Raw genomic sequence first — 57,239 nt, forward strand, 5'->3', positions numbered from 1 at the left:
ACACCACACCTGGCCCCAGCCCACCCACACCGGCACTCAAGCAGTCCGCATCCAACGACCCCAACCCGCCGACCCCTAAACGCAACGGCATTGCCTCTACGTGCCGCTGCCCGTCGCGGAACGGCTCGGCAGCGGTGCCGCGGCTCTCGACGAAGCGGTCTTCAGGATCGGTTCACCGGAGCAGGCCGAGCGGCTGCACGCCGAGGCGAAGCGGCTGCTCGGCGCCGAGGATTTCGACTTCCGCGTGAACGACAAGGCGTACCAGGACCAGGTTCGCCCCATCCAACGGGTCGGCGCCTTCGCCGGACTGATCGTCTGGGTCATCGCCCTGGCCGGTGCGCTGATCCTGGGCCTGATCGTGATGTTGCAGATCCGGGAGCGGCGCAACGAACTCGGTGTGCTGCTGTCGATGGGCGAGAAGAAGTGGAAGCTCGTCGCTCAGCACGCCCTGGAGGTCGCGGTGGTCTGCCTGCCCGCGATCGCCGTCGCGGCACTGGCGGGTCACCTCACCGGCCCGTCCCTGGGCGACGCCCTGCTCGACCAGCCGCGACAGCGCACCGCGGCGGCGGGAGTGCCCGACACGGGGATGGCCCCGCCCACGGTGCGCGTCGAGCCCACCGACGTGGGAAAGGTCGCCGCCATCGGCCTCGGTATCTGCCTGGTCTCCACCGTCGTTCCCGGCGTCGGAATCCTCCGCCTGCACCCCCGCTCGATCCTCGCCGACAGCGAATAGCCCGCCGTCGGCACGAACCCAGAAAGTCGACACTCATGAACTTCGTCAAACGGGCAGGTCTCAGCCTGTGGGCCCGCAAGGGCCGGACGCTGATCACCTTCGCCACGTTCCTGGTCATCTCCGTCATGGTGCTGGCCGGGGTACTGATCAACGCCGCGACCGCCCGAGCCGAGCTGGAGGCCGAACGGTCGGTGGGCGCGGAGGTCAACCTCGGCATGGACACCCAGGCCCAGGGGAGCGTCGGTCAGGCGCCGACGATCGCCTCCTCGGTGGTCGAGGAGATGGGCCGACTGCCCCAGGTCCAGAAGTACAGCTACTCCATGTGGGACCGGGTCCTCCTGAAGGGCGACGTCGGACTCGTCACCGACGGTGTGGACGGCTCCATGGGTCCCGGCGGCACCCCGGGCGTCGGAGTCCTCGACTCCTCACTGCTCGCCGACTTCCGCAGCGGCGAGTTCGAGCTGCTCTCCGGCAAGCACCTGACCGCGGCCGACAGGGACAGGAAGCGGATCCTGATCGAGGAACGCCTGGCCAAGAAGAACGGACTCAAGACGGGCGACGAGATCACCCTGACCGGCAACGACGAGAAGACGACCGGGGAGTTCACCGTGGCCGGTGTCTTCCGCGACCCGCGCCCCAGCACCGAGCCGGAGCCCGAGTACTACGTCAACCCGGCCAACATGATCTACGGCACCGTCGGCGGCTTCGCCGCCCTCAGCACCCCCGGCAGCGGGGCCACGGAGGTCACCAGGGCGACCTTCCTCCTGACGGACGCCGACGACCAGGAGGCGTTCAGGGACCGGGCCGAGGACATCGCGGGCTCCGCCCTGAACGGGTTCAAGCTGGACGTCAACGACAAGGCCGTGCAGCAGATGACCGGCCCGCTCAAGAGCATCAGCTCCACCGCGACCCTCGCCATGTGGCTGATCGGCATCGCGGGCGCCGCCGTCCTCGCCCTCCTCGTCAACCTCGCCGTCAAGCAGCGCCGCAAGGAGTACGGCGTGCTGCTGTCCATGGGCGAGAGGAAGTGGAAGCTCATCGGCCAGCAGGCCCTGGAGATCACCGTCGTGGCCGCGCTGGCCGTCGCCCTCGGCGCGCTGTTCACCCCGCGGCTGACACAGAGCGCCGGTCAGTCACTGCTCGGCCGCGAAGCCACCTCCGCCCAGCGGAAGATCGACGCCTGGGAGCCGCCCCCCCTCGGCAGCACCGGCCTCAGTGACGGCATCGACCCCGACGACCAGCCGGTGCAGAACGCCGACCCCATCGACAAGATCACCGTGACGCTCGAGCCCGCGGACCTCGCCACCGTCGGTGGCACCGGGCTCGGTATCGGCCTGCTCGCCACCGCGATCCCGGCAGCCGCCGTGCTGCGCCTCAGCCCCCGCTCCATCCTCACGAACGGCAGGTGACCGCCATGACCAACGCCACCGCGGCCCCGTCCCTCCTCCGCCTCAACCGGGTCAGCCACACCTACGCGGGCCAGCGTCGCAGGACCACGGTCCTGCGGGACATCGACTACGCCTTCGAACGCGGCACCTTCTACACGATCCTGGGCCCCTCCGGCAGCGGCAAGACCACCCTGCTCAGCCTCGCCAGCGGCCTCGACACCCCGTCGAACGGCACCATCGCCTTCGACGGACGGGACCTCGACGAACTGGGCCTGGGCCGCTACCGCAACAAGCACGCCGCCACGATCTTCCAGCAGTACAACCTCCTCACCTACATGACCGCCCTCCAGAACGTCGTCTGCGCCATGGAGATCACCGGCGCCAAGCCCGCCCAGGGCAGCCGCAAGGCGCACGCCCTTCATCTGCTGGACAGCCTCGGCCTCGACCGGTCGATGGCCACCCGCGGCGTCCTGCGGCTGTCCGGCGGCCAGCAGCAGCGCGTCGCCATCGCCCGCGCACTGGCCTGTGACGTCGACATCCTCTTCGCCGACGAACCCACCGGAAACCTCGACGAGGACACCGCCCAGGGCATCATCGACACCTTCCGCGGCCTCGCCCACGAACAGCACAAGTGCGTGGTCGTCGTCACCCACTCCCAGCAGGTCGCCACCCAGTCCGACCGCATACTCACCCTCCGCAAGGGCAGGCTGACCGAGCAGGTGAACAGGCGATGAGGGCCGGTGTCCGGCCGTCTCAGACGACTTGGTGGCTCCGGCGTCGACGAACCGGTCCGCACCGACCGCGCTCGGCATCGTGGAGGGCGAACCCGGCCCTCCAGACGTCGTCCCCGCCGTTCAGCGGATCGGCGAGGGCCTCCCGCGGCAGGTCACCGCCACCCGTGTTGTCGACCAGGACGTCAAGCCGGGGGTCAGCGGCCAGAACCGCGTCCACCCTGCGCCGCGGGCCGTCGGCCGTGGACAGATCGGCGGGCACGAAGTCGGTGCTTCAGGTAGTCGTACAGGCTGGGCAGGGTTCTCCAGCAGGCTCCGCGCGGGACGTTCGTGCTGAGGTGCGCGGGATCGGCTGGGTGCTTCGTCAGAACGGACGCATGATGACTTCGGCCAACAGTGAGACCCCGTAGGTGTGTGCGCAGCGGTCTCCGTGCACTTCGAGGACCTCGACGCGTACGGAATGGTCCACCACAGCACGTACCCCTTCCTCTTCGAGCGGGCCTTCAACAGCTACCTGACACGCAAGGGGTTCTCCTTCGGCCGTGCTTCGGAAGCTGCCGTCGAGGGGTCGGCCCCACGGGGTCCAGCACACGGTGAAGTCGGGCAACGGCCAGTCCACGGGCGGCGCGACCGGACCGGGCCACGGATGCCGCACGGTGCTCCGCGCCCACGGCGGCGGCAACTCCTGCGGCGGCCTGGGGAGCCCACCCGGCCGTCCCCCAGCCCGGCGCCGTGGTGATCCGGGCGGCGACCGGCGAGGACGGTACGGCGATCCTGCGTCGCGTGTCGGACTGACGGCACGGCCCGTGTGAGCCCTCCTCCGGCTCGGTCGGCTGCGAAGAGGGCTCACGGCGTCAGCGGAGCGGGCGGATGCCCGCGGCCATCAGGTGACGCGGCCGGTGGCGAAGTACGCCCTGCACACCGTGCCCTCGAAGTCGGTCGCGATCTGGAGCACCCGGCTGCCGTCGGCCGAGGGCAGCAGCGGGGAGCTGTAGTTCTGGCAGTAGTTGACCTCGGGGTTCGGCACGGTCACCGGTGAGGGCATCTCGGACCAGGGACCGCTGCCGTTCTGCGTGTTGGTGAGGATGGTGCGACCGCTGCCCGGGGCGACGGTGCCGTCCCGGTTGAGCAGGCGCTGCCCGATCAGCAGGATCCGTCCGTTTGACCCGCCGCCCGGCGTGGGCGCCCAGGCGATGGTCGGCGTGGCGCGGAAGTACTTGCCGTCGGCGGTCTCGGGCCGGATGCCGAGGTTGGTGGGGCTGCCCCAGTTCCAGCCGTCGGCGGAGGTCCGGTAGTGCACCACGCACTGGTACTGCCCGCCGGGGTTGCAGATCTCGTAGCTCATGAAGTAGACGCCGTTCGGCAGCCTGCGCACCACCGGCATGCCCGGCCGGTCGGGCGACCAGCTGCTCGCCACGGTGTCGTGGTGGCCCTGCCAGCGGATCCCGTCGTAGCTGCGGGCGGCGACGAGCTTCTGGCTGTGCACGCCGTCGGTTTCATCGGCGTAGTGGCAGACCAGCGCGCCGTCGGCGGCCACGGAGAACTCCGGCTCCCACAGGCCGCCCGTGCCGCTGGCCACGGCGCAGGACGACAGGTACGACCAGGTGCGTCCGACGTCGTTGCTGCGCCAGATCCGCAGGGCCATACGGCGGTCCTGCTCGTCCTGACCGGCGGAGGAGGCCCACAGCAGCGTGCCCGCGGGCATCGCGCCCACCTGCCGGGGCAGCTCGAACAGGGTGGCGCAGCACAGCCCCTGGCCCGCGGCGGACTCGGGGTCGGCGACCTGGCCGACCTGGCGGAAGGTCGCCCCCGAGTCCCTGCTCTCGTGGATGGAGCCGATGCCGTTGTTGCCGTCGAAGCTGACGACGCTGGCGAGGACGCGCCCGTTGGCCCCGCCGCTGTGGGCGAGCCGGATGGCACGCGGGTACAGGGCCGTTCCGTCCCGGAGGGGGGTTCCCGTGGCCATGGGGGACAGGGGCTCCCGCGCCTCGGCGGCCGTGGCGGTGGGGACGGCCGACAGCGAGGCGAGTACGCACAGGAGGCTGAGCAGCAGGGTCCGTATCCGGGCGGGAGAGGGGCCACGACGGTGTCTGAGGGCATGCGAACTACGGGGGATCAACACGGCCTTCCCTTCATGGGGGTGGGATCCGCGCCAGGCTAGAACGGCTTGTACATCGATGTAAACAGGGGCGTCATGAGACGGACACATCGCCCGCCCTGCGACCCCCGCGACCTCAGCCGCGCGAGACCATGCCCTTGCCGAGGCGGCCCGAGGCCTCGCGGCTCACCTCGTGATGGCGGCCGTCCGTCCACGGAAGCGGCTTGACGCCGACCTTAGTTCGATGCGTCGAGTCACGGCTCACCGAGCCCCCGAGCCGCGCCTCCACCACGCCCAGGCGCAGGCCCGCACCGTGTGCCGATGGCCTCCGCGAGACTGCCCGGTTCCGGGTCCGCCACGTCAACTCAGCGCCCGCTGCCCCCAAATGGCCCGATCAAGCCGTGTTACGAGTCTAGGGAGGCACCGGGGTCCACGCGTACCCTGTGGCGGCATGGGGGAGCTGCGCGCGGACTGGAGGCTGAGGTTACGACGCGGCGACGCACACGGTCCGCTCTGCGGCGCCGGTGTGCTCGTCGACCAGCACACGGTGCTGACCTGCGCACATGTCGTCAGTCGGCCGGATGCCGTGATGTGGGTGGAGTTCGCGGAGAACCGCGACCTGGAACCGGTGGCCGCACGCGTGCTGCCCGGCGGCTGGCTCCCCGAGGGGGAGGGCGGCGAGGACATCGCCGTACTGCGTCTGGACAGCCCCCGCCCGCAGGCGCGCCCCGCACCGCTGGAACCCCGGATGTGGGGCGGCATGGAGGTGTTCGCGACCGGCTACGCGGAGGGCTTCGACGACGGCCTCACCCTCTGGGGGCGGATCGGCGGCACCAGCGGTGAGCGGGTGCAACTGGACGCCGCCACCAAGGCGGAGGTGGTGCGCGCGGGCTTCAGCGGCGCCGCCGTGTGCACCCGGCCGTACGAGGGGCGGCCCGCGCGCGTCGTCGGCCTCGTCGTCAGCTGGCGCGGGGACCTGGGCGAACTGCTGCCCGAGACCAACCGGCTCGCCTTCTCGTATCTGATCCCCGTCGACCGCATCGCCGAACTCTCCCCGGTCGTCAAGGAGCTGAGCAGCCCGTACGCCTGGGACCGCGGCTTCGAGGAACGGCTCACCCGGTGGCTGGACGACCCGGACGACGACCCGGTGAAGATCACCGTGGTGCCTCCGGGCAGCGGCAAGGAACGCTCCCTGCGCCATCTGCTGCACCGCGCCGACGAGGTCTACCGCGGCGGGCGCTCCAGCAGGCCCGAACTGGCGGACCACGTCCTGGAGCACATCGCCTTCCCGCCCGGCCAGTACCTGGCCTACTGGGACTGGCTGCTCGGCACCAGGCCCCGCCCCCGGCCACTGCCCGCGCCCCCGCGCCGCCCACCCACCGTCGTCGTCGACGGCCTCGACCAGGAACCCGAGCCCGGCCCGCTGATCGGCCTGCTCGCCCGGCTGAGGGAGTGCGGGGTGCGGCTGCTGCTCGTCTTCCGGCACGAGGGCGGCACCGGCTGGACCGCGGCACGCGACACCCTGCTGCGGCCCGCCCTCCTCGGCCACGCGGACGTCCTGCTCGCCCGCCTGAAGCAGGCGGAGTTCAGCCACGAGGTCCGCTACGGCGTGGTCGGCAGCGGATCGCTCGAATCCGCGACCGAGACGGCCGACCGGCACCACGCCGAACGCCGCGCCCTGGACGGCGTGTCGGACCCGCAGCGGCAGCTCACCCGGTTGCGGGAACTGATCGCGGCGCTCCGTGCCGAACTACGACGCCACCGGAGCCGGAGATGACGGCCCCGCCCCGGGCACACCGAGACGGAAGGGCGACCCCGCGATGACGCTCTGCCCGCACCGGCGCTTCACCGGAGCCCCCTGCGGCGGAACCGTCCTGCCCACCGGCCACTGCGCCGAGTGCGGTCGCCACGAGAAGGACCCCGGACTGCCCGACCTGCCCGGCACCCCCCGCGACCACGGGCCGCGACAGCTCCTGACCCTGCCCGAGCGTGAACCCCGCCCCGCCCGCGCCCGTCTCATCAACCCCGAGGCACCGCTGCGCGTCCGCATGGGGTGCTCGTCCCCCGACTGCGGCATCACCTTCGGCCCGCCCTACACCGCGGATCCCGTGCCGGTCCAGGGCCACTGCCCGGCCTGCGGCGCGCGCTACTCCTACCGGCCCGACCTCACCGAGGGCGACGTACTGCGCGGCCAGTACCGCATCCTGGGGCCCATCGCCCACGGCGGCCAGGGCTGGGTCTACCTCGCCCAGGACACCCACCTCGGTGACATCGTCGCCGTCAAGGGGCTGCTCAACCGCTACGAACGGGACGGCGCCCGGCTCGCGGACGTCGAACGCCGCAACCTCGCCGCCATCCGCCACCCCCGTATCGTCCAGATCCGCGACTACGTCGCCCGCCAGGACGACACCGGGCAGGTGACCGGCGGCTATGTCGTCATGGACGACGTCGGCGACGGCACCCTGGAGAAGATCGTCGAGGAGACCCGGCGCGGCGAGTTCGTCCTCGACATCGAACACGTCGCCGCGTACGGCTGCCAGATCCTCGAGGCGCTCGGCCATCTGCACGCGGGCGGCGAACGCGTCTTCCTGTACGGCGACATGAAGCCGTCGAACGTCGTCCACCACCGCGACGGTGTCAAGGTCATCGACCTCGGCGGCGTGCGGGAAGAGGGCCAGGAAGAACCCCCCGCCCATGTCACACCCCCGTACATGGCGCCCGAGACGGAGACCTCCGGCCGACTCACCGTCGCCCACGACCTGCACACCGTCGGCGTCACCCTGCGCGAACTCGCCGTCTGGGCCGTCGACGAGGTCCCCGGTCTCGGCGCCGCCTCCTTCTGGTGGGTCATCGAACGCGCCACGCGCCCCGACCCCGGTCTGCGGTTCGCCGACGCCCAGGACATGGCGGGGCAACTGCGGGGCGCCCTGCGGGAGATCCGTGCCCTGCGCGGCAAGAGCGACCCACCCGAGCCCTCCCACCACTTCCGGCCGTCCCCCAGACTGCTCGGCGCCCGGCTCGGCACCGTACCCGGCATCACCCACTGGCTCCACCGCCCGCGCCGACACCGCCACGACCCGCCCGTGGCGCCCACCCTCGACCCCGGCACACCCGCCCCCACGGAGATAGCCCGCTGTCTGCCGGTGCCCCGCCGCTACCCGGACGACCCGCAGACCGCCCGGTTCGAGGTGAGCAGCGGCTACGACCCCGACCAACTCCTCGGCCAGGACGGCGAACGGCCGACCTCGGTGGAGATCTGCCTGCACAACGTGCGCGTCCTGCTGCGCCGCGACGGACGCGACGACATGGAGCGCGCCCAGGAGGAACTGGACACCGCCGACGCCATCCCCGGCCCGCGTGCCGTGCGGCAGTGGCGCCTGGAGTGGCACCGCGCCCTGGTCGCGCTGCGCCGCGCCGACCTGGACGCCGACGCACGGCTCGTCGCCGAGGCCAAGCGGCACTTCACCCGCGTCCGCCTCGACCTGCCCGGCGAGTACGCGCCCAAACTGGCCCTCGCCTACTGCGGGGAACTGCTCGACGACGACACGCACGGGCCCACGGCGAAGGAACTGTACGAGGCCGTGTTCGCCCGCAACCCCGCGCACGGCGGTGCCGCCCTGGGCCTGGCCCGGCTCGCCCTGCGGGACGGCGACCGGGCGGGCGCCCTGGACGTGCTCGGCCGGGTGCGTGAAGGCTCCCTGGACCACACCGTCGCCCGGATCGCCTCCCTGCGCGTCCGCGCCGCCCGGCTGCCCGGCGGCCGCGACCCCCTGCCCACACCCGCCGAGGTCGACGCGGCACTGGCCGAACTGCACCGCCTCGCCCGCCGCTTACCGGGCGCCGGCGAGCCCACCCTGTCCGCGGACGAGGCGCTGCGCCTGAGCATCGAACTGCACGAATGGAAGCTGGACGCCCTGCACGGCCGCAGCGACGGACCCGGCGCGGGCGGCGCACGCTTCGGCGCCCGCCGACTGCGGCGGCTCAGTCCGCAGGAACGCGACGTACGCGTCCAGATGGAGCGCCACTACCTGCAACTGGCCGCACACCACGGATCGTCCCCCACCGCACACGAGTACCTGGTGGACCTCTCCCACGTGGTGCGGCCACAGACGACGTTCTGAGCATCCGGCCCGACAACGACACAGGCGAAGGAGGGGTGACGCACCGCATGAGCAGCGTCGTCCGGCCGCCGCACCTCGGCATCCAGCTCCAGGTCGACCTCGACCAGCGGCTCACCCCGCGCCGCAACACGAGGATCGAGGCCCATCTGCGCGTCCAGGCGACCGCCACCGGAGCCGCCGCCGAACTCCCGGCCGTCGAACTCGCCGTGATCATCGCGGTGGACGTCGCCGAGCCGCACCGCGCGGCCGTGCGGCACGCACTGCCCGCCGTACTGCGCGCCCTGCCCGACGACATCTCCTTCACGGTCCTCGGCGGCGGCCCCGAACCCACCCGCTGCTACCCCCTCGGCGACGAGGAGTGGGCCGTGGCCGACCCCCGGGAGAAGCGCCGGGCCGCGTTCGCCGCCGGAGCCGTGCCGCTGCACCGGGACGGCCCACGGCCCGCCGGATACGCCCCCTGGGTGGCCCGCGCCCGCGCCCTGCTCGCCGCGCGCCCGCTGTCCGTACGCCACCTGCTGCTGATCACCGACGGCAGCAGCGCACCGGGCGAGACCAGGATCCAGGAGGAACTCGACGCCTGCGCCGGACAGTTCAGCTGCGACGTGTTCGCCATCGGCAGCGACTGGTCCCCCGATCCACTGCTCGAACTCGCCGAACGGCTGCAGGGCACGGCGGAGTTCGTGGACGGCGGCCTCCCCCCGGCGATCACCCTCGCCCTCCAGCGGCTACGCCGCGCGCACACCCCCCAGCTGCCGATCGAGGTGACCGTGCGGCCCACCGTCCGCCAGGTCTCCCTGGCCGAGAAGGCGCCCCGCCCGCACCGCCTCGGCGGACTGCCCCAGCCCGGCCACCCGCACCGCTGGTCCTTCCCCGCGCACCCCTGGGAGCCGGGCAGCTACGACTACCTGCTCACCCTCGTCGCCGACGCCGACCCCGACCCGCTGGAGACCGACCTGCTGTTCGCCATGGTCACCGTCGGCGACACCCACGCGCCGGTCACCGCACGCTGGCACCGGCCCGAACAGCCGCCACTCCCCGGCGAGGCGGGGGGCGGCAGCGTGCGCTCCATGAACGCCACCACCGCGATGCGGGCCGCCCTGCGCAAGGGCCTCGCCGCGATCAAGGAGCACCGCACGGACGAAGCCGAACGACTCCTCGGCCAGGCCGCCCAGTTGGCCACGCGGTACGGCCCCGACTGGGTGCTCCAGGAGATCCTCGTCGTCGCCGACATCGACGACGCGCCCGCGGGCCGCGTCCGGGTGCGCACCACCGTCGACACGCACACCCTCGACCCGATGATCCTGCGGGCCGGAACCCGTCCGGGCGGCCCCGTCACCGACGCCCCGGAGCCACCGGCGGACCCACGCTGCCGCCACTGCGGGACACCGGCCGGGCGCGAGGCCCGATTCTGCATCGCCTGCGGGGAGAGACTGCTGTGACCACCCCGCGCGCCCTCTCCCCGACGGTCCTGTGGCGCAGACTGCTGCACCCCTGGAGCACCCGCCGACTGCTGGAGACACATCTGCTGGTCCTGCTCGTGTGCTCGGCCGTGGCGGCGGTCAGCCTGCTGGCCTCCTACCGGCAGACCGAGCGGGCCGCCGAGTCACTCGCCGCCCGACACGCGCCCACCGCGCAGGGGCTCGCCGCCACCCGGCTCGCGGTGCTGCGCGCCGACCGGGAGGTCGAGGAACTGGTCGACCGGGGACTCGTGGACGTCGCGGGCTCGGGGGAGACCTACCGCGCCCAGCTCTCCGCGGCCGACCAGGGCCTGTCCTGGATCGGGGACCGCACGGACCAGGACCTCAGCACCGTGAACGGTCTGCTCACCTCCTACGGCAACTCGATCACCAGCGCCATGACCCGGTACCACGACCAGTCGCTCATGCAGGAACACAAACGGGCCGAGGCCCGCTCGCTGCTCACCCGCGCCCGCGTCGGACTCGTGGCCCGGCTGGACCAGTTGCAGCGCAACCAGAGCGAGCAGGCGACGGCCACCGCCACCATGAGCGGCTGGCAGCGCGCCGGATGGTGGATCGCCGAACTCAGCCTGGCGGTCCTGGCCCTGACCCTGGTCTCCGCGCTGTTCGTGCTGCGCGACCGCTGCGGCCGGGACTGGGACCCGTACCTGCTCGCCGCCCTGCTGCTGACCGCGCTGTTCGCGGTCGTCCCGGCGCTGGCGGTGTCCTCCGCCCAGCACCACCTCGACGAGGTCCGCGCCGATCTGGACGCCATCACCGCGCTCTCCCAACAGCGCCACGACGGCTCCGAGCTGGCCGACACGCAGGAGACCCTCACGGAGGAGTCCGAGCGGGTCCGGCAGAAGCTGGCCGACGGCACCTGGGCGGACCCGGTGTACCAGGGCTCCCTGACCGGTGGCCTGCTGATCGTCGTACTGCCCGCGGTGGGGCTGGGCCGCCGCCTGGAGAAGGACTACTGGGGGCGCACGTGACAAGGCGGTCCAAGGTGACGGCGATCCTCGCGGCGCTGGTGCTCATCGTCAGCGTCAGCCTGGTGGCGCTCTGGGCGAACCAGGAGGACGAGGAACCGGTGACCATCCTCGGCGTCTGGACGGACGCCCAGGAGGAGCAGTTCGAGGAGGTCCTGCGCGGCTTCGGCATCCCCTTCGACTACCAGGGCACCGCCGCCCAGCGCGAAGTGCTGCTCTCCCAGGTGCAGTCCGGAGAGCCCCCGGACATCGCGATCATGCCGGGCGTCGGCGAACTCGCCGAATACGCCGCACAGGGCCGCCTCGAACCCCTGAACGGCCTCTACGACGCCAAGGCGTACGGCCCTCCGTGGAGTGCGGCGGACCAGACCTCCGGACCCGTGTACTGGGTCCCGGTCAAGGCCGACGTCAAGAGCATCGTCTGGTACCGCGCGGGCAACAAGCCCACCGCGGCACCGGCACCGCTGGAGAGCTGGTGCATCGGCATGAGCGACGACGGCGCCTCCGGCTGGCCCGGCAGCGACTGGATCGAGGACCTGGTGCTGCAACGGTCGGGCCCGAAGGCCTACGGCGCGTGGGCGCTGGGCCGGGAGGAGGGGGAGTGGACCGGCGATCCGGTGCGCACCGCCTGGGAGACCTGGGGCCGACTGCTCCAGCAGAACGAGCAGGCCGCCAGGCGGGCCCTGCTCACCGACCACCGGGGCGAACCGGACCGCAACGGACTGCTGTTCGCGGGCCGGGGCGGATGCACCCTGGAACACCAGGGCTCCTTCGCACGCTCCTTCTACCAGGGCAAATCCGCCGGTCTGACCGACTCCGCCGCACTCCTGCCCGAAGGCCCCTATGAGCAGCGGGCCCACGAGGTGACCGGAGACTTCGCCGTGCTGTTCAGCGACCGCCCCGAGGCCAGGGAACTGATAGGCAAGCTCGCCTCCCGGGAAGGACAGCGCGCCTGGGCCGCGTTCCCCGACGTCTTCTCCGCCAACAGCGGGGTGCCACCGAAGAACGGCCCGATCGGCAAACAGATCACCGACCTGCTCACCGGCCCGGGCGTCCGCTGCCTCGACGCCTCGGACGTCATGGCACCCGCCGTCCGCGACGCCTTCTACGAGGCCACGCTGCTGACCATGGCCCGCGCCGCGGAAGGCACCGACCTCGGCATCCCCGACCTGCTGAGCGACCTGCAGCGGGTGCAGAAGGAGGCACAGCCGCGCACGGGTACGGGACTGGCCAGGGTGTGCAGTGGACCGTGACCCTACTCGCCCGGCGACACCAGCCCCGATTCGTACGCGAAGACCACCGCCTGGGCGCGGTCGCGCAGGTCGAGCTTGGTCAGGACGCGGCTGACGTGGGTCTTGACCGTCTGCTCGGCCAGGACCAGCGTCTCGGCGATCTCGGTGTTGGACTGGCCACGGGCGACCAGGGTGAGGACTTCCGTCTCCCGTTGGGTCAGGCCCTTGAGGCGCAGTGCGGGCTTGCCCCGGGTGGCGGGAGCCTGCTTGGCGAAGTCCGCGATGAGGCGGCGGGTCACGGAGGGGGCGAGCAGTGCGTCGCCCGCGGCCACGATGCGTACGGCCGCGACGAGGTCGTCCGGTGGCGCGTCCTTGAGCAGGAAGCCGCTGGCGCCCGCCCGCAGTGCCTCGTAGACGTAGTCGTCGACGTCGAAGGTGGTGAGCATCAGCACGCGCGGCCGGTGTGTCACCCCCGGCGGGGGTGACAGGAGACGGCGTGCGGCTTCCAGGCCGTCCATCTCGGGCATGCGGACGTCCATCAGCACGACGTCGGGATGGGTGCGCCGACTCAGCTCCACTCCCTGTGCGCCGTCGGGTGCCTCGCCCACCACGTCGATGTCGCTCTGGGCGGCCAGCAGCGCGGCGAAGCCTGCCCGCACCATGGCCTGGTCGTCGACGATGACCACGCGAGTCGTCACGTGAAGTCCCCTTCGTTCAATTGGAGTTGGGCGGCCACCCGGAAGCCGCCGTTAGGCAGCGGCCCCGTGTCGAGGGTGCCGCCGAGCAGCCGCACCCGCTCGCGCATACCGACGAGGCCGTGCCCGGTGTCGCCCACCTCCAGTGGCGCGGCGGGCGGCTCGGGCGGCGGCGCGTTGACGACGAGGACGGTGAGCTGGTCCCCGTCCGCCGAGACCGCCACCTGTGTCGCGGCGCCCGGCGCGTGCCGGACGACGTTGGCGAGGGCTTCCTGGACGATGCGGTACGCGGACAGGCCCACCGCCTCCGGCACCTCGGCGTCGCAGGGGCTGAACTCCACCGGCACGCCCGCCCGCACCGTCGCCTCCACCAGCTGCCCGATCCGCGTCAGGCCCGGCTGGGGCGCCAGCTCGCCGCGCGCCTCCTCGTTGCGCAGGACGCCGAGCAGGCGCCGCATCTCGCCGAGCGACTCACGCGCGGTCGCCGCGATGGACGTGAACTCCTGCTGCGCATCGGGAGGCAGGCCGTCGAGGCGGTAGGCCGCGGTGTCCGCCTGCACGGTGATGACGGACATGTGGTGCGCGACGACGTCGTGCAACTCGCGGGCGATGCGGGCGCGTTCCTCCAGCAGGGTCCGCCGGTCGCGCTCGGCCTCGCTGATCGTCTCCTGCTCGGCCAGCCTGCGCTGCGCCTCGTACCGTTCGCGCAGCGCACCGCCGAGCACGAGCGCGACGCCGCCGAGGATCGTGACCAGCGTGCTGGTGTCGCTCGTACCGTCGGGGGCGAAGAACCGCAGGCCGACGTTCACACCCGCCGTCGCCAGCCACACCGCCAGCAGGGTCCGGCGCGGCTCGCGCAGGCCGAGGGCGAGGCAGAGGCCGACGTACCCGACGACCTCCATGGGCGGGAACGGCCACAGGAGCCGCTCCGCGAAGTCGACGGTCAGCAGGGCGAGCGCCCCGGCCACGTCCGCGGCGAAGATGACGTACCAGGCCCGCAGCGGGTGCACGACGGCGAGCAGCAGCGGCGCCGCCTGGGTGACGGCCAGCGCGCTGGCGATCCCGGCGTTGAGGCCGTAGTCGGCGGTGAGCACCTGGATGGTGGTGGGCAGCAGGGCGACGGACAGCACGAAGGCCACGCCCCACGACAGCAGCCGCACCCACCGGGGCGAGGCCCCCGCGGGCAGCGGGCGCGGGCGTTGCTCCTCCACTGACGTCATGGGTGTCAGCCTAGGGGGGTCGGGACGGCGTCCGGAGTCACGCCGACACGTCAGATGTCGGCACGCAGGGGTTCTCCCACCTCGTACATGTGCCGGAGTGCCTGCCGGTAGGAGTCGACGAGGCCGGTCTCCGCGTAGGGGACGCCGAGGTCGCGGCAGTGGGCCTTCACCATGGACTGGGCGAGCCTCAGGTGGGGCCGGGGCATGCTCGGGAACAGGTGGTGCTCGATCTGGTAGTTCAGGCCGCCGAGGAACCAGTCGGTGAACACGCCGCCCTTGATGTTGCGGGAGGTGAGGACCTGGCGTCGCAGGTGTCCCCACTTCTCGCCGTCGGGGTCGGGCATGTCCATCCCCTTGTGGTTGGGCGCGAAGGCCATGCCCAGGTGGAGCCCGAACAGGGCCTGGTGGAGGGCGGCGAAGACGAGTGCGTGCGTGAGCGGCATGGTCGTCAGGAGCAGGGTGACGTACCCGGTGACATGGGCGACGAGCAGCGTGCCCTCCACCAGGCGCTCGCGGCCGGTCTGGCGGCGCAGGTCCTTGAAGCCGTAGAGCTTCAGGGCGAGGCCTTCGAGGAGGGTGAGGGGGAAGAACAGCCATGCCTGGTGACGGGTGAGCCAGCTACGGAAGCCCGTGCGGGTGGCGGCCTGCTCGCCGGTGAAGACGAGGATGTCGGCGGCGACGTCGGGATCCTTGTCGATGTGGTTGGGGTTGGCGTGATGGCGGTTGTGCTTGTCGTTCCACCACGCGTAGCTCATGCCGAGCAGCAGGTTGCCGTGGATGAGGCCGATACGGCGGTTGGTGACGCGGTCGCCGCTGATCTGGGCATGGCCCGCGTCGTGGCCGATGAACGCCGTGCGGGCGCACAGGACGGCGAGTACGGGGGCGAGAGCGAGCACCCACCACGAATGGCCGATGAGTGCCATGCCGGTGACCACGGCGGCCAGGCCGAGCGCGTTGGTCACCATGGTGCGCGCGTACCAGCCGGTGCGCCGGTCGAGCAGCCCCTGTCCCTTGACGGCGCGGAGCAGGGGCGTGAACTCGCTGCCCGTGTCCGGTGGGGATTGGCTGACCACGGTGTTCTCGGGGTGCGGCAGGGCGGTCTCGGCGGCCAAGGACGGCATGGTTCTCCTCTGGTGTCCGGTGACGGGTGCTGATGCGGCATGTGGCGCGTCCGCCCGGCTGGTACGAACGTACGGATCAGGGGTGTGGGCGGGCCATCCGGCCATCACCCGACCGATCGGGGGGTATCCCGCAGGCCGGGGGTGGGGCTACCCGCAGGTGACGACGTGGCGGGACGACCGAGCCGTTGACACGGCGGTGTGGGTACGTCACTCAGGCCGCCAGCGCGAAGTAGGCGAAGCCCGCCGCCAGCACCCCCGCCGCCGCCCGGCGCGGCGTACCGGTGCCGTCCCACGGGGTCTCCAGGCGTCGCGCGTACTTCGCGATCACCACGAACAGCCCGGCGAACAGCGGCATCCAGGCCACCCGCGCCAGGATCCATCCGACCGTGTCCGGCGCGGTGGTCAGGCCGGGGATCTCACCGGCGTACGAGGCGGGGACCGCGGCGGCGAGCATCGCCGTCTGGTGCCAGCACAGGATCGTCATCGCCGACAGGTTGATGATCACCACCGGGGCCCACAGGGCGGGGCGGCGCAGCAGCCGGGCCAGCCGGTCGCGCAGCAGGATCGCCGCGCCGGACTGGGTGGCCGCCAGCGCGAGGACCAGCAGGGACGGCGGGTGGGAGTTGGTCCTGGACACGCCGGGCACACCCACCATCGACGCCGGGTAGTGGAAGGCGAGCAGCAGCGTGGCGAACAGGGCCGCGCCGCCCGCGAACAGCAGCCACGCCTCGCGGCGGCCCAGCCGCCGGTCCGCCCAGGACACGCCCAACTGGTAGGCGAACATCCACCTCGGCAGCAGATTGAGCAGGCTCACCCAGGACGGCATCACGTCCGCGTACGGCCCGTACCGCAGGAGGTCGACCACCGCGACCGCGCCCAGTAGCGGGGCCGCGGACCAGAAGCCCAGGCGCCGCGAGGCGCGGACGCAGTACGGGGTGAGGGCCGTGATCACCGCGTAGACGCCGACGAACCACAAGGGCTGGACGACCAGTGTCGAGGCGGTGTGCAGGGTGGCGGTCGGGACGCCGAGGCCGTAGTGGAGGGTGGGCAGCAGCAGCGCCCATACGGCGGTGACACCGAGGACCGGGCGGCCCAGCCGGGTGAGCCTGCCGCCGATCCACTCGCGGGCCGAGCCCTTGCGGCGCTGGTAGGACAGGTACGAGGAGTGGCCGCCGACCAGGAAGAAGATGCCCAGCATCTGGAGGAGCCAGCTGACCGGGGACAGCGTGCCGAACGTGGCCAGCGGGCTGGCGTTGTGCAGGCCACCGCCGGTGTCGAGGGTGAAGCCGCCGAGCAGCCAGTGGCCGGTGGGGACGGCCAGGAGGGCCAGCGCGCGCAGACCGTCGAGGGCGCGGTCGCGGTGGGCGGGGGTCCGGTCGTCGATCGTGGCGGCGAGCTTCATGGCGGTCCTCATGACAGACCCCCGTCGGCGATCGCCGCGAAGGCGGTCAGGGTGGAGGTGCCGGGGGTGAAGTACGCGTCGTGCGCCGGGACGTCGCCTGCGGGCAGGACGGTCGCGCCGAAGTCGGGCGAGGTGGGGTCCTGGCCGTGGCCGAGCCCCAGGAACTCGACGTTGGGGACGCGGTCGATCCAGTCGTGCGGGGACTTCGCCGCCCACACCCGGGCGCCGGTGCCGAGTGCGGTGACGTCGTCGGCGCGCATGCCGGGCGAGCCCATGACGACGATGTCGCTCGCGTCGGTGCCATCGGCGGCGAGGCCGCAGACCACCGAGCCGTAGCTGTGGCAGAAGAGGGCGGGGTCGGGCAGGCCGGTCGCGTCCAGGCCGTCGGTGAAGCGGGCGAGACGCTCGGCGCCGGTCCCGGCGAGTCGGCCCGTCGCCAGGTCGGCTCCGATGCCGGAGGGGGTGGTGTAGCCGACCCAGGCGATGACGGCGGTGTCGTCGCCCGCCGCCTCCTGGAGGTCGGCGGCCCACCGCGCCGTACGGTCGGAGGTCGGGAGGTCGATGTCCGAGCCGGGGACGATCACCGAGACATGGGCGGCGTTCTCCAGGTCACCCGCGACCCGCGCGATCAGACCGCGTCCGCGCGGGTCGTAGGCCAGGACCTGGTCGCCCGCGGTGGCGTTGGCCTCGTAGCGGAGGTGGACGGGGGCGCCGTCGAGGTTGCCCACCACGGTCGGGTGGTCCTCGACGAGCCGCTGTTGCTGGGCGTCGGTCAGGTCGGCGAAGAAGGCCGCCACCGCGGACGGGGTGGTCGTGGTGGGGTCGGGCAGTGCCCTGCCCAGTGAGTCGTCCGCCAGCCAGGCCGCGGTACCGGGAGGCGGACCGTTCAGCGCGCCCGCGCCGCTCGCCGAGGCCCAGCCCGCCGTACTGCCGACCAGCAGTGCGGTCAGTGCGGCAGTGCTCAGGGTCTTCCTGCAGCGACGCATCCGTCCAGCTCCCTCTGTCTCGTCCGTGGTGACGGAGAGGAAGGTAGGAAGGCGGTGCGGTGCGCGGCGTCACTCCGGGGAGCCAAGTCGGGAGTGATACCGGGGTAGGGGGTGGGTCAGGCGCTGTCAGTGATCGCGTTCAGCCGTGCTGGTCGCGCCAGGCCCGGGGTGAGATGCCGTACGTCTGCTTGAACACCTTGCTGAAGTGGGTGGCGTCCGTGAAGCCCCACCGTCGTCCCACCGCCGCGATGGTCCACAGCCGTCCGTTCGGTCCGGCCAGCTCGCGCTTGCATTCGGCCAGGCGGCGTGTGCGGATCCACTCCCCGAGGCTGATGCCCGCCCGGGACAGCACGACGTAGAGATGACGCACGGAGATGCCGTGTGCGGCGGCGATCTGTGTCGCCGACAGATCGGGATCGGTCAGGTGCGCCAGGATGTACTGAGTGATCCGCAGACCGAGTGTCGCCTCCAACGGGCCTCTGGCCAGGGTGGAGTTGCCGTGCTGGGATGTCAGGACGGCGCGTAGGAGTTCGATGCTGGGCTGCACGACGGCGTCGGCGTGCACGCCCTGGTGCAGGTCGTCGGCGACGGCCAGTTGGGAGAAGTAGGGGAAGGCGAGGCGCGCGACGGGGTTGCCGGATCCCAGGGGGACCGCGGTGATGTCCCGTAACACCCGGTCGGGGAGGGCGAGTGCCGCGCGGGGGAAACGTATGAAGCGGTAGTCGACTCCCTCGTCGAAGAGATGTGTGTAGGGAGCGATCGATTCGTAGACGGCGAGTTCCCCCGGCCTCAGCAGGCACTCACGGCCGTTCTGCACGATCACGCTGCTGCCCGTCATCTGAACACCGAGAGTGACGGCAGGCTCCTCGTCCTCCCGGGCGAGCCGCTCCGTCCGACGGAGCGCGACCGCGGTCGCCCGCGCCGAACAGATCCTGATGGGTCCCACGGCGCCGAGCCCTATGCGTACGGAGATGTCCTCAGCGGCGGGACGGTGGTCGATGTCGACTGCCACCATGGATTTCCACACCGCGTTGCGGACCACTTCCTCCCGGTCCCGCGGCGGTATGAACGTGGTGTCCAGGACCGGGCTCATGAGGCGGACCTTCGGCCGCGTCGGTCACAGAGCCGGACTTGCAGTACCTCGGCCCGTTCCCTCACAAGTCACCCCTCCACACGCATAGTTCCTGACGTCAGTCTGGGGGGATTCCCGCTCGTTGTGCAACGGCTTCGACGGGCACACGCGGAGGACCCCTCACCGGATGACGTGTCACCTCGTGGCGCTGCACGACTGACAAGGTTTCCTGGAATCCGGTAGACGGAGACATGCGAGTGCGACCCGACAGCGAACTCGAGCGCCGCCCCGTCCCCGGCCAGTTGGGCGAGGCGGTCCACCGTCGGCTCCGGCACCTCGGGCGCGAACATGCCGGACCCGGGCGGGCCCTGCACGCCGGACGTCCCCTCAAGACTACGGCGTCAGCGAACCTCGCACCCGGTGCGCAGAGCTTCGTGAAAGGCTGGGAGCATGAGGGGTGGACCGTCTGAGAACCCAGAACTCTGGGCCTTCCTGGAAGCACTGCACTACGGCGAGTTCCTTTCCGGCACCATCACGGCTATCGAACGGTTCGGTGTGTTCGTGGCGCTGGACGACGGACCCGACCATCCGGTCTTCCCCGGCGTCGGGTTCATCTCCTTCGCTGAACTGTCCTGGCGCCGTTTCGAGGCAGCCTCCGACGTCGTGCAGGTCGGGCAGCGCGTCTCGTGTGCGTTCCTCCAGTTCGACACGTGGAACCTGGAAGCCAGACTGTCCTTGAAAGCCACACAGCCGGATCCCGTTCAGGTATTCGCCGACACCGTCGCGGTGGGGCAAAAACTTACTGGCCAGGTCACCAAGCTGATCCCGGTGGGCGTCTTCGTCCAGGTCGCCGACGGAATCGAGGGACTGGTCCCCCTGCGAGATCTCGCCTGGACAACGGTGGAGACCGCATCAGATGTCGTCCAGGTCGGCGACACGATCACGGTGGTCGTCACCGAGATCGATCGAGAGCGACGCAAGGTGACGCTCTCCCGACGACCCAGCTCAGCCGCCGACGCGTGACGCGCTGCGTTCCTGTGACATGCCTGGTGCTATCCGCCAAGCAGATGTTCCCTGTTCGCGGCGGCGCCGTGCTCCGATTTCTTGTGGCCCCCGCGTGAGGCGGCGCGACCTTGGTGCGGTGCATCACTGACAAAGTTCCCTGCACGGGTGACCAAGTTGGAAGCATGCGATGGCCGTAAGGTCATGGGGCGAGGCCAGGGAAAGGGGGAGGGAGCGGACGGCCTGGCTATCGGTCTTCTCGGGGACCCTGTGCACGATGCCACGGCGCCGCAGGCGCTTGCGGCACGGACCGTCCGCAAACTCAAGCCGTAGTAAGGGCGCGGCATGTGCCGCTCCTTGGAGAAGTCATTCCCTTATCCCGCCCCGCAGTGGCGGGACAGTGAAGAGGACAACAAGTGCGACTTGCCTTGACGAGGACGTTCATCAGCGCTGCCACCGTGATCGGACTCGCCACTGGAAGCCTGGCGGGCGCGACCATCAGCTCCGCGGCGTCCGAGCCGACCGCCAAGCCTACGGCGAGCACCCAGGACGTTTCCGTCCTCGCGGTGAACAACCTCGGCCTGACCGTTTCCAGGGCGAAGAACTGGCAGTGCTTCCTGGCCCGCTCCGGCTTCCAGACCTGGGAGCACAACGGGTTGCTGGGCACGGACAGTTGGAAGGCCGCACAGCGGCTGTTCAACGCGCAGGGCTTCTACGGAAGTACCCGCTTGGTCGTCGATGGAGTCGTCGGACCCTACACGATCAAGGCGTTGCAGCGCTTCTTGAACTCCTTCGGCTACCGCCTTGTCGTTGACGGAATCGCCGGAGACAGGACCACGGCTGCCTTCTGGGAATTCAACGGCGTCCCTACTGACGGTCCTCAGTGTGTGTGAGCCAAGTCCACGCCACCGCGTGCCAGTTTGACCCCTGGGATGCTGAGTAATCGGCACGGCGCTCACGGAGCGGCCCGCACGCCCCCCACGCACAACAGCCACCCTCGCTCGCAGTCTCACCGCGGAGTCGGTCGGCCCGACGGTTCCGTTCATCGCACGTCCACGGAGGTACACACCATGCGAACCCTCACGAAGGCGCTCGTCAGTGCCACTGCCGCGGTCGGCATCGCCACCGGCGGCCTCGCGACCACCGGCACGGCTGTGGCAGCCCCGGCCCCCACCCAGCAACAGACGGCGACCAGCGAGGTCGGTACGCTCGCCGTGGTCAACCTTGGGCTCAGCACCAGGCAGGCCAAGAACGTCCAGTGCTGGCTCAAGCACTGGGACTACAGGGGCGAGATCGACGGCCTTCTGGGGACCAACAGCTGGAAGGCGTTCCAGAACTACCTCGAGGTCGCCAGGGGCTACAACGGCGAGATCGACGGTATCGTCGGGCCGCAGACGATCCAGGCGCTGCAGCGCCTGCTGGCGTCCGCCTGGGGCTACGAGGGCCGGATCGACGGAATCGCCGGAGAACAGACCAAGGACGCGTTCAAGCGGTTCGCCAATGATCAGGCCGTCTACTGTTCCTGAGGAGCCTCCCGCTCACGGTTGTCGGCGGTTGTCGTCGGCGTCGGGCAGCCAGCCCCACGGGCCGTTCGGATGGCACTCGAAGACACCCGGCCCTCTGGACGGCCGCCGTCACCTCGACGGCGGCCGGGACGGCGATGGGGGCGTGGCTGAGCCGGTGCCAGCCGCCCCGTCGCCAGTCCAGCGCCCCGTCGGGTGCGGCGATCCGCTGGGCGAAGACGCGGCGGCGGACCAGGGGCACGCGCACGTCTCCGGTCTGAGGGCTCACCCCGGCAGACCAGACCGCGGAACCCCTCGCGGTCGACGGGCCCGTGGTCGGCGACGGTCAACCACCCACCGCGACCCCTGGGTTACGACGCTTGACGTACAACCGGTTCCCCTCCGGCCCGGTCCACTCCAGCCGTACGACCCCGGGCACCGCCGCGTCCCCGACGCGGGACGGGTCCGCCCAGTAACCGGCGACCGGATTGCGGAAGAACGTCGCCCAGAGGCCGCCGCGGTGGTCCCGGAAGATGTTGTTGTGCCCGGCGCCGACACCCAGGGTCCAGCGCTCGGAGTAGGGCCCCTCGAAGCGGTCCGCGACGGCGACGACCGCGTCGTACTGGAACTGCGTACGCCCGGCCTGGGGCGGGTCGTAGGCGATCCGCTCGCTGCCGTCCGCCTGGGTCGACCTCCTGCTCCACGCGGCGTGGAGCAGGTAGTACTTGCCGCCGTGCCCGAAGACGTAGGCGCCTTCCAGGTAGGGCTCGGGGGAGTACGGGACCTGCCGGAACCTCGGGAGGCTGGTGGTGGGGACGATGTCCTCCATGTCGTCGCGGAACTCGGCGTAGAGATCGTTGTGGAGCACGAGCCACGCGTCGCCGCCCTCGCTGTAGAGGCCGCCGTCGATGTGGTGGTACGCCCCGGGCTCGATGAAGGCCGGTCCGCCGATGAACGGCTCACCGAAGGGCTTGTCCAGGTTGCCCCGCGCCAGGCGGTACGGTCCGGCGATCCCGCCCTCGCTGACCAGCATGAACGAGCCGACCTTCCGGGAGTGGTCGCCCATGCACGCGACGATGTACCACCTGCCCCTGAAGTAGTGCAGTTCCGGGGCCCACACCTGGCCGCGCTTGCCGAAGCGGTCGTCGTACCAGTACTCCTGCCACGGGGCGACGACCGTGCGCCCGGGACGGTTCTCACCGACGAACTCGGGCGACCAGACCTTGCCCTTCTCGGCGCCGGGGCGGAAGCGGGTGGTGTCGACGAGTCTCCACGGACCCTTCAGTGAGGGTGCTATCCATACGAAGATGCCGTCGTTCCACGGGGCCGCCACATTGAGCCCGGGGGTCCGGGTGGTGCCGGTGGCGACGTAGAGGGGTCGGCCGCCGACCGTGAAGCAGTTGACATAGGTGTCCCGCATCCACACCTTGCCGCTCTCCCTGTCGCGGGGGCGGAGTTCGAGCGGGAGGACGAAGGAGTTGTCCTCGCGGGGCCAGAGGTCCGTGCGGGCGTCGGCGACACCGTAGGGCTCGGCGTCGGGCCAGTTCGGCGGATAGGTCCGGCTCGGCTGACCGGGCGCGGCCTGGGCGGCCGTCACCGGCATGGCCGCCGCCACTCCCAGTCCGACGGCACCGGCCAGCAGGGATCGTCGGCGCAGCTCGCGGTCGTCGCTGGTCATCAGCGGGATCCTCCTTCACCGTGCGGGGTGTTGGTGTTCTGTCCGAGTGGGGCCGCCACCCGGGGGTTCACGTCCAGCCTCTCCACCGGTCTGCCACGCCCGCGTCGCGTGAGGTGCGGCGTGCTGACGACGACGGCGCCGTCGGCGACCAGCTTGGCGACCGTGTCGTACAGGGTCGTCCGGGACAGACCGCTGAGGCTTCGCAGCCCGCTCCGGTCAAGGGGGCCGTTGGCGCGCAGCAGTCCGAGCACGAGTGCCTCGTGCCGACCACCGGAGTCTGTGGGAGAGCGGTGCCTGCTTGCCATGCCGCACAGCATGGGAAGGTCCGGCCATTTGCGTCAACAGTGCGGATAAATAATCCGGAACCTGTCGACGGAGCAGTAGATGAGCAGTAGATGAGCAGTAGATGAGCAGTAGATGAGTAGCAGGCGCGCGGCCGGGCACAGAGCAGTCATCGTGCTTTTTCTGCCGGATCATTGACGGAATGACATCGCCTACCTACCTTGACCGACATGCGAACGCCCAACGGAGTGCACGCGCTTGTCAGGCGGACCCATGAGGAACGCGTCCTGCGTGCGCTGCAAGAGAACGGCGCCCTGAGCCGTGCCGAGATAGGACGGGTCGTCGGCCTGTCCCGCACCACCCTCTCCGAGATCACCGCGGACCTGCTGCAACGCGGCGCCATCGTTGTCGTCGACACCGACGCCTCCCGGCGCGAGGGCAGCGGACGACCGGCCGAGCGGCTGGCGCTCGACCCGGCATCGGCGCAGTTCATGGGCGTCGACTTCGGTCACCGGCGCGTGCACGTGGCGGTGGCCGCCGCGTCGCACGAGGTCATGGTGTCGGGCTCGGTGCGCTACGACGACACGGCGCCCTGGCGGGAACGCATCACACTCGCCCTCGACCTGGTCGAACGACTGACCACCGAGGCCGGAGTCCACTACGGCGCCCTCCAGGGCATCGGCATCGGAGTGCCGGGCCCCTACCCGGTCCCGGAGGGCACGGCACGCCCCCGCACCAACGCGGCGGGGACCGTGCTCCGTCCCGCACCGGAAGGCGTGGACGTGGCCTTCGCGGAGCGCTTCGACGCCCCGGTGATAGTCGACAACAACACCCGGCTGGCCGCCCTCGCCGAGGCGATCAGCGGCGCCGACAGCATCGACGACCTGGTGTACATACGGCTGTCGGACGGCGTCGGCGGTGGACTGGTCGTCGGCGGCCAGCTGGTGACGGGCTCGGCGGGGCTGGCCGGTGAACTCGGCCATGTGACCGTCGATCCGTCGGGCCGACCGTGCCGGTGCGGCAAGCGGGGCTGTCTGGAGACGGTCGCCTCGGTGCCCGCGATCCTCGCGGCCTGCTGGGAGTTCGGCCTGCCCCTGGACGGCCTGCGGGACCTGGCGGACGCCGCCGCCCGCGCGCACCCCGTCGCGAACCGGGTGCTGCGGGAGGCTGCCGGGGCGCTGGGACGTGTCATCGGAGCGGCGACCATGACCCTCAACCCGTCCAAGGTGGTCATCGGCGGTGAGATCGCCCACCTGGTGCCCGTGATCGTCGAGCAGGTCGCCGCCACCCTCGCCGCCGAACTCTTCCCGACCGCGGCGGCCAGCCCGCTCGTCGAGGCCGCGCGGCTCTCCGACGACGACGGCGCCATAGGCGCCCTCGCCGCGGTCTTCCACAGTTCCCCACTCCTGGCGAGGTATCCCGAGACCGCCGACGTCAGAGGCGACTGCGGTACCCGCAGTTCCCTCAGCGAAGGAGCCGCCCATGTCCGTCCTTGACAAACGGGGTGCCCGACCACGTCAACCGGCTGCCGCGCGGACGCCGGGAGAGCCAGCCGCCGCGGACGACACGAAGAACGCGCCGGAGCCCTCACGACGGGGCCGACGCGGACTTCCCCTGGCCCTGAACGCCGTGTCCGTCGTCCTGGGCATCGCACTCTGGTGGGCCATGGCGGCGGCCGGATTCAAACTTCCCGAACCGCCCGAGGTCGTGTCGCGGGCGGCGGAGCTGATCAGTGACGGCACCCTCGGCCAGGACATGCTCGCCAGCCTGACCCGCGTCCTCATCGGCTTCGCCCTCGGTACGGCCGTCGCCATCCCGGTCGGCTTCCTCATGGGCTGGTACGGCATCCTGCGGGGTCTCATCGAACCCTGGATCCAGTTCTTCCGGACCATCCCACCACTGGCGATCATCCCGCTGGCCGTCGTCATCATGGGCATCGACGAGACCCCGAAGATCTTCGTGATCTTCCTCGCCGCGTTCCTGGCCTGCGTCATCTCGACCTTCCAGGGCGTGGTCAACGTCGACCGCACCCTGATCAACGCCGCCCGCGTCCTGGGCGCCAAGGACGCGACCATCTTCGCCCGCGTGGTGGTGCCCGCCTCCACCCCGTTCATCCTCGTGGGCATGCGCGTCGGCCTCGGTTCCGCCTGGGCCACCCTGGTCGCCGCCGAGCTGATCGCCGCCCAGGAAGGGCTCGGCTACCGCATGCAGAACGCCCAGCTCTACTACGACCTGCCGACCATCTTCGTAGGCCTCATCTCGATCGGTGTCCTCGGCCTCCTCATGGACCGCGTCCTGCTGCTCGCCGAACGCAAGCTCACCGGATGGCAGGAGCGCCGATGACCAGCACACCCGCCAAGATATCCGTCCAGAACGTCACCAAGACCTTCGCCCTGGGCCGGGACACCTTCACCGCGCTCGACGACGTCTCGCTCGACATCGCGGACCACGAGTTCGTCACCGTCGTAGGCCCCTCCGGCTGCGGCAAGAGCACGCTGATGAACATCCTCGCCGGGCTGGAGACGGCCAGCGCGGGCCGGGCCCTGGTGGACGGCGTACCCGTCTCGGGGCCGGGACCCGAGCGCGGGGTCATCTTCCAGCAGTACGCCCTGTTCCCCTGGCTGACCGTGCGTCAGAACGTGGAGTTCGGCCTGCGCACGACGGGCGTACCCAAGGCCGAACGCCGCGCGCGGGCCCAGCACTTCATCGAACTGGTCGGCCTCGAACGCTTCGCCGACGCGTTCCCCAAGACCCTCTCCGGAGGCATGCGGCAGCGCTGCGCCATCGCCCGTGCCTACGCCGTCGACCCGTCGATCCTCCTGATGGACGAACCGTTCGGCGCCCTCGACGCGCTGACCCGGGTCACACTCCAGGAGCAGCTGCTGCGCACCTGGAGCCAGGACAAGCGCACGGTCCTCTTCATCACACACGATGTCGACGAGGCCGTCTTCCTGGCCAACCGCGTGATCGTCATGGCGGCCCGCCCGGGGCGCGTCTACGACGTCATCGAGGTGGACCCCGCCATCGCACGCGACGAGGCCTTCCGCCTCAGTCCGGAGTTCGCCGCGCTGCGCAACCGCGTCTGGCACTCCGTGTACCACCAGCAAGGGCGCACCGCCGCCGATCTCCTGCCCAGCGCTTCAACGAACTGACACGGAAGGGACTCACCTCGTGCGACCCATCACCCACGGGCCCCTCTCCACCGCACTCGCGGGCCTGTCCGCCCTGGCGTTGCTGACCGCCTGCGGCAGCGGTTCCTCGTCCGGCTCCTCGGGCGACAAGGTGCGACTCGGCTACATCAACGACTTCAACGGCGCGAGCCTGATCGCCATCGCGGAGGCCGAGGGCCTGTGGAAGAAGCACGGTCTGACGGCCGAGACCAAGACGTTCACCAACGGCCCCCTGCAGATCCAGGCCCTCGGCACGGACAACCTCGACTTCGGCTACATAGGCCCGGGTGCCATGTGGCTGCCCGCCTCCGGCCAGGCCAAGGTCGTCGCCATCAACACACTGGGCAACTCCGACCGGGTCCTCGCCCAGCCGGGCATCGAGACGATGCGGCAGCTCAAGGGCAAGACCGTCGCCGTGCCCGAAGGCACGTCCGGTGACATGATCCTCTCCCTCGCCCTGAAGAAGGCCGGGATGACCAAGGACGACATCGAGGTCGTCCCCATGGACCCGTCGACCATCGTCTCCGCCTTCTCCTCCCGACAGGTGGACGGCGCGGGCTTCTGGTACCCCGCCGCGGCCACCATCAAGAAGCAGGTCCCCGACCTGCGAGAACTGGCCAAGAACACCGACTTCGAGAAGGACGTCTCCTTCCCCACCGCCTTCGTCGCCGGGAACAAGGTGGTGGCCGACCAGCCCGAGAAGGTCGAGAAGGTCCTGGCGGTGCTGCGCGACGCCATCGAGTTCCGCTCCGCCCACACGGACGAGGCCATCCAGCTCACCGCCGACAAACTGAAGCTGCCCGTCGAGCAGGTCGCGGCCGACGCCGCCAACAACAAGCTCCTCAGCCTCGACGAACTCGACTCACTCACCCGGGACGGCACCGTCGCCAAGTGGCTGAAGGGCATGAACGACTACTTCGTGGAGGTGGGGAAGTTGGACAAGCCGGTCGATCCGGAGACCTACTACACCGGTGACCTCTTCGTCGGAGCGGGCGAGTGACCCCCTCCCGCAGTCCCGGTCCCTCCGGTGAGACGGACGCCACCAGGATGAACATCCTGTTCCTGATGACCGACCAGCACCGCGTGGACACCCTCGGCGCCTACGGCAACCGGCTGGCGCACACCCCGGTGCTCGACCAACTCGCCGCCACCGGAACCCGCTTCGACCGCTGGTACACCCCCACGGCCATCTGCACCCCGGCCCGGGCCAGCCTCCTCACCGGTCAGGCACCCTTCCGGCACAAGGTGCTCGCCAACCACGAACGCAATGTCGGCTACCTGGAGGACCTGGCCGAGGACCAGTTCACGTTCTCCCGGGCCCTGCGGGAACACGGCTACCACTGCGGACTCATCGGCAAGTGGCACGCGGGCAACCGCCGCACGGCCGCCGACTACGGCTTCGACGGCCCGGACCTGCCAGGCTGGCACAACCCGGTGGACCACCCCGACTACCTGGCCTACCTCGCCGAACACGGACTGCCCCCGTACGAGATCAGCGACCGCATCCGCGGCACCCTGCCCAACGGCGGGCCCGGCAACCTGCTCGCCGCCCGCCTCCACCAGCCGGTCGAGGCGACCTTCGAGCATTACCTGGCAACCCGCGCCATAGAGCAACTGGAGGAGTACGCACGGGACTTCAAGGCGCGGCAGCAGCCCTTCTTCCTCGCGCTGCACTTCTTCGGACCGCACCTGCCGTACATCCTCCCCGACGAGTACTTCGACCTGATCGACCCGGCGGACGTCGAACTCCCGAACTCCATCTCGGAGACGTTCCACGACAAGCCCCCGGTGCAGCGCAACTACAGCGCGCACTGGACGTTCGACACCATGCCCCTGGAGACCACCCGCAAGCTCATCGCCGTCTACTGGGGATACGTGGCGCTGATCGACCAGCAGCTGGGCCGGGTCATGGACGCCATGCGGCGGCTGGGACTCGTGGACGACACGGCCGTGTTCTTCACCTGCGACCACGGCGAGTTCACGGGCTCCCACCGGCTGCACGACAAGGGCCCGGCGATGTACGAGGACATCTACCGCACACCCGGCCTGATCCGCGTCCCGGACACCCCCGCCGGGGCAGTGCGCTCCGAGTTCGTCAGCCTCCTGGACTGCACCGCGACCATCCTCGACCTGGCGGGCATCGACCCGAAACCCGCGGTCGACTCACGCAGCCTGCTGCCGCTCGTCCGCGGCGAGTCCGTCGACTGGGACGACGCCGTCGTCTGCGAGTTCCACGGCCACCACTTCCCGTACCCCCAGCGCATGCTGCGCGAGGACCGGTACAAACTCGTCGTCAACCCGGACTCCGTGAACGAGCTGTACGACCTGTGGACCGACCCGGACGAACTCCACAACGTGCACGACCACCCCGACCTGACGGAGGTCCGGGGCCGCATGACACGCCGTCTCTACGGCGTCCTGCGGGAGCGCGGCGACAACTTCTACCACTGGATGACGTCGATGTACGACGTCGGGGAGGTGGGCCACGACCCGACCCTGAGCGGACTCGACGAGTCCACGTACCGCACCTAGAGGATCTGGACCCATGACACGCGATCACCGCCCCTGCTGTACCCCCACCGCCGCCCCCACAGCGGACGCGTCATCGCTGGCGGTCGCCCCGGCGACCCGGGGGCGGTCGACGCGTGGCCAGGTTCGCCTGCCCGGTGGTGGCTTCGCCATGGGGGATGCCTTCGACGAGGGATACCCCGCGGACGGGGAGACCCCGGTTCACCAGGTCCGCCTGAAACCCTTCCACATCGACGAGACCGCCGTCACCACCGCCCAGTTCGCCGCCTTCGTCAAGGCCACCGGCCATGTGACCGAGGCCGAGCGGCACGGCTCCTCGGCCGTCTTCCACCTCGCCGTCGCCGCCCCTGCCTCCGACATCCTCGGCAACGCCGCGGGAGCCCCCTGGTGGATCAACGTCCGGGGCGCCCACTGGCGCCATCCCGAAGGCGCCGGCTCCGACGTCAGCGACCGCCAGAGCCATCCCGTCGTCCACGTCTCGTGGAACGACGCGAACGCCTACGCCCGGTGGGCGGGCAAGCGCCTGCCCACCGAGGCCGAGTGGGAGTACGCGGCCCGCGGCGGACTCGTGGGCCGCCGATACGTGTGGGGTGACGACCTCACCCCCGGGGGCCGATGGCGCTGCAACATCTGGCAGGGACCGTTCCCGTACACCAACACCGCCGAGGACGGATACCTGACCACCGCACCGGTGAAGTCCTACCGCCCCAACGGCTTCGGTCTGTGGAACATGTCCGGCAACGTGTGGGAGTGGTGCGCGGACTGGTTCTCGCCCACCTACTACGCGGAGTCTCCGGGGCAGGACCCGGCGGGCCCCGACACCGGAACCACCCGGGTCCTGCGCGGCGGCTCCTACCTGTGCCACGACTCCTACTGCAACCGCTACCGGGTCTCCGCCCGTTCCTCCAACACCCCGGAGTCCTCCTCCTCCAATCTCGGGTTCCGCTGCGCCAACTGACCTCTGCTTCGGGCGCTTTGCGACGAGGACTGAACGACGGGGGTTGTAGGCGCTGGCCGACTCCGCCGCGGTGGCACGATCGGCGCGGTGTCGATCGGCGTCAACCATGAGCCGGTGGCCGTCCGTCGCCTCGAAGAGGTGGACGATCCCGGACCCGACCGCGTGATGCTCGCGGGAACGCTACAGCCTGCTCGACCAGTCGGGCCTCGACACGCTCCGGCCGCTGTGCGAGACGCGAGGCGTCGCCGTCCTGGCCGCGGGGGTCTGTCGGTCCGGACTCCTCGGGCCGTCCAGTTCCCCTTCGGGCACCCCGCGGTGACGAGTGTCGTGGTCGGTGCTCGACAGCCGGAGGAGGTGGACGCGACCGCCCGCGCGCTCGCGCACCCCGTCCAGCAGGCGTTCTGGACCGCCGCGCGGTCGGCCGGACTGCTGTCCGCCCGGGTACCGCTCCCCACCGGGTGGCTCGACCCCCCTCGACGCGGTGACGTCAGATCCGCCAGCCCCGCAGCGCGTCCGCGACGGCGTATATGGACACCCGCGTCTCGCGGACCTTCCTGATCAGGTCGGACAGCGCGCCGTAGGGAGGGTCGATGCCTTCCCCGGACTGGTCCATGTACTGGGCGGTGACGAACGCGGCGAAGAGGCTGTTGCGGTGGGGGAGCGGTTCCAGGCGCACGATGGTGTGCAGGAGCGCGGCGGCACGCCAGGCGGTGTCGGGGTTGGACGTGGCGAGGGTCGGCATGCGCGTCTTCTGGCGGGCGACGGCCGCCACGAGCGCCGAGTAGTCGGTGACCGACACGTCCTCGCCACCAAGGGCGGCCTCCTGGACGTCCAGGAGCCAGGGAACGTCGATGTACAGGATGTCGCTCATCAGGCGGCGGTGGTCCCCTCGCCCCGCTGGGCCGGGGGCACCTCGTCGGGAAACGCCTCGTCGAACTCGGCCCGCAGCCTGTCCGCCCACGAGGCGGCACCGGCGACGAAGCGCTGGCGCTGCATCTCGCGGACCCCGAGGTCGTGCATGTACTGCTTGAGGCTCTTGCCCTCAGCCGCCGCAGCCGCGCGCACGCCTTCCATTTCCTCTTCGGTGAAGGTCACGTTCAGTGATGGCATACCGGCATGGTACCTACTCGGTACCTTTCCCGGCGACCCGGTGTCGCCGATGTGCGCATTCAGTGCATATATCCCTCCTGGTCGAGGGTCCCGGCAGGACATTAGCCTGATGCCCGTGGATACGACGGGGTTGTTCCTGAGCGCGATCGGTACGGTCGCCGGTGTCGTCAGCGCCTACTTCGCGTACGTGGCGGTCCGCCACCAGTTGTCCAGGCGACGGCACCGACCCGTACCGGCGCCGCCTGCCCCTGGCTCCGCGCCCTACGACGTGTTCGTCTCGTACGGCCGCGAAGACGCCGACTGGGTACGCGCGTTCGCGGCACGGCTCGGTGAGAAGGGCCTCAACGTGGCGTACGACGAAATCGTCAGCAGGCCGGGAGGGATCCGCGTGCACACGGTCGAGACCGCGATCCGTGAGGCCGCGCACGGGCTGCTGGTGTTCAGCCCGGACTCGATGAACAGCGGCTGGGTCAGACAGGAGTACGCCGCCCTGATGCAGCCGTCGATCGAGTCCGGCCGCCTGTTCATCCCGGTCGTGGTGGGGGACGTGGAACTGCCGGAGTTCGCCGCCACCCGGTACTTCGCGGACTTTCGCGGAATGGGCGGCGCTTCCGGGCGCGACGGTGCGTACGAGCGACGGGTCGACGAGATCGCGCGGGCGCTGCGCGACCACGGACGTTCCTAGCCCGCGCCCTCCTCGTCGGCCGCGGCGCTCCGCGGCAGCGCGGACTGTTCGGCGTGCCGCTTCGCCCCGTCGATGATCTCCAGGGCGCGCTGCATGGGCAGGTACTTCAGCAGGGACTCCGCGTCCCCGCTGACGACCTGCGGGACGTTCATGTGTTTGAGTTCCGCCAGGAACATCTGCATGGCGACGGTGTCCCGGCCGAGCAACTCGATCCTGCGTTCCAGGGCCACGACGTCCAGCAGCCTCTGATCCCGCTCGGCCGCCCGCTCTATGCGCCGGATCTCCGCCTTGAGGTGGGCGTTCTTCTTCTGCTCCTCCAGCTCCTGGGTGCGTGTCTGCGCCTCGAACACCCTCTTGCGGGCCTTGTCGAGGTCACCGTCGAGGGACTCGAACTCACCCAGGTTGGTGCTCGCCGCCTCGACTCCCCACCCGGCGAGGGCATGGCGTACCTGTGCCGCCAGGTCCGTGCGGATGCTGGCGTAGCGGGTGAGGAACTCCTCCACCGTGGACTCGGCGGCGATGCCGTTGAAGTACGTGTCCACGGCGCCACCGAGCACCCGCTCGACGAACCGCTGCACCGGGGCGGGGTTGTTGACCAGACCGCCCACCCCGGACGTCGAGGAGTCGCCGAACTCGCTGACCAGCCGGGGAGCGGCGGCCTCGGGGATGTTCAGGGTCTGCCGCAGCTCCACCTGGAGCCGGTGCCCCTGGACGTTGACGCTGATCCGGTCGAGCGCGGCGTCGTAGTTGTTGTCCGACTGGGAACCGCCCTTGTTGCTCCAGTCCAGGATGAGCAGGCGGGTCGGTATGAGCACGACGCGTACGAACCACGGATTGAGCGCGTAGACGGAGCCCTCGCCGAGGGTTTCCTCCTGGACGCCCCGCCACCCTCCGCTCTCCAGGAACACCCAGGGGAGTCGGAAGCTGCTGTGTCCCTTGACGATCGGTCCGACCTTGCGCTCCTGCCGGTCGGGCTCGGCACCGTCCAGAGTGATCACCACTCCGGCATGGCCGACGGGGATCGCGATCTCCTTCAACTGCTCGGCACGGAGACCGTTCGAGCCGCCCCGCCCCGATCCGCTCACGCCGCTGCTGGTGATCACCTCGAAGAGGTAGGGGTTGATGTCGTAATGCGTGCCGCCGGTGAGGATCGCGAGCTGTCTGCCCTGTTCGCCGCCGCCGAGCAGGAACGCCGGTCCGTCCTGGAAGCTGTCGCACTCCACGTACCGGCCGAAGGGGCGGTCCGGGGGCCGGATCGCGCCGTCCCTGGCGATGACGAGTCCGACCGTGCCCGGCTCCACATAGGTCCGGGGCACCACCTCGACCTGGAACAGCGCGGTGTTGACGTAGTACGAGCTGTCGCCGCGCAGGATCGCGAGCTGTCTGCCCTGTTCGCCGCCGCCGAGCAGGAACGCGGGACCGTCCTGGAAGCTGTCGCACTCCACGTACCGGCCGAGGACCCGGCCGGGGTCGCGCTTGGCGCCCTCGGTGGCGACGACGAGTCCGATGTGGCCCGCCGGGACGTGGATCCGCGGGACGAACTCGACGCTGTGGACGAAGGGGGTGAGCCAGTACGGACGGCCCGGCAGGAGGGTGCGCGCCTGGACGCCGCGCGCGTTGTGGGGTGTGATCCGCTTGAAGCGCTGGTCCGGATGGGCCTTCCCGAACCTCTTGTGGACGATGCCGACATGACCCGCGGGCACCACGCACAGACCGGCCCAGGAGACCACGCCCGCTCCCAGTCCGGCCAGGGCACCGGACTGCCGTGCCGCACGGGGTGGTCGGTGCTCACCCTTCGACCGGCCCGCCCCGTAGCCGATGAGGCTGCCGAACACGCCGATCCCGACGACCAGTAACAGCACCAGTAACAGGGTCAACGAAGACTCATCCCCTCTCGCGAAGTCGCAGATGTACGGCGAGCACCGTCTGGGTCCACTGGTCGTACCAGTCCCGATACCGCTCGCTCTGGGGGTTGCGCAGCGTCGGGAAGAAGGCGTGGTCCCGGGTCCCGGATCCGCTGGTGAACTGCTGGTACTGGGGCACCGTCTCGTACGGCGAGGAACGCCAGCCGTAGGCCACGGACAGGGCCATGAAGTCCGCGTGCCGCCCGCCCTTCACCCGGGCGCGGCGCACCTGCGCACCGAAGCCGTGGACGCCGCCCGAGTAGCGCGACCAGAGGGCGTCGATCCCGGAGAGCAGGGCGTCGGGCAGGAGCTTGCCGTCGGGCCTCCGCAGCCAGCCGGTGTCGAGCCTGCCGACGGCCTCCAGGAGCAAGGTCGTCGTCAGCAGATCGGCGTGCTCGGTCTCCTGCTCGGCGAGCAGGGCTTCGAGGGTGACGAGCGACCTGCGGACGGTGGAGACCGGCGGCTGGCCCGCTCGGTACCGCGGGACCGGGGAAGCGCGCTGGACGGCAGGCTGTCGGTCCGAGCCGCGGAAGTGGTGGGAGTCGTGGAGGCGGCGCAGCAGGCGCAACGCGTCGGGTCCGGGCAGATCGCCGTTCCTGGCGTCGAGGTACCAACTGCTGGCGAGCAGGTAGTTGCGTTCCCCGCGTAACAGGATGGGGAAGAACTCGCGGCTGTGGCGCTGCCCCTCGAGGATCTCGCGCGTGACGTCCTCGGACTCCTCGGCCTCGGGCGACATCAGGACGACGACCGCGAGGGCGTGCCGGAGCCGCTGCCTGATCGTCCAGAGGTAGTCGTCGCCCCACTTGAGGTGTCCCAGGGACCATACGGGCAGACCCGAACCGGAGAGCTGGCCCACCAGCCGCTCCCCGTAGTCGGCGTCGGCGCGGGCGTAGCAGACGACGAACGCGGGCTCCGGGGACGCGGAACGCGGTCGCCGCGTCGGCGGACGGGCGAGGTCGAGTAACTCCCGGTCCGCGCGGGCCTTGCGGACCTGTTCCTCGCCGCGCAGGACACCGGCCAGCTCGGCGGCCTTGGCGTCGAACGCGGGTCCGCTCAGCTTGCGGAAGTCCACCCAGACCCGCGTCGCGGCGAAGTCGGGGACATCGGCGTCACCGCAGAGCACGGGGATCAGCCGCAGCCCGCGCCTGGCCGACGCCTGCACGAGCGCCGCGTACTCCTGGCGCGCCCACGGTTCGGTCATGGTGCGCGGACCGACGACCTGAATGCCGTGCTTGGAGCCGCGGATCGCCTCTTCGAGTTCGTGCACCACGATGTCGCCCGGCCGCAGGCTGCATCGGTCGAAGAAGACGCGCACACCCTGTGCCCTGAGACGGTCCGCGAGCAGGCCGGTCCAGTCGCCGTCATCCGCCGCGTAGGAGATGAATACGTCATACACCGTGTTTCCCCCGTAAGAACGCACAGTGATCGCGCCGTGACAGTCCAGGATAGCGAGTTCAGCGGCCTTCTGATCCCTGGGTGAAGTGACTGGATCTGCCGCCGAGCCGGACCAGGCGCCCCAGCTCGGCGGCTCTGGCCCGTGGCATGAGGGTCCAGGTGCCGTCGGCGCGGCGCAGGGCCGTCGAGTGCCAGGGGGTGGTCCAGGCGTCGGGGGCGTCCAGGAGGCGGATGCCGAACTTGTGGGCGCCGATGGGCTGGGGGTGGATGGACAGGCGTACGGAGCGGGGGTGGTGGTAGGCGATGAGGTCCCCCCAGGCGCGGCTGCGCTGGATGACCCCGTAGGCGCGCCGTCGGCATGCGCGTTGCAGCGCGGACCGGGTGCCGGTGTGGCCTGCGGTGTCCTCGACGAGGAAGCGTGTGATGCCGCGGTAGAGGGCCAGGGCGTGGTCGTCGGCATGGATCTCCGCTCTCAGGGCGTCCGTGGTGGGGGCGTAGCGGTCGTGGACGTGGGCGCGCTTGGCGTCGTGCGGGAGGTCGCCCAGTACGTCGCGCAGGTCGAAGAGGGACAGCCTGCCCAAGCCCATCTCATCGATGAACGTGCGGAGTTCGTCGGCGTAGGCGTCGATGTGGTCGTCGGGGACGCCGATGAGATCGCCGAAGACATGGCCGTCGGAGCAGACGACCAGCCGGGCGCCCGGCGGGTAGACGCGTGCGATCTCCGTGCACAGGGAGTGCAGGAAGGCGAGCGAGAGGCGCTCTCCCATGTCGGGCAGGTGGCCGAGGACCTTGGCGGGGTTCGGGGACTTGCAGGGGAAGCCGGGCAGGGTGAAGGTGAGGGGCTCGCCCGCGCGCACGACGTCGGCGATCTGGCGCAGTTGATGCGGGAACGCCTCGGCGCAGGCGCGGGCGTGGGCCTGATCGGTCGTGCGGTGGTGCGGGAGAAGCAGGCTCAGGATCGCGGCGCTGGTGCGCGCGGTCGTCGGCGGCATGTCGTTCCTCGGGGAGGCGTACGGGCATGGCGCCGTGGTCGATCGCGGCCGGGCGGCGCCGTCTGGGGAGTGTGGTCGGGATCAGAGCCGTCGGTCATAGCCGACGGGCAACTGAGCGGTGCCACGGCCGAGGACGGCCGGGGTCCACTCGATGTCCTCGTCCCTGATGGCCAGGTGGAGGCCGGGCAGCCGGGCGAGCAGAGCGCCCAGGGCGATCTGCAGTTCGGCACGGGCGAGGGCGGCGCCGGGGCAGAAGTGGATGCCGTGGCCGAAGGCCAGGTGGGGGTTGGGTGAGCGGTCGAGGTCCAGGGTGTCCGGGTCGGGGAAGCGGCGCGGGTCGCGGTTGGCCGCGCACAGGGACACGATCACCGAGTCACCGGCGGGGACCCGGGTGCCGCACAAGTCGCTGTCCTGGTCGAAGAAGCGCCAGGTGGTCAGCTCGAAGGCGCTGTCGTAGCGCAGGAGTTCCTCGACGGCGCGGGGGAGCAGGGAAGGGTTCTCGCGGAGGCGGGCGAGTTGCTCGGGGGCGCGGAACAGGGCGATCAGGGCCGTGGTGAGCTGGTTGGTCACCGGCTCCTGCCCCGCGACCAGAAGCTGGAAGACCATGGAGTCCAGCTCCCCCCGCGACAGCTCGCGCCGGTCGTGGGCCGTGGTGAGACGGCTGAGCAGGTCGTCGTCCTCGTGGCCGCGCTTGTGGGCGACGACCTCGGCGATATAGCTCTGCAGGCCGTGCAGCCGGGCCTCGTACCGCGGCCGTCCCGGATCGGTGGGGCCGACCGGCTGGACGACCTTGCCCCAGTCGCGGTCGAAGCGGACGGCCAGCTCCTGCGGGAGACCGATGACCTCGGCGAGGACCTGGAAGGGGAAGCGGGCGGCGAAACCGGCGACCAGGTCGGCGGGCCCGTACTCGGGCAACGTGTCGATCAGGGCGTCCGCCAGCTCCTGGAAGCGAGGGCGCAGACTGTCGACGCGGCGGGGTGTGAAGGCGTCCGTGACCAGGCGCCGCATGAGGGTGTGCCGGGGCGGGTCCTGGTGGAGGAGGTGCACCTGGAGCTGGGAGTGCTGGGGCTCCGGCATGATCGACGCCCGGTCCCGCCAACGGCGGTTGCCGCGGTCGTGGTTCTTGCCGAGGCGGTCGTCGTTGAGGGCGGCGTGGGCGGCGTCGTAGCCGGTGACGAGCCATGCCTGTACGCCGCTGGGGAAGAGCACGGAGTGGACCGGACCGGCCTCGCGCAGCTCCTCGTACAGGGGGTAGGGGTCGGCCTTGTAAGGGCAGCCCATGAGCGGGACCGGGTCCGCGGGCTTCGGGATGGTCATGGACGGGGCTCCTCAGAGGCGAGTTCGGGCCGGTGGTGGTCCAGCCACAGGGCGAGGTCGACGACGCGTTCCAGCCGCGGCCGGTGGCCCCACTCCAGCCGGTCGGGCGGGGTGTCCAGTCCAGGCGACGACCAGGGCGGGCAGACAGAAGGGCACCTTGACGAGGTTCATGTCGAGCATCGCCACGAACGACAGGACGCCCGCCACGGCAACCAGCGGCCATCGGTCCTCGTCGCGAGAGCCGAGTCTCACCCCCGCCGCCCCTCACTCCGCACACGCCGGGCGGGAAGCGGGTCTGGTTCGCGGCCGTCGGCGGGCGCCCGGTGGTCGAAGGCGATCAGCGGATCCCCGGTCAGGGGATGGTCGACTACGGCCGCCCGCACACCGAACACCTGGGCCATCAGGGCCGGGCTGAGCACCTCGCGCGGCGGCCCGGACGCCACCACGGCCCCCTCGTGCAGCACATGCAGCCGGTCGCAGACCGAGGCGGCGGCGTTGAGGTCGTGCAGTGACACCAAGGTGGTACGGCGCTCGGTGCGCAGCAGGGCGAGCAACTCGACCTGATGGCGGACGTCGAGGTGGTTGGTGGGCTCGTCCAGCACCAGCACATCCGGATCCTGCGCGAACGCCCGCGCCAACAGCACGCGTTGGCGCTCACCACCGGACAGTGCCGTGAACCTCCGCCCCGCGTGACCGTCCATGCCGACGTCGGCGAGCGCACGGGCGACGATGTCCCGGTCAGTGGCGTCCTCCCCGGCGAAGGCCCGCTTGTACGGGGTACGGCCCATGGCGACGACCTCCCGCACGGTCAGCTCGAAGTCACCGCCCCGCTCCTGCGGCAGCGCCGCCACATGCCGGGCCGACCGCACCGCGGTCATCTCCCGGAGATCGGTACCGGCGAGCAACACGCGCCCGGCGGTGGGCCTCAGATGCCGGTAGACCGTGCGCAGGAGCGTGGACTTACCGCTGCCGTTCGGCCCCACCAGCCCCGTGATCTCGCCCTCGGCCGCGATCAGCCGGGCGCCCGCCACGACCGTACGCCCGGCGTAGGCGACGTGCAGGTCCTCGACGTCGATCCTCACCTGCCGCTCCCCAGCCGCCGGTCCAGCAGATACAGCAGCGCCGGTGCCCCGATCAGCGAGGTGACCACGCCGACGGGCAACTCCTGCGTGTCCATCGCCGTACGGCAGACGATGTCGACCACCACCAGCAGCAACGCCCCGAACAGGGCGGACAGGGGCAGGAGGCGACGGTGGTCGCCGCCGACGACCAGACGGCACACGTGCGGCACCATCAGCGCGACGAAGGCGATCGCCCCGGACACCGCCACCAGGACGCCGGTCAGCACGCTGGTCAGCGTGAACAGTTCCCGGCGCAGCCGGGTGACGTCGACGCCGAGCCCGGCCGCCGACTCGTCACCCATCAGCAGGGCGTTCAGACCCCGGGCGCGCGCCTGGAGACACAGCCACCCGGCCGGTACGGCGACGGCGGGTACGGCGAGCAAGTCCCAGGTCGCCCCACCGAGACTGCCCATGAGCCAGAACAGCACGCTGTGGGTCTGCTGCTCGTCCCCCGCCCGGAGCACGAGGTAGCTGGTGAACCCGGACAGGAACTGCCCGATCGCCACCCCGGCCAGCACCAGCCGCAGAGGCGCGAAGCCTCCGCCGCGCCGGGCGACCGCCCACACGAGCGCGAAGGTGGCCAGCGCCCCGGCGAAAGCCGCACCCGACAGCCCCAGTCCCAGGGCGCCACCGGCCCCGAGACCGAGCACGATCGCCGCGACCGCGCCCAGCGAGGCGCCGTTGGAGATGCCCAGCAGGTACGGGTCGGCCAGCGGGTTGCGCACCAGCGCCTGCACGGCCGTGCCGACGAGACCGAGCCCGGCGCCGACGAGCGCCGCCAACAGGGCACGGGGAACCCGGAGTTGCCAGACGATCAGGTCGTCCGTGCCCGGCCGGGGCGCCTCGCCGGACAACCGCCGCCCCACCACGCCCCACACCTCGCCGGGCGGGATGGAGGTCGAACCCCAGGACACCGCCGCCGTCAGCGCCGCGAGAAGCGCCACCCCGAGGACCACCGCCAGCGGCCCGGCGCGCACCACGCGCGCCTCCCGGCTCACGTCCGCCGTCTCGGGGCCGGACGTGGACAACATGGAGGTCACGGTCAGCCGACCTCGCCCGGGTAGAGCGTCCTGGCGATCTCCTCGACGGTGTCGGCGTTCTCGACCCCGGCGATGGTGGTGTGCTCGGAGCCGATGCGCAGGAAGCGGCCCTCCCTGACCGCCGTCAGCCCCTTGGTGGCCGCGTTGGCCTTCAACCACCGCTCCGCTTCGTCGAACGCCTTCTCGTTCGCCGCCGCACCGCCCCGGTCCCGCACGCCGAGCTGGATCCAGTCCGGATTCTCGGCGATCACGTCCTCCCAGCCGACCTGCTGGAAGTCGCCGTCACAGTCGGCGAACACGTTGCGGGCACCGGCCAGGGTGATGACCGCGTTGGCGACCTGGCGGTTGCACACGACGGTGGGCTGCTTGGTTCCGGCGTCGTAGTCGAAGAAGAAGTACGTGGGCCGCGCGCTCTCCGCCGTACCGCCGACCGCCTTCCGGACGGCGTCCGTCTTCTCCCGCATGCCCGCGACGAGTTCCTCCGCCTTGGCGCTCGTGCCGGTGACCTGGCCGAGGGAGGTGATGTCGGCCTCGACGGCGGAGAGGTCGGTCACCGGGGTCTCGCGTTGCGCGGCACAGGCGGTGGACTTGAGGTACATGTGCTTGATCCCGGCCGCCTCGAACTCCTCCTCGGTCGGGGCGTCGCCCATCCCGCCGCCCATATTCATATGGGCGAAGGTGTCGATGTACAGGTCAGCGCCGGACCCGAGGAGCTTCTCCTTCGGGATCACGCTCTCGCTGAGCACCTTCACCTTCCGCGCCTCCGCGTCGAGGGCGCCGGGGAGGCTGCCCTCGCCGGGCGGGAATCCGGTGCCGATCACCTTGTCACCGACGCCGAGGCGGAGCAGCAGCTCCAGGCTGGAGGCGTTGCTGGTGACGATCCTCTCCGGGACGCCGGAGAACGTGGTCCTGGCGCCCGAGCAGTCGGTGACGGAGACCGGATCGTCACCCGAGACGGCCGTCTTCCCGGCGCTCTCGTCGGGTGTGTCCTTCTCCCCGCCGCCGCAGCCGGTCGCCAGCAGGCCGCCGAGTACGACGGCCGCCGTACCGCTCCACACACGAGAACGCATCGAAAGTCTCCAGGCTCCAGTTGGTACGGGGGCGAACCGTCGTCGGTCACCCGGTCCAGAAGTCGGGGCGAACCGCCGTCGAGTTCCCGCCGAGTTGGCGGGAGCGGCGGCGGCGCGGGATTCTCCCGGCCCGCGCCGCCGCCGTGCAGCCGGACTCAGGCCGCCTGCAGGGCCGGTTCGTCCGCCTCGTCCAGCAGATCCATCAGGGTGGCCCGGGCGCGGGCCACGCGGGAGCGGACCGTGCCGATGGGGCAGTCACTGACCTCGGCCGCCTCCGCGTAGGGCAGGCCGACCACCTGCGTGAGGACGAAGGCCTCCCGCCGGTCGTCCGGCAGTGACGCCAGCAGATCGAGCAGGGCGACGCCGTCGTCGAAGCCGGGCAGGTCCCGCGGCTGCGCGTTCTCGACGGTCAGCTGCCAGTCCGCCACGTCGTGCAGGCGGGGCCGGGCGGACGTGTACCGGTAACTGTCGATCACCGCGCGGCGCGCGATGGACAGCAGCCACGCACGGGCCGAGGAGCGGCCCTCGAACCGGTGCAGGCTGCCGAGCGCCCGGAGGAACGTGTCCTGAGCCAGGTCGTCGACGGCCTGGGTGTCGGAGCACAGATGGGCGATGTACCGCTGGACATCGCGGTGCAGCGCGCGCACGAAGCGGTCGACGGCGTCCGCGTCACCGCCGCGCGCGGCCAGCGCCCATGCCGTTATCGATTCGTCGAGCGACGCCGTCGATTCGTCGAGCGGCGCCGCTTTCTCGCCTTTGCCGCTCTCCTCGCTCTCATGGCTCTCACGGCCCTCATCGGGTGAGGCGGGCAGGACAGAAGTGATCACCTGGTGTCCTTCTCGGGATCCGGACCGGTGGCGCGCGCGAGAGGGCGCGGCCGGTCGCGTACGTGGGGATCCGGCCGTACGGCGCCTGTACGGGCGTACGACCGAGGCCCGAGGCGCGCAGGGGGCAGCCTCGGGGGACCGGCTGTCGTCAGAGGACAGCGGCTCGCGCGGGTGGACCCCGAGAAGTGATCGTGTGGACGAGGAGGAGACGCGCGGCCCACCTCGAGCGGCGCCGACGCGGCCGGACGTGCGGGCGGTCGGGGGTGTCGGGCAGAGCGAGCGGCAGGTGGAGCGGCGCGGTCAGCCATCCGGCCACGGCCCGCAGGATGCGGAACGCGGCCTTCTCGCCGTAGGCCAGCCAGAGGCCGCACAGCAGTGCGGCGAGGAGGTGGGCGGCGAGCATGCCGAACGACGACGAGCCGCCCGGGGAGTGCTCCATGTGACCCATGCCGATGGCGTCCATGGCGTCCATGGCATCTGCGGAGTGCGTGGCGTGCATGGAGTGGCCCCCATGCATGGACCCCATGCCCATGGACGACATGTCATGAGCCGTGGCACCCATGTCCCCGGACGGCGTTCCCCCACCCGCCGACTGCGCGAACGAGAACGCCGAATGCAGCGCCGTCTGGGCGGCGACCACGACCGTCACGATCAGCGGCAGCCCGCGCTCACGGCCCGCCAGGCACCAGCCCACGGCACCGGTCACGGCCACTCCGGCGGCCAGCGTCCACGCGGCCACGGGACTGCCGGACATCAGGACGTGCCCCAGGGCGGCGAGCAGCACGCAGACGGCCGCGAACACCGCGGCCCGTAGCGTGCGAGAGCACCACCCTGCTGTCATGGCGCCTCATCCTCGCATCCGGACACCGCATCGCCCGTCATGGGTCACGAGCCGGGCCGGACCACCACCGCGAGGACGCTGACCGCCCCGCTCCGCTCGAAGTGCAGCGTGAACGGCACGAGATCGCCCACCTGCCAGCCCGCCCCGGCCCGCAGGGTCACGTCCACGCCGCTCGGCGACATGGACAGTTGACGGCCTGCGGGGACGGCCACCGAGTCCACGTCGTCCTTGTAGGCGGACGCGCCACCGTCGGCCATGCGATGCGCGCTGAGGGCGAGCTGCCCGCCCGTGGCGGAGGACGTCACCTTGACCAACCGGTCGCCCGCGCCGCCGCGATGGGAGATGTCGAAGAACGCGGCGGTGTCCGTGGTATCGCCGTACGGCAGGAAGACCCGTCCGTTCGAGACGGCGATCCGGGCCGGGCTACCGGCCTGCCCGGCGCCGACCCAGGCCGTCAGACCTCCCAGGGCGATACCGCACGCGGCGACGGGCGCGAGCGCGGTGAGCAGGCTGTCGGTGAGCCGACGACGGGTCGGCCGCCACCGGGCCCCTACGGTCATCGGGTGTGCCTCCGGGAGGGCGAGGGCTGCCAGCCGCGCAGCCGCAGGCTGTTGCCGACCACCAGCAGCGAACTGACCGACATCGCCGCCGCGGCGAGCATCGGGTTGAGCAGGCCGACCATGGCGAGCGGCACGGTCACGACGTTGTAGCCGAACGCCCACACCAGGTTGGCGCGGATCGTGCCCAGGGTGCGCCGGGCCAGCCGCACCGCGTCCGCCAGGGCCTCGATGTCGCCGCGGACGAGAGTCACGTCGGCGGCTCCGATGGCCACGTCGGTGCCGCTGCCCATGGCGATGCCGAGGTCGGCGCGGGCCAGCGCGGCGGCGTCGTTCACCCCGTCGCCGATCACCGCGACCCGACAGCCCCGTTCTCGCAGGTCCCGCACGAGGGCACCCTTGTCCTCCGGCGAGCAGCGGGCGTGGATCTCGTCGATACCCAGTTCCCGTGCGACGGCCTGGGCGGGTGCCTCCCCGTCGCCGGTGGCGAGCACGGGCTTCACCCCGAGGCGCCGCAGCCGGTGAACGGCCCGGTAGCTTCCGGGCCGCACGACATCCCCGACCTCGATCAGCGCCTGCGCCACCCCGTCCACCCGCACCAGTACCGGCGTGCGCGCCGCGGCCTCCGCGCCCGTTATCGCCTCCGTCAGGACGGCGGGCAACCCGCCCTCCGGCGCGAGGACTTCGACCAGCCGACCGTCCACCCGGCCCTGGACCCCCCTCCCCGGCAGGGCGGTGAACGCGCCGACATCCGGCAGCGCTCCGACAGTCCGGCGCGCGTACGCCGTGACCGCCCGCCCCAGCGGATGCTCCGAGCCCCGCTCCACCGCCCCGGCCAGCCGCAGCACCGCGTCCGTCCCGATCCCGTCCGGCACGGCCGTGACCCGGGCGACGCTCATGTGGCCGGAGGTGAGGGTGCCGGTCTTGTCCAGCACGACGGTGTCCAGATGCCGTAGCCGCTCCAGGGCCCGCGGACCGCTGACCAGGACGCCGAGCTGGGCCCCGCGCCCCGTGGCGGCCATCAGCGCGGTCGGTGTCGCAAGACCGAGCGCACACGGGCAGGCCACCACCAGCACGGCCACGCACGCCGTGATCGCCGCCTGTGGCTCGGCCCCGGCGCCGAGCCAGAACCCCAGCGCCGTGGCGGCCAGCGCCAGCACGACCGGCACGAAGACCCCGGCCACCGAGTCGGCCAGCCGCTGCGCCGACGCCTTCTGGGCCTGTGCCTCGGTCACCAGCCGTGTGATCCGGGCGAGCTGGGTGTCCGCCCCGACCGCGGTGGCCCGCACGAGCAGCAGCCCACCGGCGTTGACGGCCCCGCCGACCACGGCTGAACCCGGCCCGACCTCGACCGGCTCGCTCTCCCCGGTGACCAGCGACAGATCGACGGCGGAACTCCCCTCCACCACCTCACCATCGGTGGCCACCCGCTCCCCGGGCCGCACGACGAAGACCTGCCCGGACCCCAACTCCTCGACCGGGACCAGCCGTTCCACGCCGCCCTCGCGCAGGGAGACCTCCTTGGCGGCCAGCCGGGCGAGCGACCGCAGCGCCGCCCCGGTCCCGCGCCGGGCCCGCGCCTCCAGGGAGCGGCCCGCGAGCACGAACAGCGGGACGCCGACGGCGGCCTCGAGGTAGAGGTGCGCGACGCCGTCCGAGGCCGACGGCACCAGACTGAAGGGCATCCGCATCCCGGGATCCCCGGCACCACCGAAGAAGAGGGCGTACGCCGACCAGGAGAAGGACGCCACCACCCCCAGCGACACCAGCGTGTCCATGGTCGCGGTGGAGTGCCGCAGCCCCCGTACCGCCCGCGCGTGGAACGGCCACGCGCCCCACACGGCAACCGGCGCCGCGAGTACGAAGCACAGCCACTGCCAGTTGCGGAACTGCAGCGCGGGCACCATGGACAGCACCAGGACGGGCACGGACAGCAGCGCGGCGATGAGCAGCCGCGCACGCTCCGGCTCCACCGCGCGCTGCCGCCTCCCCGGCGGCTCGGGCAGCGTGGCGGTGTACCCCGCCTCCTCGACCGTCGCGACGAGACGGTCCGCGCCGATCCGCGCCGGATGACTCACCCGGGCCCGCCCCGTCGCCAGATTGACGGTCGCCGAGACCCCGTCCAGCCTGCCGAGCTTCTTCTCGACGCGCCTGACGCAGGCCGCGCAGGTCATGCCGCCCACGGTGAGATCGGTCGTGACCAGGGCGGTCACCGGTTCGGTGGCCATCAGTGGTCCGCCCCGTGCATGGTCCCCATGTCCTCCACGTCACCCACGTCGCCGCCGCCGGAGCCGGTGCCGTGCATGCCGGGCGCCACGGGCCCGGCGGCGGCCCCGACGGCGTACGACACGGCGAACATCAACGCCAGGAGCAGCAGAAAGCCGCAGAGCGCGGGCGGCGGCGCCACCTTCCGCGGCAGCGCACCCGCGCCGGAGGAAGCTTGTCGGGACTCGTCCATCACCGGGTCTCCAGATCGCGTCGCACGGCGTCGGTCGGATCGCGCCGCACTGGTTCAGGAGTCGGGGCGGTGAGGGCCGGAGTTCCGCGGGAGGTGTGTGGCGCGCGTCACGTATGTGCGCGACCGGGGGAGCCGAGAACCAAGCTGTGCTCCCACGCCGTCGCCCCGCTGCGCGGCACCAGGTGCGTGCCGCGCAGCGGGGCGACGTCAGGCAAACGCCGATCAGTCAGCCAACCGGTCAGCCAGCCAGTCGGCGTCGCGGACCAGCGCGGCGGACACCGAGGCGTCGCGCACCAGGTGCCGGTCGGCGGCGAGAGCGGCGAACCTGTCCAGCGCCCTCTCCGCCAGGCTGTCACGGCCCGCCTCCGCGTGACGGCGGGCCTGCTCGAGGCGTTCGAGGAGTTCCTCGGCGCCCTTGCCGGTGATGAGATCGCGCTGGTGGAAACGCTTGACCAACGACCGCACGTCGGCGAAGGAGGTCCTGGTGGTGAAGGTGACCTTCGCCGTGGTGCTGTTGCCCGCGGGGTCCTCGGCGGTCACCAGCAGTTCGTGCGTGCCGAGCGGCAGGCGCCACAGTTCCAGTTCACCGGCGGTGACCGGGTCCCCGTCGAGTGTGGCGGCCGTGGGGACCTCGCCGGACACCGCGTCCTCGGCGGTGAGGGCGAGGAGGGGCGCCGCGGAGTCCCCGTACCGCGCGCCGTCGCCGAGCCCGGAGACGGTGATCTCCGGTCCGGCCTTGTCGGCGACTCCGGGACCGGTGAAGGTGAAGGAGTCGGCCGTCACACCGCCACTGGAGGTGACGTACAGGGCGCCGGTGCCCGAGGGCGCGTCCGTGAGGGCGGTGGTGACGGTCTGCCAGCCGTCCCCGGCGGGGACGCGCACCGTCGCGAAGGGCTCGGCGGTGGCGGAGTCCCAGCGGAACTGGAGTTCCCCGGCGCCGGTGGCGACGGTCCGCACGGCGTTGACGCCGGTGAGGTCGACCGGGTCGTAGGCGATCCGGTCCCCCTCGTCGAAGGAGGTGAGCTTGCGCAGACCGGAGGCGGTGTCGTCGTCGGTGACCTCGACGCCGGTCAGGACGTCCGCGTGCTCGGCCTCCAGCAGGGACGGGTTGAGTACGGCCTGGGCCTCACCGGCCAGCGCCGGTACGGAACCCGCGCCGCCGCCGTCGGTGTAGGTCACTCCGAGGACCCCGAAGACGTTCTCGGTGGCGCCGTGCCCGGCGTCCTGGGGCGTGACGACCGTGCCCCTGCACCCGGTTCCGCTGTCGACGGGATGGCCGTGCTCGTTGTGGCCGAGCCCGAAGGTCCACGCCAGCCGGGTGCAGTCGATGCCGTCGGCGCCGTCCTCCGGATCGGTGATCCGCACCTCGTAGGGAACGGTGTCGCCCCAGGAGAAGAAGCCGCCGTGCGCCGGGAAGGTGACCTCCACCGTCGGCGCGGTGTTGCCGACGGTGATCTGCCGGGAGGCGAGGGCGGTCAGACCGAGGGGGTCCGTCACCCGCAGGCGGGCCTGGAACTGGCCGTCGTCCGCGTAGGTGTGGGTGGCGGTCCGGCCGGTGGCGTCATAGCTGCCGTCACCGTCGAAGTCCCAGTCGTACGTCAGCACCCGGCCTTCGGGATCGGTGGAGCCCCCGGCGTCGAAGGTCACCTCGAGCGGTCCCCGCCCGGAGGTCTTCGAGGCGGTGAACTCGGCGTGCGGTGACTTGTTGCCCTCGGCGTAGTCGACGCGGTAGAGCCCGGCGTCCGGGTTCTCGCGGAAGAAGCCGTCGCCGTAGTCGAGGACGTAGAGGGAGCCGTCGGGGCCGAACTCCAGGTCCATGGGGTTGTCCCAGATGGGCTGGCCGTTGGCGGTGAGGGCCGTGTTGGGCAGGAAGTTCTCCAGCTTGCTGACCGGCCCGTCCGGGCCCTCCGACGTGAAGGCGGCCACGTAGTCCTGGGAGAACTCGCCGAAGAACTGCTTGCCGTCCCAGTACGCCGGGAACTTGGTGCCCGCCGGGTTGTCCTCGTCGTAGTGGTAGACGGGGCCGCCCATCGGGGCCTGACCGCTCCCGGAGCCGAAGGCGGTCAGCTCGGGCCAGGGCTGGTCGGTGTCCCGGTCGCCGTACCAGAGCGTGGCGGGGACGGCCGGGGGCAGGGTGGTGAGACCGGTGTTCCAGCGGGAGTCGTTGACCGGGGCCGAGCAGTCGAACGCGGGCCCGGAGGTGAGGGTCGCGAAGTCGAAGTCCCGGTAGGGCTGGGAGTTGTCGCCGGTGCAGTACGGCCAGCCGCTGTTCAGCGGCCTGCTGGTGGTCTGCCACTCCACCAGGCCCATGGGGCCGCGGTCCGGGTTGGCGGTACCGGCGTCGGGGCCGTAGTCGCCCCAGGACACGGCGCCGGTCGCGTCGTCCACGTCGAAGCGGAACGGGTTGCGCACGCCCATGACGTAGATCTCCGGGCGGGTCTTCGCCGTCCCGGGCGGGAAGAGGTTGCCCTCGGGGACCGTGTAGCCGCCGTCCGCGCCGACGCGGATGCGCAGGATCTTGCCGCGCAGGTCGTTGGTGTTGCCCGCGCCCCGGCGGGTGTCGAGGCCGGGGTTGTAGCCCGGCGCGTCGTTGATGGGCGCGTAGCCGCTGGTGTTGGGGCCGCTGGCGGGGGTGTTGTCGCCGGTGGCGAGGTACAGGTTGCCGTCGGCGTCGAAGTCCACGTCACCGCCGACGTGGCAGCACTGGCCCCGGTTGTGCGGCACCCGGATGATCTCCTGCTTGGTCGACAGGTCGAGCCCGTCACCGGTCCACTTGAAGCGGGCCAGCAGGTCGTGGCCCTCCCAGCGTGCCCAGTACGAGTCGTCCTCCCCGGCGGGCAGCGTCTGCGGGGCCGAGCCGGTCGGGGTGTTCAGCGGCGGGGAGTAGAAGAGGTACACCCACTTGTTCTCGTCGAAGTCCGGGTCCAGGGTGACGGTCTGGAGCCCCATCTCGGAGTTGTTGTACACGTCGATGTGATTGACGACCCTGGTGGTGCCCGCGCCGGGGTCGGTCAGCCGAAGGTCGCCGTTGCGGGCGGTGTGGAGCACCCGGTTGTCGGGCAGCACGGCGAGGTCGATGGGTTCGCCGACGCTCTTGGAGAGTGTGACGCGCTCGTAGTTGGCCCAGTCGAGCGCCGGGTCGTCCGCCGCGGCGGCGGAACCGGCCGCGGGCAGGACGAGCCCGGCCAGCGGCAGGGACATCAGGGCGGCTCGCGCCGCCCACCGTCTGAGGGTGCGATGCATCGTTCGTACGACTCCTTAGCTGGGCGCGCGGGGACGCGCGGTCAGGAAGCCAGGGGAGCGGGAGCGGAAACCGTGACGTCAGTCGAGGAGCGCTGAGAGCGCCTGGAAGCTGCGCTCGGCGGCGCCCAGCGAACCCGGCGGGTTCGGCTGCGTGCTCGGCGCGGTGTCCTGCTCCCAGACGCCGACGTGGGTGCCGCGCGGGCCGATGGAGTGGATGAACCGCTTCCAGGGCAGGTCACCGGCGCCGAACTCGACGATGTCGTAGCCGTTGGCGTTGTCCGGGTTGGTGGCGCCGTCCTTCATGTGGAACAGCGGATAGCGGCCGGGGAACCGGCGCACGTACGCGGCCGGGTCGAAGCCCGGGTAGCGGTACTGGCCCACGTACGCCCAGTAGACGTCCAGCTCGAGGAAGACGTGGCGCGGATCGGTGTGCTCCAGGAACACGTCGTACAGCCTGATCTCCGGCCGGTCGGTGGCGAAGGCGAACTCGCCCGCGTGGTTGTGCTGGTACAGCTTCAGCCCACGCGCGGTCGCCGCGGCGCCCCAGGCGTTGAACTCCGCGGCGGCGGCCCGGTAGCCGTCGACGGTGTTGGTGGAGGTGGGCGCGTTGGCGGTGCCGATGTGCGGCATCCCGAGCGCCTCGGCGATGTCGAGCTGGCGCTGGAGGTCGGTGCGCAGGGCGTTGATGCCGACATGGCTGCCGACGGCCTTCAGGCCGTTGTCGTCGAGCAGTTGGCGGATCTCCGGGACGGTGATCTGGCGGCCCAGGATGGAGGTGGACTGGGTGTAGCCCGCGAACTCCACCTCGGTGAAGCCCATGCGGGACAGCTCCTCGAAGACCACGGCGAACCCGAGGGAACTCACCTTGTCCCGGATGCTGTACAGCTGGATGGAGATCCGGTCCCGGGGAATGCTCAACGCCCCGGCACCGTGGTGGGGTTCGGCCTCGGCGTCGGCCGCGGCGGCGGGCACGGCCCCCGCCAGGGTGACGGCACCCACCGCGACGGTGGCACCAGCGGTGGCTCTCAGAAACGACCTGCGGTCGAAGTCCCTGTGTGACGGTCTCACGGTCACTCCTCGTTCGTGTGCGGCACAAGCGCGGGCGGAGCTGGACAGACACAGGTGGGGGGTGGTGGCTCGGGCTCAGGCGCACGCGGACACCCCGTCAATAGGGGCATGTCCGCGCAACGTCGGCGAAACGTCCGGTTCGAGGCGAGACAGTAGGAGGCTTTGCCCGCCGGTGTCTATACGTTGAACCTGAAACGACCCCAACTTTCTCTGAAATCAGCAAAAGCACGCCTGGTTCAGGAGAATGTCGGGTCCTCCTCGGACGTAGTGGTCGACTTCGAGGACTGGTCCCGTCTGACTGCGGCGTGCCAGGGCTTCCGTATGGGTTCGCGGTCCGGCGGCGAGGCGATCACTCGGAGCGGCCTGGACTGCTGGCTCTCACGTCCACGGTGGGTGCTCCGGCGACTCGGGTGAGTCGCCGCACCCCGCCCTTTTCGCGGTCTCGGCGACTGACTGCGCGGACGTGCGCACCCTGGGCGGCGGAGGCCGCCCAGAGCCGCTGGCGCACGGTGTTCGTCCACCCGGGTCTGGCCCTGGGCCCGTCCTCGACCCCCGCCTCCGGGTCTGGCGGCCTGTCTGGTCGACATGGCCCGCGTCACGGCGTCGAGGAGAGCACGGACTTCGAGGGGATCGCCGCAGCAGTACCTCGAACGAGTCCGACCGCCCGGGGATGCGCCGGGCAAGCGGACGGCCCCCGCGTCAGCCGGGAATGACCCGCCAGCCGGTGTAGTGCGTCGGCGCGACGCTCGTGCCCGGGGTGGAGTTCTGCCGGACGCAGATGCCGTCGTCTTCCGGAAGGGCGAGGTAGGAGCGGTACTCGTTGAGGGTGATGTCCATGACGTACGCCTCGACGCCGTACTGGCCGATCACCCGGCTGTTCGGGGGGACGGGCGCGGTGGCCGTGACCCCGGTCGTGGTCGTCGTGCTCTGTGTGATGCTCGCGCTGACGTTGGCGCTCAGGAAGCCGAACAGTGAGGCACTGGTGCCGAGGGTGTAGCTCAGGCTGAACGTCTTCGACACCGACGACGTGAAGCTCCCCGTGATCTCCCTGCTCGTGCCGTTGACGACAACGCGCTCCTCACTCACCAGGAAGTCGGGCCTCACCGAGTCGATGACGTACTCGTAGGCCACGTACTCGGGATAGCTTCCGTTGAAGACGGAACCCCATGCCAGTCCACTGGGACAATCGCCCACGGCCGCCTGGGCCGGGGACGAGGCGCCCATGGTCAGCGTCGTCGTCAGAGCGACCAGGGCCGCCCCGCCAGCGATCCGGGATCTCCACCGCGCCAGGCGACGCGGGCCGCTCCCAACTTCCGTGCTGAGGTCCGCCATTCTCTTCCCCTCTCGGCGCCCTGCTGAGCATCCCCTGAGCGGTGTTGGCCGACCAGACCATATTCGGTCGCTGCGGTGCGGGGCCGGGACGAGGCGTCCGCATCGCCCACGGCGAGGGTGGTCGGCAGTACGCGGAGAGCGCGAGCGTGACGCCGGGGACCCGGCGGGGCCGGGAACCAGGCGACCAGATCGATATCGGATCGCGTGAGGTGCTCGTCTGCTGGCACGCTTCCTCCATGCATGACGCAGAGGTACTGCTCATCGGAGGGCGAGCCGGTGTCGGCAAGACGACGGTGGGGTGGGAGGTGTCGGCGTTGCTGCGCTGTGCGGCGGTCGCCCACGCGGTCATCGACGGTGACTTCATGGGGCAGGCACATCCGGCTCCGAAGGGAGATCCGCACCGCGCGCAGATCACGGAGGCCAATCTGACCGCCGTATGGGCGAACTTCGCCCAGCGCGGCTACCGGCGCCTGATCTATACGAACACCGTGAGCGTGCTGCCGGAGGCGACGGGCATGTTCGAGCGCGCCATGGGGACCGGAGTGGGCATCACGCGAGTCCTGCTCACCGCCTCCGACGCAACCGCCCGCGAGCGGCTGGTGGGCCGGGAACTCGGCTCGGAACTGCAGCGGGAGCTGGAAGGAAGCGTCCGCAAGGCACGGCTCCTGGACCAGCGGGCCCCCGCGGAGACCGTGCGGGTGGCAACGGACGGACGGTGCGTCGTTGACATCGCGCGGGAGGTGGTCGCCGCCACCGGCTGGACCGGAACCCACCTCGCTCGCAGATCTGCTCGTTGACGGCCCCGAACACGAGAGCCCCCCAAGCCGGTCGCAGAAACCGTCGGCCTCCCCGGTCTCCCAACAGATCATCGACGGCGGTACTTTGATGTTCCGTCAGCACCCGCCGGACGGCTTCGGCCAGTAACGTGTGGGGCCGGGGCGCTGGCCGGTCGGAGGCGACCTGACGCGTTCCGCGCCGGGCAGGAGACGTCCCCGTGCAGGTGCCGAGTGCGGCCGTGAGCCGCCCGTGAAGACCGAGGAGTTCAGCCCGATGTCGAACCCGCAAGGCCCGGCGATCCGTACCGACATCCCTCATTCGGCGCGCATCTGGAACTACTGGATGGGCGGCAAGGACAACTACGAGGTCGACCGCGTCGTCGGCGACGCCAGCCTGAAGATCGACCCCGACATCGCGACCATGGCCGTGCAGTCGCGCCAGTTCCTCGTCCGGGCGGTGCGCTACCTGGCGAGCGAGGCCGGGATCCGGCAGTTCCTGGACATCGGCACCGGCCTGCCCACGATGCAGAACACGCACGAGGTCGCCCAGGCCGTGGCACCCGAATCCAAGATCATCTACGTGGACAACGACCCGCTGGTACTGAGCCACGCACGGGCCCTGTTGACCAACACCACCGACGAGGGCGTCACGACCTACATCGACTCGGACTTCCACCACCCCGAACAGATCGTCTCCGACGCCCGCAACACCCTGAACTTCACCCAACCGATCACAGTGATGTTCATGGGGGTGCTGGGGCATGCCCGCACCTACGACGACATGCTGCGCATCGTGCGCACCGTCATGGACGCGGTGCCCTCGGGCAGCCACTTGATCCTCTGGGACGGCACCACCGACAGCCAGGCCTACGTGACCCTCTGCGAGGAGTACGCCAAGACCGGCGGGGTTCCTTACTACCCGCGCACGCAGGACGAGATCCGTGCCGTCTTCGACGGCTTCGAGCTCATCGAACCGGGCTTCGTGCCCATCACCGAATGGCGCCCCGAACCCACCCAGGTGGGAGTGAGGCGACCCATCTCGGCGTACGGCGGCGTCGCGCGCAAACCGTGACCATGCGCGTGCCTCGGCGCGGGGCGCCGCTCAGGGAGGAACACCGATGGCCCGCGCGACGGCCGTCAGGGGTTCCTGGTAGCGCTCACCGGCCAGGTCCAGCTTCCCGTCGGTGAGTTGACCCGCCCCGCGCACGACGGTCCCGGCCGTTCCGCCGCCCGAGAGAGCGGCGACTTCGCCGTCGTCGGGGTCAGGTCGCCGGCGCGGTCATGCCGACCGCGGCGCTGACGAGTGAGGCAACCGCCAGGGAGCGGCTGCCCGGCGGCCATGCGATCACCGTGGTCACCTCCGGCGCGTCGACGACGGGCACCGCCACGTGTTCGGGCCACTGCCAGGCACGGCTGGAGGCGGGAATCACGAGCAGCGTTCTGCCGAGGGCCACGAGCTGGGCGAGCTGCGACTGGGTACGCACCTCGGGGCCGGGCCCGTCCGGGTAGGTGCCGTCGAGCCGGGGCCAGCGAGCGATCGGCAGGTCCGGCACGTCGTCGACGTCCGCCAGCGTGAGCTGATCGCGGGAGGCGAGCGGATGCCCCGCGGGAACGACCGCGACCTGGCCTTCGACGCAGAGGTCCTCGGTGTCGAACCCGGCGAGGTCGTCGTACGGGCGATGCATGAGCGCCACGTCGGCGCGCCCGTCACGGAGCAGCCCCGCCTGCTCTCCGATCTCGCACAGGAGCACCTCGACCGGTGCCGCACCGGGTTGGTCCGCCACCGTGTCGAGGAGCCGTCGCAGCAGCTCGTGGGAGGCCCCGGCCTTCGTGGCGAGCACCAGTGGCCGCTTCGGATTCCCGGCACGCCGTGTCCGACGGGCAGCGGCAGCGACCGCGTCGAGGGCGGTCCCGGCCTCCCGGAGGAGCACCCTGCCCGCATCCGTGAGCGTCACGCCACGACGGTCCCGGTCAAGAAGCTGGACGCCGAGCCGCCGCTCCAACTGACGGATCGCGCGCGAGAGCGGCGGCTGTGCGATCCCGAGCCGCACGGCGGCGCGGCCGAAGTGCAGTTCCTCGGCGACGGCGACGAAGTAGCGCAGCTCGCGGGTCTCCAGATCGTCCACACGGGCAGCCTACCGACTGATACCCGGGGAGTATCACAGCGGACCGAGCGGGTGTTGGACGCCGCACGCGCCGCAAGCCGAGCATGGATCGCGTGAACGACACGAAGACCGCGCTGGTCACCGGCGCGAACAAGGGAATCGGCCTCGCCATCGCACAGGGTCTCGGCGCGATCGGCTACACCGTCGCGGTGGGCGCCCGCGACGACGGCAGGCGCGAGGCGGCCGTCGAGCACCTGCGGGCCGCGGGCGTCGACGCCTTCGGGGTCGCACTCGACGTCACCTCCGACGACAGCGTCGCCGCAGCCGCGGCGGCGGTCGAGCGGACGGCGGGTCGGCTCGACGCGCTCGTCAACAACGCGGGCATCCCCGGCCGCGCAGACGGTGGCGCGCAGGATCCGACGACGCTCGACCTCGACGTCCTCCGCACCGTCCTCGACACCAACGTGTTCGGGGTCATACGGGTGACGAACGCGATGCTTCCGCTGCTCAGCCGCGCGAACTCGCCGCGCATCGTCAACATGTCGAGCAGCATGGGCTCGCTGACGCTCCGGACCGGCCCGGTCATGGCCGCCTACGCACCGTCGAAGACTCTGCTCAACGGCATCACGACGCAGTACGCCCGCCGATTCGCCGATACGCATGTCATCGTGAACGCCTGCTGTCCCGGCTACGTGGCCACCGACTTCACCGGCTTCCAGGCGCCGCGGACGCCCGAGCAGGGGGCGGCGATCGCGATCCGGCTCGCCACCCTGCCGGACGACGGGCCGCGCGGCGGCTTCTTCGACGACGAGGGCGCCGTCGCCTGGTGAGTGTGCGGCTACGAGGGCGCCGTCGCCTGGTGAGTATGCGGCGACGAGGGCCCCGTCCCCTGGGTGAGTACACGATCGGTTTGTTCTCCATGCCGGGGTCCCGCGTCACAGCGGCACCGGCGACCCGTCACTCGTACGTGGGGCAGAGCCGCCGTTCCGGCGAGGTTCCCGCTCACGCCGCTGGAAGATTCGGGGCATGGGAACTGGCGGGCGGACGCGCCGGGTTGGTGTGCTCTATCTGGTGCTGGCGGTCGGCGGCATGGCCGGGGCCGTGTGCATCGCCTTCCGTTTCGAGCTGCGGGTCGCGGAGACGGTGGCGGCACTGCTTCCGTCCGTGGGCGGCCTGTACCTGTCGTGGGCGACCTTCCGGGCCGATCGGCGGGAGGCGGCCGACGGGTACGGCGTCGCCGAGATCGCCGATCGCCTGGCGGTGGCCGTGCGGGTCCAGTGGGAGTCCGAGGCCCGGGTGCGGCGGCTGAACGACCCCTATCCCCTCCCGGTCTCCTGGCAGGCGGCCGATCCGAAGTTCGGCGAGCCCTGGCCCGTCCTGCGGGAGTTGGCCGGTGACCTGCCGACCGGCCGCTCGGCCCCTCCGTCCGGCTGGGCCACTGAGGCTGCCGGGCTGGCCGGAGTGGGAGGGGAGATCACCGAAGTGTTCCGGGAACGGGTGCCGACACGGCGCCTCGTGGTCCTCGGCGCCCCGGGCAGCGGGAAGACGATGCTGCTGACCCGCTTGTTGCTGGCCCTGGCGGCCGAGCGCACTGCGGGAAGCCCGGTCCCGGTACTCTTCCCGCTCGCCTCGTGGAGCCCCGCGGAACAGACACTGGAATGCTGGATGGCGGAACGGCTCGCGCGTGACTACAGCGGTCTCGGCACCCCGACGGCGGAGCACGCGGATCGGACCGAGCAGGCCAGCCACGCCCGGGCACTACTGGAGCACCGGCTGATCCTGCCGGTGCTGGACGGATTCGACGAGATTCCCGAACCGTTCCGCGCCATGGCGCTGGACGCGATCAACTCCGCCCTGCCGCTCGACCAGCCGCTGGTGCTGTCCAGCCGACTGACGGAGTACGGGGACACACTGTCCCCGCCCCGCGGGGTACCGGTCAGGCTCTGCGGTGCCGCCGCCGTGGAACTGCGCCCCCTGGAGGCGCCGGACATCGCCGACTACCTGAAACGGGACGCCGGAGGTGAGGCGACGGCGGCGGCTGCCCGCTGGGATCCGGTGATCCGCCTGCTCGGCACCGAAGCCCCCGTGGCACGAGCGCTGACCACACCGCTGATGCTCTTCCTCGCCAGGACGGTGTACAACCCCCGGCCGGGAGAACACACCACTGTCCTCCCCACGCCCGCGGACCTGTGCGACCCGACCCGCTTCCCCGACACCGCGGCCGTCCGAGCCCATCTCTTCGACGCGTTCGTACCCGCCGCCTACCGGCCCCACCCGCGGTATCCGTGCCGCTGGTCTCCCCAGGAGGCCGAGCGCGCCCTGCGGTATCTGGCGCGACACCTCCGGCACACCCTGGGCGGTACCACCGACCTGGCCTGGTGGCAGGTGCGCCGCGCGCTGCCGCCCCGTGTCCTCCAGGTGGTGACAGGAGCTGTCCTCGGTGTCGTGGCCTGGATCGGCGCCACCGGGACGGGCAGGCTCATCGCGCTGCTCTCCGGCGTCGACTCCGGGTGGCAGACGGGCCCGCCCGCCGCCATGGTCGCGGGCCTGGCCGGAGGGGTCGCGGGCGGCATCGGCTGCGGCCTCGTCGCGGGGGTGACGGGGGGCGTCGCCGAGGGACTGACCCACGTACTCACCACCGGGGACCCGGGATGGCTCCCGACGACGCTGGCCTATGGATTCGCCTACGGCTTCGTCGGCGGCATCGTCGGCGCGCTGTCCAGCAGGCTCGCGGTGCGCCGACCTGCCGCGGCCTCGGGACCCCGACAACGCGGGCTCTGGGACTGGCGCATGTGTGCCCTCGGCTTCACCGCCGGAGCCGTGCTCTGGTTCTCCTTCCGCCACAACTACGGCTCGACGGCCGCCGCCGTCGGCGCACTCGCCAACGGAGTGGTCTACGCACTGGTCGGCGGACTCGTCGGCACCCGGGCGACCAGCCTGTCCGCCCATCGCCCGGACGTCACCCCGACCGTGCACACACTGTGGGCCTGGAACTGGCGGGGCTTCTCAACGGGCCTCGCCTGCGGCTCCAC

49 protein-coding genes and 1 pseudogene (1 of these 50 running past the window's edge) are annotated in these 57,239 nt (G+C 71.2%); 22 read left to right on the forward strand and 28 right to left on the reverse strand.

Annotated elements, in window-relative coordinates:
• Positions 1 to 100 precede the first annotated feature (100 nt).
• The 3 genes from ACFVQG_RS37355 to ACFVQG_RS37365 are packed head-to-tail and all read left to right on the forward strand — an operon-like array spanning position 101 to position 2,855.
• Complete coding sequence (locus ACFVQG_RS37355) at positions 101 to 733, forward strand: ABC transporter permease (protein ID WP_383392762.1); 633 nt, start codon at positions 101 to 103, stop codon at positions 731 to 733.
• Positions 734 to 768: 35 nt separating this feature from the next.
• Positions 769 to 2,142, forward strand: coding sequence for an ABC transporter permease (locus tag ACFVQG_RS37360; RefSeq protein WP_383392764.1), 1,374 nt, complete (start codon positions 769 to 771; stop codon positions 2,140 to 2,142).
• A gap of 5 nt (positions 2,143 to 2,147) precedes the next feature.
• Entirely contained in the window at positions 2,148 to 2,855 is a 708-nt protein-coding gene (locus ACFVQG_RS37365; RefSeq protein WP_383392767.1) for an ABC transporter ATP-binding protein, read from the forward strand.
• Between the two features lie 880 nt (positions 2,856 to 3,735).
• Here the strand turns inward: ACFVQG_RS37365 and ACFVQG_RS37370 are convergent.
• Positions 3,736 to 4,971 (reverse strand): exo-alpha-sialidase, encoded by a 1,236-nt coding sequence (locus tag ACFVQG_RS37370; RefSeq protein ID WP_383392770.1) that lies wholly within the window; start codon positions 4,969 to 4,971, stop codon positions 3,736 to 3,738.
• 430 nt (positions 4,972 to 5,401) lie between these two features.
• Between ACFVQG_RS37370 and ACFVQG_RS37375 the strand changes: the two genes are divergently transcribed.
• From ACFVQG_RS37375 to ACFVQG_RS37395, 5 genes are read left to right on the forward strand one after another with little or no spacing between them, the layout of a single operon-like run.
• Positions 5,402 to 6,727, forward strand: coding sequence for a serine protease (locus ACFVQG_RS37375; RefSeq protein WP_383392773.1), 1,326 nt, complete (start codon positions 5,402 to 5,404; stop codon positions 6,725 to 6,727).
• 43 nt (positions 6,728 to 6,770) lie between these two features.
• On the forward strand, positions 6,771 to 9,071 hold the full coding sequence (locus tag ACFVQG_RS37380; protein ID WP_383392776.1) for a tetratricopeptide repeat protein: 2,301 nt from the start codon (positions 6,771 to 6,773) through the stop codon (positions 9,069 to 9,071).
• 47 nt (positions 9,072 to 9,118) lie between these two features.
• Positions 9,119 to 10,510, forward strand: a complete 1,392-nt coding sequence (locus tag ACFVQG_RS37385) for a hypothetical protein (RefSeq protein ID WP_383392778.1) — start codon at positions 9,119 to 9,121, stop codon at positions 10,508 to 10,510.
• A complete protein-coding gene (locus tag ACFVQG_RS37390; RefSeq protein ID WP_383392783.1) occupies positions 10,507 to 11,520 on the forward strand; it encodes a hypothetical protein in 1,014 nt (337 codons plus the stop codon). The genes ACFVQG_RS37385 and ACFVQG_RS37390 overlap by 4 nt, the downstream gene beginning before the upstream one ends.
• Positions 11,517 to 12,770 carry an ABC transporter substrate-binding protein gene (locus ACFVQG_RS37395; protein ID WP_383392786.1) on the forward strand — a complete coding sequence of 418 codons (1,254 nt, stop codon included), beginning with the start codon at positions 11,517 to 11,519 and terminating at the stop codon, positions 12,768 to 12,770. Before ACFVQG_RS37390 ends, ACFVQG_RS37395 begins: the two co-directional genes overlap by 4 nt.
• Positions 12,771 to 12,772: 2 nt before the next feature.
• Here the strand turns inward: ACFVQG_RS37395 and ACFVQG_RS37400 are convergent, their stop codons facing one another.
• The 7 genes and pseudogenes from ACFVQG_RS37400 to ACFVQG_RS37430 form a co-directional block, all read right to left on the reverse strand.
• Positions 12,773 to 13,447, reverse strand: a complete 675-nt coding sequence (locus ACFVQG_RS37400; RefSeq protein WP_383392789.1) for a response regulator — start codon at positions 13,445 to 13,447, stop codon at positions 12,773 to 12,775.
• Entirely contained in the window at positions 13,444 to 14,664 is a 1,221-nt protein-coding gene (locus ACFVQG_RS37405) for a sensor histidine kinase (RefSeq protein WP_383392791.1), read from the reverse strand. Before ACFVQG_RS37405 ends, ACFVQG_RS37400 begins: the two co-directional genes overlap by 4 nt.
• Before the next feature lie 50 nt (positions 14,665 to 14,714).
• Positions 14,715 to 15,785 carry a fatty acid desaturase family protein gene (locus tag ACFVQG_RS37410; protein WP_383392794.1) on the reverse strand — a complete coding sequence of 357 codons (1,071 nt, stop codon included), beginning with the start codon at positions 15,783 to 15,785 and terminating at the stop codon, positions 14,715 to 14,717.
• Between the two features lie 211 nt (positions 15,786 to 15,996).
• Positions 15,997 to 17,199 carry an acyltransferase gene (locus ACFVQG_RS37415; protein WP_383392797.1) on the reverse strand — a complete coding sequence of 401 codons (1,203 nt, stop codon included), beginning with the start codon at positions 17,197 to 17,199 and terminating at the stop codon, positions 15,997 to 15,999.
• Positions 17,196 to 18,173, reverse strand: coding sequence for an alpha/beta hydrolase (locus tag ACFVQG_RS37420; protein WP_383392800.1), 978 nt, complete (start codon positions 18,171 to 18,173; stop codon positions 17,196 to 17,198). Before ACFVQG_RS37420 ends, ACFVQG_RS37415 begins: the two co-directional genes overlap by 4 nt.
• A 139-nt stretch (positions 18,174 to 18,312) precedes the next feature.
• Positions 18,313 to 19,266: a helix-turn-helix domain-containing protein gene (locus tag ACFVQG_RS37425; RefSeq protein WP_383392803.1), complete on the reverse strand. Its 954-nt coding sequence runs from the start codon at positions 19,264 to 19,266 to the stop codon at positions 18,313 to 18,315.
• A 239-nt stretch (positions 19,267 to 19,505) separates the two neighbouring features.
• Positions 19,506 to 19,595, reverse strand: a pseudogene (locus ACFVQG_RS37430) (SAM-dependent methyltransferase); the annotation flags it as partial.
• Positions 19,596 to 19,695: 100 nt separating this feature from the next.
• Between ACFVQG_RS37430 and ACFVQG_RS37435 the strand changes: the two are divergent.
• From ACFVQG_RS37435 to ACFVQG_RS37445, 3 genes are all read left to right on the forward strand, one after another.
• Positions 19,696 to 20,268, forward strand: coding sequence for a S1 RNA-binding domain-containing protein (locus ACFVQG_RS37435; protein WP_383392805.1), 573 nt, complete (start codon positions 19,696 to 19,698; stop codon positions 20,266 to 20,268).
• A 395-nt stretch (positions 20,269 to 20,663) separates the two neighbouring features.
• Positions 20,664 to 21,140, forward strand: coding sequence for a peptidoglycan-binding protein (locus ACFVQG_RS37440; RefSeq protein WP_383392808.1), 477 nt, complete (start codon positions 20,664 to 20,666; stop codon positions 21,138 to 21,140).
• A gap of 177 nt (positions 21,141 to 21,317) precedes the next feature.
• The gene (locus ACFVQG_RS37445; protein ID WP_383392811.1) at positions 21,318 to 21,773 is read left to right on the forward strand and encodes a peptidoglycan-binding protein; all 456 of its coding nucleotides are present in this window, start codon (positions 21,318 to 21,320) and stop codon (positions 21,771 to 21,773) included.
• 322 nt (positions 21,774 to 22,095) lie between these two features.
• On the opposite strand, the gene ACFVQG_RS37450 is transcribed toward ACFVQG_RS37445, so the two are convergent.
• Both ACFVQG_RS37450 and ACFVQG_RS37455 read right to left on the reverse strand, forming a co-directional pair.
• Positions 22,096 to 23,427 carry a family 43 glycosylhydrolase gene (locus ACFVQG_RS37450; protein ID WP_383392814.1) on the reverse strand — a complete coding sequence of 444 codons (1,332 nt, stop codon included), beginning with the start codon at positions 23,425 to 23,427 and terminating at the stop codon, positions 22,096 to 22,098.
• Positions 23,427 to 23,732 (reverse strand): hypothetical protein, encoded by a 306-nt coding sequence (locus tag ACFVQG_RS37455; protein WP_383392818.1) that lies wholly within the window; start codon positions 23,730 to 23,732, stop codon positions 23,427 to 23,429. Before ACFVQG_RS37455 ends, ACFVQG_RS37450 begins: the two co-directional genes overlap by 1 nt.
• 207 nt (positions 23,733 to 23,939) lie before the next feature.
• Between ACFVQG_RS37455 and ACFVQG_RS37460 the strand changes: the two genes are divergently transcribed.
• The 6 genes from ACFVQG_RS37460 to ACFVQG_RS37485 are packed head-to-tail and all read left to right on the forward strand — an operon-like array spanning position 23,940 to position 30,366.
• Positions 23,940 to 25,205: an ROK family transcriptional regulator gene (locus tag ACFVQG_RS37460; protein ID WP_383392822.1), complete on the forward strand. Its 1,266-nt coding sequence runs from the start codon at positions 23,940 to 23,942 to the stop codon at positions 25,203 to 25,205.
• Entirely contained in the window at positions 25,192 to 26,052 is an 861-nt protein-coding gene (locus ACFVQG_RS37465; RefSeq protein ID WP_383392824.1) for an ABC transporter permease, read from the forward strand. Before ACFVQG_RS37460 ends, ACFVQG_RS37465 begins: the two co-directional genes overlap by 14 nt.
• Positions 26,049 to 26,861 (forward strand): ABC transporter ATP-binding protein, encoded by an 813-nt coding sequence (locus ACFVQG_RS37470; RefSeq protein WP_383392827.1) that lies wholly within the window; start codon positions 26,049 to 26,051, stop codon positions 26,859 to 26,861. The genes ACFVQG_RS37465 and ACFVQG_RS37470 overlap by 4 nt, the downstream gene beginning before the upstream one ends.
• A 28-nt stretch (positions 26,862 to 26,889) precedes the next feature.
• On the forward strand, positions 26,890 to 27,879 hold the full coding sequence (locus ACFVQG_RS37475; protein WP_383392909.1) for an aliphatic sulfonate ABC transporter substrate-binding protein: 990 nt from the start codon (positions 26,890 to 26,892) through the stop codon (positions 27,877 to 27,879).
• Between the two features lie 47 nt (positions 27,880 to 27,926).
• Positions 27,927 to 29,411, forward strand: coding sequence for a sulfatase-like hydrolase/transferase (locus ACFVQG_RS37480; protein WP_383392830.1), 1,485 nt, complete (start codon positions 27,927 to 27,929; stop codon positions 29,409 to 29,411).
• Between the two features lie 13 nt (positions 29,412 to 29,424).
• Positions 29,425 to 30,366, forward strand: coding sequence for a formylglycine-generating enzyme family protein (locus ACFVQG_RS37485; RefSeq protein WP_383392833.1), 942 nt, complete (start codon positions 29,425 to 29,427; stop codon positions 30,364 to 30,366).
• Between the two features lie 487 nt (positions 30,367 to 30,853).
• On the opposite strand, the gene ACFVQG_RS37490 is transcribed toward ACFVQG_RS37485, so the two are convergent.
• Together ACFVQG_RS37490 and ACFVQG_RS37495 are read right to left on the reverse strand one after the other, a co-directional pair.
• Positions 30,854 to 31,237, reverse strand: a complete 384-nt coding sequence (locus ACFVQG_RS37490; RefSeq protein WP_383392836.1) for a toxin Doc — start codon at positions 31,235 to 31,237, stop codon at positions 30,854 to 30,856.
• Entirely contained in the window at positions 31,237 to 31,476 is a 240-nt protein-coding gene (locus ACFVQG_RS37495) for a hypothetical protein (protein WP_383392838.1), read from the reverse strand. Before ACFVQG_RS37495 ends, ACFVQG_RS37490 begins: the two co-directional genes overlap by 1 nt.
• A 109-nt stretch (positions 31,477 to 31,585) precedes the next feature.
• Between ACFVQG_RS37495 and ACFVQG_RS37500 the strand changes: the two genes are divergently transcribed.
• Positions 31,586 to 32,161: a toll/interleukin-1 receptor domain-containing protein gene (locus ACFVQG_RS37500; protein WP_383392841.1), complete on the forward strand. Its 576-nt coding sequence runs from the start codon at positions 31,586 to 31,588 to the stop codon at positions 32,159 to 32,161.
• Here ACFVQG_RS37500 and ACFVQG_RS37505 read toward each other — a convergent pair.
• From ACFVQG_RS37505 to ACFVQG_RS37575, 15 genes are all read right to left on the reverse strand, one after another.
• A complete protein-coding gene (locus ACFVQG_RS37505; RefSeq protein WP_383392844.1) occupies positions 32,158 to 34,038 on the reverse strand; it encodes an SPFH domain-containing protein in 1,881 nt (626 codons plus the stop codon). The genes ACFVQG_RS37500 and ACFVQG_RS37505 overlap by 4 nt on opposite strands.
• A 7-nt stretch (positions 34,039 to 34,045) precedes the next feature.
• Entirely contained in the window at positions 34,046 to 35,461 is a 1,416-nt protein-coding gene (locus ACFVQG_RS37510) for a TIR domain-containing protein (protein WP_383392846.1), read from the reverse strand.
• Positions 35,462 to 35,519: 58 nt separating this feature from the next.
• A complete protein-coding gene (locus ACFVQG_RS37515) occupies positions 35,520 to 36,452 on the reverse strand; it encodes an L-tyrosine/L-tryptophan isonitrile synthase family protein (protein ID WP_383392848.1) in 933 nt (310 codons plus the stop codon).
• Between the two features lie 81 nt (positions 36,453 to 36,533).
• A complete protein-coding gene (locus ACFVQG_RS37520) occupies positions 36,534 to 37,769 on the reverse strand; it encodes a cytochrome P450 (protein ID WP_383392851.1) in 1,236 nt (411 codons plus the stop codon).
• 248 nt (positions 37,770 to 38,017) lie between these two features.
• Positions 38,018 to 38,851 carry an ABC transporter ATP-binding protein gene (locus tag ACFVQG_RS37525; RefSeq protein ID WP_383392854.1) on the reverse strand — a complete coding sequence of 278 codons (834 nt, stop codon included), beginning with the start codon at positions 38,849 to 38,851 and terminating at the stop codon, positions 38,018 to 38,020.
• A complete protein-coding gene (locus tag ACFVQG_RS37530; protein WP_383392856.1) occupies positions 38,848 to 39,921 on the reverse strand; it encodes a FecCD family ABC transporter permease in 1,074 nt (357 codons plus the stop codon). Before ACFVQG_RS37530 ends, ACFVQG_RS37525 begins: the two co-directional genes overlap by 4 nt.
• 11 nt (positions 39,922 to 39,932) lie before the next feature.
• On the reverse strand, positions 39,933 to 41,000 hold the full coding sequence (locus ACFVQG_RS37535; RefSeq protein ID WP_383392859.1) for an ABC transporter substrate-binding protein: 1,068 nt from the start codon (positions 40,998 to 41,000) through the stop codon (positions 39,933 to 39,935).
• A gap of 155 nt (positions 41,001 to 41,155) precedes the next feature.
• Positions 41,156 to 41,827: a sigma-70 family RNA polymerase sigma factor gene (locus ACFVQG_RS37540; protein ID WP_383392862.1), complete on the reverse strand. Its 672-nt coding sequence runs from the start codon at positions 41,825 to 41,827 to the stop codon at positions 41,156 to 41,158.
• Positions 41,828 to 41,975: 148 nt separating this feature from the next.
• Positions 41,976 to 42,668, reverse strand: a complete 693-nt coding sequence (locus ACFVQG_RS37545) for a hypothetical protein (protein WP_383392864.1) — start codon at positions 42,666 to 42,668, stop codon at positions 41,976 to 41,978.
• Between the two features lie 44 nt (positions 42,669 to 42,712).
• Complete coding sequence (locus tag ACFVQG_RS37550; RefSeq protein ID WP_383392867.1) at positions 42,713 to 43,228, reverse strand: copper chaperone PCu(A)C; 516 nt, start codon at positions 43,226 to 43,228, stop codon at positions 42,713 to 42,715.
• Positions 43,225 to 45,453, reverse strand: coding sequence for a heavy metal translocating P-type ATPase (locus tag ACFVQG_RS37555; RefSeq protein ID WP_383392870.1), 2,229 nt, complete (start codon positions 45,451 to 45,453; stop codon positions 43,225 to 43,227). The genes ACFVQG_RS37550 and ACFVQG_RS37555 overlap by 4 nt, the downstream gene beginning before the upstream one ends.
• The gene (locus ACFVQG_RS37560) at positions 45,453 to 45,683 is read right to left on the reverse strand and encodes a hypothetical protein (RefSeq protein ID WP_383392873.1); all 231 of its coding nucleotides are present in this window, start codon (positions 45,681 to 45,683) and stop codon (positions 45,453 to 45,455) included. Before ACFVQG_RS37560 ends, ACFVQG_RS37555 begins: the two co-directional genes overlap by 1 nt.
• A 222-nt stretch (positions 45,684 to 45,905) precedes the next feature.
• Positions 45,906 to 48,926 carry a PQQ-dependent sugar dehydrogenase gene (locus tag ACFVQG_RS37565; RefSeq protein WP_383392875.1) on the reverse strand — a complete coding sequence of 1,007 codons (3,021 nt, stop codon included), beginning with the start codon at positions 48,924 to 48,926 and terminating at the stop codon, positions 45,906 to 45,908.
• A gap of 78 nt (positions 48,927 to 49,004) precedes the next feature.
• A complete protein-coding gene (locus ACFVQG_RS37570; protein ID WP_383392878.1) occupies positions 49,005 to 49,994 on the reverse strand; it encodes a sugar phosphate isomerase/epimerase family protein in 990 nt (329 codons plus the stop codon).
• Positions 49,995 to 50,693: 699 nt separating this feature from the next.
• Positions 50,694 to 51,125, reverse strand: a complete 432-nt coding sequence (locus tag ACFVQG_RS37575) for a hypothetical protein (protein WP_383392881.1) — start codon at positions 51,123 to 51,125, stop codon at positions 50,694 to 50,696.
• A gap of 437 nt (positions 51,126 to 51,562) precedes the next feature.
• On the opposite strand from ACFVQG_RS37575, the gene ACFVQG_RS37580 reads away from it, so the two are divergent.
• On the forward strand, positions 51,563 to 52,123 hold the full coding sequence (locus ACFVQG_RS37580) for an AAA family ATPase (RefSeq protein ID WP_383392884.1): 561 nt from the start codon (positions 51,563 to 51,565) through the stop codon (positions 52,121 to 52,123).
• Between the two features lie 253 nt (positions 52,124 to 52,376).
• Positions 52,377 to 53,174 (forward strand): SAM-dependent methyltransferase, encoded by a 798-nt coding sequence (locus ACFVQG_RS37585; protein ID WP_383392887.1) that lies wholly within the window; start codon positions 52,377 to 52,379, stop codon positions 53,172 to 53,174.
• A gap of 190 nt (positions 53,175 to 53,364) precedes the next feature.
• On the opposite strand, the gene ACFVQG_RS37590 is transcribed toward ACFVQG_RS37585, so the two are convergent.
• Positions 53,365 to 54,228 (reverse strand): LysR family transcriptional regulator, encoded by an 864-nt coding sequence (locus ACFVQG_RS37590; protein WP_383392890.1) that lies wholly within the window; start codon positions 54,226 to 54,228, stop codon positions 53,365 to 53,367.
• 83 nt (positions 54,229 to 54,311) lie between these two features.
• On the opposite strand from ACFVQG_RS37590, the gene ACFVQG_RS37595 reads away from it, so the two are divergent.
• Both ACFVQG_RS37595 and ACFVQG_RS37600 read left to right on the forward strand, forming a co-directional pair.
• A complete protein-coding gene (locus tag ACFVQG_RS37595) occupies positions 54,312 to 55,037 on the forward strand; it encodes an SDR family oxidoreductase (RefSeq protein ID WP_383392892.1) in 726 nt (241 codons plus the stop codon).
• A gap of 196 nt (positions 55,038 to 55,233) precedes the next feature.
• A protein-coding gene (locus ACFVQG_RS37600; protein ID WP_383392894.1) for an NACHT domain-containing protein crosses the window boundary here: on the forward strand, positions 55,234 to 57,239 show its 5' portion. The gene runs 664 nt beyond the window's last position; 2,006 of the gene's 2,670 nt are visible here — the first part of the coding sequence; it begins with the start codon at positions 55,234 to 55,236; its stop codon lies off the right edge, out of view.

Origin of the sequence: Streptomyces sp. NPDC057877, from assembly GCF_042796855.1 — a bacterium.
GTDB lineage: Bacteria > Actinomycetota > Actinomycetes > Streptomycetales > Streptomycetaceae > Streptomyces.

Excerpts from the sequence above, each read along its gene's own strand:
- ACFVQG_RS37550 (WP_383392867.1), bottom strand. The coding sequence starts at position 43,228 with ATGACCGTAGGGGCCCGGTGGCGGCCGACCCGTCGTCGGCTCACCGAC.
- ACFVQG_RS37535 (WP_383392859.1), bottom strand. The coding sequence starts at position 41,000 with ATGCGTTCTCGTGTGTGGAGCGGTACGGCGGCCGTCGTACTCGGCGGC.
- ACFVQG_RS37495 (WP_383392838.1), bottom strand. The coding sequence starts at position 31,476 with ATGCCATCACTGAACGTGACCTTCACCGAAGAGGAAATGGAAGGCGTG.
- ACFVQG_RS37485 (WP_383392833.1), top strand. The coding sequence starts at position 29,425 with ATGACACGCGATCACCGCCCCTGCTGTACCCCCACCGCCGCCCCCACA.
- ACFVQG_RS37385 (WP_383392778.1), top strand. The coding sequence starts at position 9,119 with ATGAGCAGCGTCGTCCGGCCGCCGCACCTCGGCATCCAGCTCCAGGTC.
- ACFVQG_RS37595 (WP_383392892.1), top strand. The coding sequence starts at position 54,312 with ATGGATCGCGTGAACGACACGAAGACCGCGCTGGTCACCGGCGCGAAC.
- ACFVQG_RS37360 (WP_383392764.1), top strand. The coding sequence starts at position 769 with ATGAACTTCGTCAAACGGGCAGGTCTCAGCCTGTGGGCCCGCAAGGGC.
- ACFVQG_RS37545 (WP_383392864.1), bottom strand. The coding sequence starts at position 42,668 with ATGACAGCAGGGTGGTGCTCTCGCACGCTACGGGCCGCGGTGTTCGCG.
- ACFVQG_RS37445 (WP_383392811.1), top strand. The coding sequence starts at position 21,318 with ATGCGAACCCTCACGAAGGCGCTCGTCAGTGCCACTGCCGCGGTCGGC.
- ACFVQG_RS37555 (WP_383392870.1), bottom strand. The coding sequence starts at position 45,453 with ATGGCCACCGAACCGGTGACCGCCCTGGTCACGACCGATCTCACCGTG.
- ACFVQG_RS37420 (WP_383392800.1), bottom strand. The coding sequence starts at position 18,173 with ATGCGTCGCTGCAGGAAGACCCTGAGCACTGCCGCACTGACCGCACTG.
- ACFVQG_RS37520 (WP_383392851.1), bottom strand. The coding sequence starts at position 37,769 with ATGACCATCCCGAAGCCCGCGGACCCGGTCCCGCTCATGGGCTGCCCT.
- ACFVQG_RS37560 (WP_383392873.1), bottom strand. The coding sequence starts at position 45,683 with ATGGACGAGTCCCGACAAGCTTCCTCCGGCGCGGGTGCGCTGCCGCGG.
- ACFVQG_RS37365 (WP_383392767.1), top strand. The coding sequence starts at position 2,148 with ATGACCAACGCCACCGCGGCCCCGTCCCTCCTCCGCCTCAACCGGGTC.
- ACFVQG_RS37375 (WP_383392773.1), top strand. The coding sequence starts at position 5,402 with ATGGGGGAGCTGCGCGCGGACTGGAGGCTGAGGTTACGACGCGGCGAC.
- ACFVQG_RS37435 (WP_383392805.1), top strand. The coding sequence starts at position 19,696 with ATGAGGGGTGGACCGTCTGAGAACCCAGAACTCTGGGCCTTCCTGGAA.
- ACFVQG_RS37410 (WP_383392794.1), bottom strand. The coding sequence starts at position 15,785 with ATGCCGTCCTTGGCCGCCGAGACCGCCCTGCCGCACCCCGAGAACACC.
- ACFVQG_RS37515 (WP_383392848.1), bottom strand. The coding sequence starts at position 36,452 with ATGCCGCCGACGACCGCGCGCACCAGCGCCGCGATCCTGAGCCTGCTT.
- ACFVQG_RS37500 (WP_383392841.1), top strand. The coding sequence starts at position 31,586 with ATGCCCGTGGATACGACGGGGTTGTTCCTGAGCGCGATCGGTACGGTC.
- ACFVQG_RS37565 (WP_383392875.1), bottom strand. The coding sequence starts at position 48,926 with ATGCATCGCACCCTCAGACGGTGGGCGGCGCGAGCCGCCCTGATGTCC.
- ACFVQG_RS37480 (WP_383392830.1), top strand. The coding sequence starts at position 27,927 with ATGAACATCCTGTTCCTGATGACCGACCAGCACCGCGTGGACACCCTC.
- ACFVQG_RS37455 (WP_383392818.1), bottom strand. The coding sequence starts at position 23,732 with ATGGCAAGCAGGCACCGCTCTCCCACAGACTCCGGTGGTCGGCACGAG.
- ACFVQG_RS37425 (WP_383392803.1), bottom strand. The coding sequence starts at position 19,266 with ATGAGCCCGGTCCTGGACACCACGTTCATACCGCCGCGGGACCGGGAG.
- ACFVQG_RS37490 (WP_383392836.1), bottom strand. The coding sequence starts at position 31,237 with ATGAGCGACATCCTGTACATCGACGTTCCCTGGCTCCTGGACGTCCAG.
- ACFVQG_RS37380 (WP_383392776.1), top strand. The coding sequence starts at position 6,771 with ATGACGCTCTGCCCGCACCGGCGCTTCACCGGAGCCCCCTGCGGCGGA.
- ACFVQG_RS37580 (WP_383392884.1), top strand. The coding sequence starts at position 51,563 with ATGCATGACGCAGAGGTACTGCTCATCGGAGGGCGAGCCGGTGTCGGC.
- ACFVQG_RS37405 (WP_383392791.1), bottom strand. The coding sequence starts at position 14,664 with ATGACGTCAGTGGAGGAGCAACGCCCGCGCCCGCTGCCCGCGGGGGCC.
- ACFVQG_RS37470 (WP_383392827.1), top strand. The coding sequence starts at position 26,049 with ATGACCAGCACACCCGCCAAGATATCCGTCCAGAACGTCACCAAGACC.
- ACFVQG_RS37415 (WP_383392797.1), bottom strand. The coding sequence starts at position 17,199 with ATGAGGACCGCCATGAAGCTCGCCGCCACGATCGACGACCGGACCCCC.
- ACFVQG_RS37530 (WP_383392856.1), bottom strand. The coding sequence starts at position 39,921 with ATGTTGTCCACGTCCGGCCCCGAGACGGCGGACGTGAGCCGGGAGGCG.
- ACFVQG_RS37585 (WP_383392887.1), top strand. The coding sequence starts at position 52,377 with ATGTCGAACCCGCAAGGCCCGGCGATCCGTACCGACATCCCTCATTCG.
- ACFVQG_RS37465 (WP_383392824.1), top strand. The coding sequence starts at position 25,192 with ATGTCCGTCCTTGACAAACGGGGTGCCCGACCACGTCAACCGGCTGCC.
- ACFVQG_RS37460 (WP_383392822.1), top strand. The coding sequence starts at position 23,940 with ATGCGAACGCCCAACGGAGTGCACGCGCTTGTCAGGCGGACCCATGAG.
- ACFVQG_RS37450 (WP_383392814.1), bottom strand. The coding sequence starts at position 23,427 with ATGACCAGCGACGACCGCGAGCTGCGCCGACGATCCCTGCTGGCCGGT.